General features: G+C 66.5%; 59 protein-coding genes and 1 pseudogene (1 of these 60 cut by a window edge). 29 read left to right on the top strand and 31 right to left on the bottom strand.

The window, feature by feature from the left end; genetic code table 11:
• Positions 1-91: 91 nt before the first annotated feature.
• The 7 genes from ACFWAY_RS20300 to ACFWAY_RS20330 form a co-directional block, all read right to left on the bottom strand.
• On the bottom strand, positions 92-868 hold the full coding sequence (locus ACFWAY_RS20300) for a CaiB/BaiF CoA transferase family protein (protein WP_378511851.1): 777 nt from the start codon (positions 866-868) through the stop codon (positions 92-94).
• Between the two features lie 136 nt (positions 869-1,004).
• Entirely contained in the window at positions 1,005-1,790 is a 786-nt protein-coding gene (locus tag ACFWAY_RS20305) for an SDR family NAD(P)-dependent oxidoreductase (RefSeq protein ID WP_378511852.1), read from the bottom strand.
• 60 nt (positions 1,791-1,850) lie between these two features.
• Complete coding sequence (locus ACFWAY_RS20310) at positions 1,851-3,200, bottom strand: acetyl-CoA hydrolase/transferase family protein (protein ID WP_378511853.1); 1,350 nt, start codon at positions 3,198-3,200, stop codon at positions 1,851-1,853.
• A 76-nt stretch (positions 3,201-3,276) separates the two neighbouring features.
• Positions 3,277-5,580, bottom strand: coding sequence for an ATP-binding protein (locus ACFWAY_RS20315; protein ID WP_378511854.1), 2,304 nt, complete (start codon positions 5,578-5,580; stop codon positions 3,277-3,279).
• A gap of 217 nt (positions 5,581-5,797) precedes the next feature.
• Complete coding sequence (locus ACFWAY_RS20320) at positions 5,798-6,703, bottom strand: helix-turn-helix transcriptional regulator (RefSeq protein WP_378511855.1); 906 nt, start codon at positions 6,701-6,703, stop codon at positions 5,798-5,800.
• 261 nt (positions 6,704-6,964) lie between these two features.
• Positions 6,965-7,885 (bottom strand): alpha/beta hydrolase, encoded by a 921-nt coding sequence (locus tag ACFWAY_RS20325; RefSeq protein WP_378511856.1) that lies wholly within the window; start codon positions 7,883-7,885, stop codon positions 6,965-6,967.
• 293 nt (positions 7,886-8,178) lie between these two features.
• Positions 8,179-8,820, bottom strand: coding sequence for a TetR/AcrR family transcriptional regulator (locus ACFWAY_RS20330; protein WP_378511857.1), 642 nt, complete (start codon positions 8,818-8,820; stop codon positions 8,179-8,181).
• Positions 8,821-9,328: 508 nt separating this feature from the next.
• On the opposite strand from ACFWAY_RS20330, the pseudogene ACFWAY_RS20335 reads away from it, so the two are divergent.
• The 3 genes and pseudogenes from ACFWAY_RS20335 to ACFWAY_RS20345 all read left to right on the top strand — a co-directional run.
• Positions 9,329-9,571, top strand: a pseudogene (locus ACFWAY_RS20335) (hypothetical protein); the annotation flags it as partial.
• Positions 9,572-9,600: 29 nt separating this feature from the next.
• Positions 9,601-10,686, top strand: a complete 1,086-nt coding sequence (locus ACFWAY_RS20340; RefSeq protein WP_378511858.1) for an NAD(P)H-dependent flavin oxidoreductase — start codon at positions 9,601-9,603, stop codon at positions 10,684-10,686.
• Between the two features lie 208 nt (positions 10,687-10,894).
• Positions 10,895-11,593: an acyl-CoA thioesterase domain-containing protein gene (locus tag ACFWAY_RS20345; RefSeq protein ID WP_378511859.1), complete on the top strand. Its 699-nt coding sequence runs from the start codon at positions 10,895-10,897 to the stop codon at positions 11,591-11,593.
• 129 nt (positions 11,594-11,722) lie between these two features.
• Here the strand turns inward: ACFWAY_RS20345 and ACFWAY_RS20350 are convergent, their stop codons facing one another.
• Positions 11,723-12,118 (bottom strand): VOC family protein, encoded by a 396-nt coding sequence (locus ACFWAY_RS20350; protein ID WP_378456936.1) that lies wholly within the window; start codon positions 12,116-12,118, stop codon positions 11,723-11,725.
• Positions 12,119-12,156: 38 nt separating this feature from the next.
• On the opposite strand from ACFWAY_RS20350, the gene ACFWAY_RS20355 reads away from it, so the two are divergent.
• Positions 12,157-12,993, top strand: coding sequence for a nucleotidyltransferase domain-containing protein (locus ACFWAY_RS20355; protein WP_378511860.1), 837 nt, complete (start codon positions 12,157-12,159; stop codon positions 12,991-12,993).
• Positions 12,994-13,005: 12 nt separating this feature from the next.
• Here ACFWAY_RS20355 and ACFWAY_RS20360 read toward each other — a convergent pair whose 3' ends face one another.
• The gene (locus ACFWAY_RS20360; protein WP_378511861.1) at positions 13,006-13,440 is read right to left on the bottom strand and encodes a VOC family protein; all 435 of its coding nucleotides are present in this window, start codon (positions 13,438-13,440) and stop codon (positions 13,006-13,008) included.
• A 99-nt stretch (positions 13,441-13,539) separates the two neighbouring features.
• Positions 13,540-13,956 (bottom strand): TIGR03667 family PPOX class F420-dependent oxidoreductase, encoded by a 417-nt coding sequence (locus ACFWAY_RS20365; protein WP_378511862.1) that lies wholly within the window; start codon positions 13,954-13,956, stop codon positions 13,540-13,542.
• Between the two features lie 120 nt (positions 13,957-14,076).
• Here ACFWAY_RS20365 and ACFWAY_RS20370 point away from each other — a divergent pair, with 120 nt between their 5' ends.
• Complete coding sequence (locus tag ACFWAY_RS20370; RefSeq protein WP_378511863.1) at positions 14,077-15,564, top strand: DUF1254 domain-containing protein; 1,488 nt, start codon at positions 14,077-14,079, stop codon at positions 15,562-15,564.
• Between the two features lie 54 nt (positions 15,565-15,618).
• On the opposite strand, the gene lpdA is transcribed toward ACFWAY_RS20370, so the two are convergent.
• From lpdA to pdhA, 4 genes are read right to left on the bottom strand one after another with little or no spacing between them, the layout of a single operon-like run.
• Positions 15,619-16,992 (bottom strand): dihydrolipoyl dehydrogenase, encoded by a 1,374-nt coding sequence (gene lpdA, locus ACFWAY_RS20375; protein ID WP_378511864.1) that lies wholly within the window; start codon positions 16,990-16,992, stop codon positions 15,619-15,621.
• Positions 16,993-18,222: a dihydrolipoamide acetyltransferase family protein gene (locus tag ACFWAY_RS20380; RefSeq protein ID WP_378511865.1), complete on the bottom strand. Its 1,230-nt coding sequence runs from the start codon at positions 18,220-18,222 to the stop codon at positions 16,993-16,995.
• A complete protein-coding gene (locus ACFWAY_RS20385; RefSeq protein ID WP_378456942.1) occupies positions 18,219-19,223 on the bottom strand; it encodes an alpha-ketoacid dehydrogenase subunit beta in 1,005 nt (334 codons plus the stop codon). Before ACFWAY_RS20385 ends, ACFWAY_RS20380 begins: the two co-directional genes overlap by 4 nt.
• Positions 19,224-19,227: 4 nt before the next feature.
• Complete coding sequence (gene pdhA / locus ACFWAY_RS20390; RefSeq protein WP_378511866.1) at positions 19,228-20,364, bottom strand: pyruvate dehydrogenase (acetyl-transferring) E1 component subunit alpha; 1,137 nt, start codon at positions 20,362-20,364, stop codon at positions 19,228-19,230.
• A 135-nt stretch (positions 20,365-20,499) separates the two neighbouring features.
• Here pdhA and ACFWAY_RS20395 point away from each other — a divergent pair, with 135 nt between their 5' ends.
• Positions 20,500-20,976 carry an Lrp/AsnC family transcriptional regulator gene (locus ACFWAY_RS20395; protein ID WP_378456944.1) on the top strand — a complete coding sequence of 159 codons (477 nt, stop codon included), beginning with the start codon at positions 20,500-20,502 and terminating at the stop codon, positions 20,974-20,976.
• A gap of 21 nt (positions 20,977-20,997) precedes the next feature.
• A complete protein-coding gene (locus ACFWAY_RS20400; protein ID WP_378456945.1) occupies positions 20,998-21,666 on the top strand; it encodes an AIM24 family protein in 669 nt (222 codons plus the stop codon).
• Positions 21,667-21,697: 31 nt separating this feature from the next.
• On the opposite strand, the gene ACFWAY_RS20405 is transcribed toward ACFWAY_RS20400, so the two are convergent.
• The 4 genes from ACFWAY_RS20405 to ACFWAY_RS20420 all read right to left on the bottom strand — a co-directional run bounded on the left by ACFWAY_RS20405 (position 21,698) and on the right by ACFWAY_RS20420 (position 26,332).
• Positions 21,698-23,152 carry a PepSY-associated TM helix domain-containing protein gene (locus ACFWAY_RS20405; RefSeq protein ID WP_378511867.1) on the bottom strand — a complete coding sequence of 485 codons (1,455 nt, stop codon included), beginning with the start codon at positions 23,150-23,152 and terminating at the stop codon, positions 21,698-21,700.
• 220 nt (positions 23,153-23,372) lie between these two features.
• Positions 23,373-23,903, bottom strand: a complete 531-nt coding sequence (locus ACFWAY_RS20410) for a hypothetical protein (protein ID WP_378511868.1) — start codon at positions 23,901-23,903, stop codon at positions 23,373-23,375.
• Between the two features lie 55 nt (positions 23,904-23,958).
• On the bottom strand, positions 23,959-24,972 hold the full coding sequence (locus tag ACFWAY_RS20415; RefSeq protein WP_378456948.1) for a CNNM domain-containing protein: 1,014 nt from the start codon (positions 24,970-24,972) through the stop codon (positions 23,959-23,961).
• Positions 24,965-26,332, bottom strand: coding sequence for a hemolysin family protein (locus tag ACFWAY_RS20420; RefSeq protein ID WP_378511869.1), 1,368 nt, complete (start codon positions 26,330-26,332; stop codon positions 24,965-24,967). The genes ACFWAY_RS20415 and ACFWAY_RS20420 overlap by 8 nt, the downstream gene beginning before the upstream one ends.
• 417 nt (positions 26,333-26,749) lie before the next feature.
• Here ACFWAY_RS20420 and ACFWAY_RS20425 point away from each other — a divergent pair, with 417 nt between their 5' ends.
• From ACFWAY_RS20425 to ACFWAY_RS20460, 8 genes are read left to right on the top strand one after another with little or no spacing between them, the layout of a single operon-like run.
• Positions 26,750-27,274, top strand: a complete 525-nt coding sequence (locus ACFWAY_RS20425) for an MSMEG_0572/Sll0783 family nitrogen starvation response protein (RefSeq protein WP_378511870.1) — start codon at positions 26,750-26,752, stop codon at positions 27,272-27,274.
• Between the two features lie 10 nt (positions 27,275-27,284).
• Positions 27,285-28,343: an MSMEG_0568 family radical SAM protein gene (locus ACFWAY_RS20430; protein ID WP_378511871.1), complete on the top strand. Its 1,059-nt coding sequence runs from the start codon at positions 27,285-27,287 to the stop codon at positions 28,341-28,343.
• Between the two features lies 1 nt (position 28,344).
• The gene (locus ACFWAY_RS20435; RefSeq protein ID WP_378511872.1) at positions 28,345-29,778 is read left to right on the top strand and encodes an MSMEG_0567/sll0787 family protein; all 1,434 of its coding nucleotides are present in this window, start codon (positions 28,345-28,347) and stop codon (positions 29,776-29,778) included.
• Positions 29,775-30,731 carry a carbon-nitrogen hydrolase family protein gene (locus ACFWAY_RS20440; RefSeq protein ID WP_378511873.1) on the top strand — a complete coding sequence of 319 codons (957 nt, stop codon included), beginning with the start codon at positions 29,775-29,777 and terminating at the stop codon, positions 30,729-30,731. Before ACFWAY_RS20435 ends, ACFWAY_RS20440 begins: the two co-directional genes overlap by 4 nt.
• Complete coding sequence (locus ACFWAY_RS20445) at positions 30,724-31,026, top strand: MSMEG_0570 family nitrogen starvation response protein (protein ID WP_378511874.1); 303 nt, start codon at positions 30,724-30,726, stop codon at positions 31,024-31,026. Before ACFWAY_RS20440 ends, ACFWAY_RS20445 begins: the two co-directional genes overlap by 8 nt.
• Positions 31,026-32,282 (top strand): MSMEG_0569 family flavin-dependent oxidoreductase, encoded by a 1,257-nt coding sequence (locus ACFWAY_RS20450; RefSeq protein ID WP_378511875.1) that lies wholly within the window; start codon positions 31,026-31,028, stop codon positions 32,280-32,282. Before ACFWAY_RS20445 ends, ACFWAY_RS20450 begins: the two co-directional genes overlap by 1 nt.
• A gap of 5 nt (positions 32,283-32,287) precedes the next feature.
• Positions 32,288-33,136 carry a carbon-nitrogen hydrolase family protein gene (locus ACFWAY_RS20455; RefSeq protein ID WP_378456956.1) on the top strand — a complete coding sequence of 283 codons (849 nt, stop codon included), beginning with the start codon at positions 32,288-32,290 and terminating at the stop codon, positions 33,134-33,136.
• A 1-nt stretch (position 33,137) separates the two neighbouring features.
• Positions 33,138-34,217, top strand: a complete 1,080-nt coding sequence (locus tag ACFWAY_RS20460) for an MSMEG_0565 family glycosyltransferase (RefSeq protein ID WP_378511876.1) — start codon at positions 33,138-33,140, stop codon at positions 34,215-34,217.
• A 1-nt stretch (position 34,218) separates the two neighbouring features.
• On the opposite strand, the gene ACFWAY_RS20465 is transcribed toward ACFWAY_RS20460, so the two are convergent.
• The gene (locus ACFWAY_RS20465) at positions 34,219-34,659 is read right to left on the bottom strand and encodes an Lrp/AsnC family transcriptional regulator (protein ID WP_005254660.1); all 441 of its coding nucleotides are present in this window, start codon (positions 34,657-34,659) and stop codon (positions 34,219-34,221) included.
• A gap of 77 nt (positions 34,660-34,736) precedes the next feature.
• Here ACFWAY_RS20465 and ACFWAY_RS20470 point away from each other — a divergent pair, with 77 nt between their 5' ends.
• The 3 genes from ACFWAY_RS20470 to ACFWAY_RS20480 all read left to right on the top strand — a co-directional run bounded on the left by ACFWAY_RS20470 (position 34,737) and on the right by ACFWAY_RS20480 (position 36,126).
• On the top strand, positions 34,737-35,480 hold the full coding sequence (locus ACFWAY_RS20470; protein ID WP_378511877.1) for an AzlC family ABC transporter permease: 744 nt from the start codon (positions 34,737-34,739) through the stop codon (positions 35,478-35,480).
• Positions 35,473-35,802: a branched-chain amino acid transporter permease gene (locus ACFWAY_RS20475; protein WP_378456959.1), complete on the top strand. Its 330-nt coding sequence runs from the start codon at positions 35,473-35,475 to the stop codon at positions 35,800-35,802. The genes ACFWAY_RS20470 and ACFWAY_RS20475 overlap by 8 nt, the downstream gene beginning before the upstream one ends.
• Before the next feature lie 87 nt (positions 35,803-35,889).
• A complete protein-coding gene (locus ACFWAY_RS20480; protein WP_378456960.1) occupies positions 35,890-36,126 on the top strand; it encodes a hypothetical protein in 237 nt (78 codons plus the stop codon).
• A gap of 59 nt (positions 36,127-36,185) precedes the next feature.
• Here the strand turns inward: ACFWAY_RS20480 and ACFWAY_RS20485 are convergent, their stop codons facing one another.
• Positions 36,186-37,337, bottom strand: coding sequence for a helix-turn-helix transcriptional regulator (locus ACFWAY_RS20485; RefSeq protein WP_378511878.1), 1,152 nt, complete (start codon positions 37,335-37,337; stop codon positions 36,186-36,188).
• A 128-nt stretch (positions 37,338-37,465) separates the two neighbouring features.
• Here ACFWAY_RS20485 and ACFWAY_RS20490 point away from each other — a divergent pair, with 128 nt between their 5' ends.
• Positions 37,466-38,269, top strand: a complete 804-nt coding sequence (locus ACFWAY_RS20490) for an MBL fold metallo-hydrolase (RefSeq protein WP_378511879.1) — start codon at positions 37,466-37,468, stop codon at positions 38,267-38,269.
• Positions 38,270-38,453: 184 nt separating this feature from the next.
• Here the strand turns inward: ACFWAY_RS20490 and ACFWAY_RS20495 are convergent, their stop codons facing one another.
• Both ACFWAY_RS20495 and ACFWAY_RS20500 read right to left on the bottom strand, forming a co-directional pair.
• Positions 38,454-39,101 (bottom strand): hypothetical protein, encoded by a 648-nt coding sequence (locus ACFWAY_RS20495; protein WP_378511880.1) that lies wholly within the window; start codon positions 39,099-39,101, stop codon positions 38,454-38,456.
• A gap of 30 nt (positions 39,102-39,131) precedes the next feature.
• On the bottom strand, positions 39,132-39,839 hold the full coding sequence (locus ACFWAY_RS20500; RefSeq protein WP_378511881.1) for a TetR/AcrR family transcriptional regulator C-terminal domain-containing protein: 708 nt from the start codon (positions 39,837-39,839) through the stop codon (positions 39,132-39,134).
• A 232-nt stretch (positions 39,840-40,071) separates the two neighbouring features.
• Between ACFWAY_RS20500 and ACFWAY_RS20505 the strand changes: the two genes are divergently transcribed.
• The 5 genes from ACFWAY_RS20505 (at position 40,072) to ACFWAY_RS20525 (ending at position 42,822) form a co-directional block, all read left to right on the top strand.
• On the top strand, positions 40,072-40,266 hold the full coding sequence (locus tag ACFWAY_RS20505; protein WP_378456965.1) for a CsbD family protein: 195 nt from the start codon (positions 40,072-40,074) through the stop codon (positions 40,264-40,266).
• A 54-nt stretch (positions 40,267-40,320) separates the two neighbouring features.
• Positions 40,321-40,476, top strand: coding sequence for a DUF6131 family protein (locus ACFWAY_RS20510; protein WP_005249980.1), 156 nt, complete (start codon positions 40,321-40,323; stop codon positions 40,474-40,476).
• A gap of 42 nt (positions 40,477-40,518) precedes the next feature.
• Positions 40,519-41,721 (top strand): fatty acid desaturase family protein, encoded by a 1,203-nt coding sequence (locus ACFWAY_RS20515; protein ID WP_378456966.1) that lies wholly within the window; start codon positions 40,519-40,521, stop codon positions 41,719-41,721.
• 157 nt (positions 41,722-41,878) lie between these two features.
• Entirely contained in the window at positions 41,879-42,127 is a 249-nt protein-coding gene (locus ACFWAY_RS20520; RefSeq protein WP_378456967.1) for a hypothetical protein, read from the top strand.
• A gap of 113 nt (positions 42,128-42,240) precedes the next feature.
• On the top strand, positions 42,241-42,822 hold the full coding sequence (locus tag ACFWAY_RS20525; RefSeq protein ID WP_378511882.1) for a hypothetical protein: 582 nt from the start codon (positions 42,241-42,243) through the stop codon (positions 42,820-42,822).
• A gap of 10 nt (positions 42,823-42,832) precedes the next feature.
• On the opposite strand, the gene ACFWAY_RS20530 is transcribed toward ACFWAY_RS20525, so the two are convergent.
• On the bottom strand, positions 42,833-43,021 hold the full coding sequence (locus tag ACFWAY_RS20530) for a hypothetical protein (protein WP_378511883.1): 189 nt from the start codon (positions 43,019-43,021) through the stop codon (positions 42,833-42,835).
• Between the two features lie 14 nt (positions 43,022-43,035).
• Positions 43,036-43,344: a WhiB family transcriptional regulator gene (locus ACFWAY_RS20535; RefSeq protein ID WP_378511884.1), complete on the bottom strand. Its 309-nt coding sequence runs from the start codon at positions 43,342-43,344 to the stop codon at positions 43,036-43,038.
• 223 nt (positions 43,345-43,567) lie between these two features.
• On the opposite strand from ACFWAY_RS20535, the gene ACFWAY_RS20540 reads away from it, so the two are divergent.
• A complete protein-coding gene (locus tag ACFWAY_RS20540; protein WP_378456972.1) occupies positions 43,568-45,034 on the top strand; it encodes a CYTH and CHAD domain-containing protein in 1,467 nt (488 codons plus the stop codon).
• A 9-nt stretch (positions 45,035-45,043) separates the two neighbouring features.
• Here ACFWAY_RS20540 and ACFWAY_RS20545 read toward each other — a convergent pair whose 3' ends face one another.
• On the bottom strand, positions 45,044-45,511 hold the full coding sequence (locus ACFWAY_RS20545; RefSeq protein WP_378456973.1) for a SixA phosphatase family protein: 468 nt from the start codon (positions 45,509-45,511) through the stop codon (positions 45,044-45,046).
• Positions 45,512-45,633: 122 nt separating this feature from the next.
• Positions 45,634-46,911: an APC family permease gene (locus ACFWAY_RS20550; protein ID WP_378456974.1), complete on the bottom strand. Its 1,278-nt coding sequence runs from the start codon at positions 46,909-46,911 to the stop codon at positions 45,634-45,636.
• Between the two features lie 324 nt (positions 46,912-47,235).
• On the opposite strand from ACFWAY_RS20550, the gene ACFWAY_RS20555 reads away from it, so the two are divergent.
• The 4 genes from ACFWAY_RS20555 to ACFWAY_RS20570 all read left to right on the top strand — a co-directional run bounded on the left by ACFWAY_RS20555 (position 47,236) and on the right by ACFWAY_RS20570 (position 49,531).
• Complete coding sequence (locus ACFWAY_RS20555; RefSeq protein ID WP_041811548.1) at positions 47,236-47,568, top strand: hypothetical protein; 333 nt, start codon at positions 47,236-47,238, stop codon at positions 47,566-47,568.
• Between the two features lie 78 nt (positions 47,569-47,646).
• Positions 47,647-48,036, top strand: coding sequence for an ArsR/SmtB family transcription factor (locus tag ACFWAY_RS20560; protein WP_378511885.1), 390 nt, complete (start codon positions 47,647-47,649; stop codon positions 48,034-48,036).
• Complete coding sequence (gene arsB / locus ACFWAY_RS20565) at positions 48,033-49,127, top strand: ACR3 family arsenite efflux transporter (protein WP_378511886.1); 1,095 nt, start codon at positions 48,033-48,035, stop codon at positions 49,125-49,127. Before ACFWAY_RS20560 ends, arsB begins: the two co-directional genes overlap by 4 nt.
• Positions 49,124-49,531 (top strand): arsenate reductase ArsC, encoded by a 408-nt coding sequence (locus tag ACFWAY_RS20570; RefSeq protein WP_378511887.1) that lies wholly within the window; start codon positions 49,124-49,126, stop codon positions 49,529-49,531. The genes arsB and ACFWAY_RS20570 overlap by 4 nt, the downstream gene beginning before the upstream one ends.
• 25 nt (positions 49,532-49,556) lie before the next feature.
• On the opposite strand, the gene ACFWAY_RS20575 is transcribed toward ACFWAY_RS20570, so the two are convergent.
• From ACFWAY_RS20575 to ACFWAY_RS20595, 5 genes are all read right to left on the bottom strand, one after another.
• The gene (locus ACFWAY_RS20575; RefSeq protein ID WP_378511888.1) at positions 49,557-50,027 is read right to left on the bottom strand and encodes a nuclear transport factor 2 family protein; all 471 of its coding nucleotides are present in this window, start codon (positions 50,025-50,027) and stop codon (positions 49,557-49,559) included.
• A gap of 100 nt (positions 50,028-50,127) precedes the next feature.
• Positions 50,128-51,171, bottom strand: coding sequence for a 2Fe-2S iron-sulfur cluster-binding protein (locus tag ACFWAY_RS20580; RefSeq protein WP_378511889.1), 1,044 nt, complete (start codon positions 51,169-51,171; stop codon positions 50,128-50,130).
• An 84-nt stretch (positions 51,172-51,255) separates the two neighbouring features.
• Positions 51,256-51,966, bottom strand: coding sequence for a TetR/AcrR family transcriptional regulator (locus ACFWAY_RS20585; protein ID WP_378511890.1), 711 nt, complete (start codon positions 51,964-51,966; stop codon positions 51,256-51,258).
• 77 nt (positions 51,967-52,043) lie between these two features.
• Positions 52,044-53,540 (bottom strand): pyruvate, phosphate dikinase, encoded by a 1,497-nt coding sequence (locus tag ACFWAY_RS20590; protein WP_378511891.1) that lies wholly within the window; start codon positions 53,538-53,540, stop codon positions 52,044-52,046.
• Positions 53,537-53,650, bottom strand: partial view of a coniferyl-alcohol dehydrogenase gene (locus tag ACFWAY_RS20595; RefSeq protein WP_378511892.1) — the final stretch only. The gene runs 693 nt beyond the window's last position; 114 of the gene's 807 nt are visible here — the last part of the coding sequence; its start codon lies off the right edge, out of view; the stop codon is at positions 53,537-53,539. Before ACFWAY_RS20595 ends, ACFWAY_RS20590 begins: the two co-directional genes overlap by 4 nt.

Here is a 53,650-nt window from a genome sequence, read left to right on the forward strand (position 1 = left end):
CGCTCACGGGTCTCGGTGTCGTACTTCCTCGGTGCTGGCATGATTTCATTCTCCTGGTTCAATCAGGAGTCTCCACCCGACCCAGGACAGTTCACTTCTGATCGGAACCGAGGAATGGCTGGTACGGCACGAGTTGCGGATGCCCGCCGCCCTGCGGGCGGAACGGGACCCTCGTCTTGTCATACACCGTGATGTAGTTCGCGAACGTAGCCACCTGGCCGTCCAGCAGGTTGATGCTGATCTTGTCGCCGTGACCGGTTCGGTCACGCAACCGCAGGGCCGCGCACACCCCGAAGCCGAGGAGGAAGGATCCGACGAAGTCGGCGATCGGAACCCCGACCTTCACCGGACCACCACCGACCTCACCGGTGACGCCCATCAACCCGCTCATTGCTTGCGCCAGGATGTCCATGCCCGGCTGGTGGGCGCGGGGCCCGGTTTCCCCGAAAGCGGTGATCGAGCAGTAAATCATGCGGTCGTTGAGCTTGCTCAGCGTGTCGTAATCGATGTCCATCCGCTCGACGGCGTCCGGCCGGAACGCGACGACGAAGACGTCGGCGTCGCGGACCAGGCGGGTGAGCACCTCGTAGCCCTGCTCGCTCTTCAGGTCCAATGCGATGGATCGCTTGCTGCGATTGACCCCGAAGAAGTAGGCGCTCTCACCCTCACCGAAAGCGCTGTCGACATGCCGGAAGCTGTCGCCCTCGAGGGGTTCGACCTTGATCACGTCGGCCCCGAGGTCGCCGAGCAGGGAGGTGCCGTAGGGACCGGCTCCGACCTGAGAGAGGTCTACAACCCGTACACCGGTCAAGGGGAGGTTGTCATCGGTGCCGGCCAGGCCGACCACTCGGTCGTCATTCTTCGACACTGTGCACGCTCCTTGTCATGATGTCGTTCGGTGGCAGGGACCCCGTGGCCGGTCTCGAACCAGTCCTGATCGGGACGGACGATTGCGGTCAGAGTCCTTGCGCCGGGCGGATTCGTTCACGTTCGGTCGTCGGAGTTCACCAGCCACCGAAGGACAACCCGCCGTTGACGCTTACCGTCTGGCCGTTGATTTGTCCGGCTTGGTCGGAGACCAGGAACGTCACCACGTCGGCGACCTCGTCGACGGTCGGCGGCCGCCCCTGCGGGAATCGTTCGGCGGCCTTCGCGAACAGCTTCTGCTGGAAGTTCTTGTTGGAGAAGATGCGATCCCACGACGGGGTGCCCGACGTCAGTGTCATGGCGACGCTGTTGACCCGGATCTGCCAGCGGGCGAACTCCTTGGCGAACACTTTGGTCATCAGGATGTATGCGGCACCTGCCGCACCCATCACCGATTCCCCCGGTGTCGGGTGTCGTGCGGCGTCGGTGGAGAGCATGACGATGGAGCCACCGCGGACGCGCAGTGCCGGAATGGCGGCGTGGACCGGGAAAAGTCGGGGGTACAGGCGCGAGTTGAACGCCGCCTGGATCTCCTCGGGGGTCATCTCCGCGAACGGTTTGGCGCCGGGCTGCCCCTCCGCCCCGGCACTGATGACGATGTCGAGAGCGCCACCGCTCCGCGCGGCGGCCCGGTCGACGGCCGCGCCGATACTGCCGGCGTCTCCGGAATCGGCGGCCTCGAAGTGGACGTCGTCGGATACCGCCTTCAGTCGAGCCAGTGCGTCCTCAGCACGTTCGGGGGTGCGACCGGTCACGGTGACGCTGGCACCGGCGCGCGCCAGCCGGATGCCGGCCTCGAGCCCCACGCCGCCCGTGCCGCCGCTGATGAAGGCTGCTTTCCCTGCCAGCTCGTTCTGCTTCATAGATGTTCGCCTTTCGAGATTGTTGCCGCGACTTCAGTGTCGCAGCAATAGATTTCAGATTCAGGAGGAGTAGCTCGCCCGCAACGTTGCGCGGTGTTCCGGTGCAGCAACCGCGATGAGGCGTTCCGCGCGCTCACGGAGAGTTGTCGCACGGAGGTCGGCGATGCCGAATTCCGTTACCACTAGGTCGATGTCGCTCTGCAGCGAGGTCACCGGACCACTGAGCCTGCCGACGATCTGGCTGGTGTCCCCGGACGGACTCGTGGCCGCCATCGCGACGATGGCAAGACCGGACTTCGCAAGACGGGTGGCGCGAAAGGTATCTACCTGGCTGCCCACGGCACCGACGTAGCGCCCCTTGATCACCTCGGAGTTGACCTGGCCGAGGAGATCGACCTCCAGCGCCGAGTTGACCGCGACGTAGGGGTTGCACTCTGCCACTGCCGTCGCTGACAGGAGCTCGCTTATCGGCACGAACCGGATCGCGTCGGAGTCGTGGACGAACGAGTACAGTTCTGGGTCGCCCAAAGCCATCCCCGTCACGCAGGCTCCTTCCGCGGTGTCCAGGGCACCAGCATTGTGCAGGTCGAGCAGCCAGTTGCCGACCAGGCCGGAGCGCACCCGGAGTCGGTGGTGGCCACGGAGTTCGGTCGCGATCGCGTCTGCCAATGTGCCGATCCCGAGCTGGATCGTCGCACCGTCGGGGATCGCGGAGGCGACGTTGCGGGACAGAGCCCGCTCGGCCGTCGACGGCGGCCGGGAGGGAGTGCCCACGACGGGACGGTCGGTGGTGATCGATGCTGTGATCTGCGAGCGGTGCAGCCGCCATTGCGCGCGCGTCGACGGCAGGTTCTCATTGATCTCCGCGAGAACCACCCGGGCCGACTGCGCTGCGAGAGCCGCGTAGTCCACGGAGGGTCCCACACTGTGGTACCCGTCCGCGTCGGCAGGTGGTAGCTGCAGCAGGACGACATCGGCTGGGATTCGCCCGCTGATGACGTGCTGTTCGAGCTGGCTGTAGTGGCATGGCATGACGTCCATCAGCCCGTTGGCCGCCAGCGGCCGCAAGGGACCGTGCGCCGCATATCCGACAACCCGCGGCCGACCGGCGGTGACCTTCCCCCACGCATCGCTGAGCGAATAGCCGCATACCGCCGTCAGTCGCTCACACTCACCCGCCGCCTCGATGAGCCGTGCGACGAGTTCCGGAGGTTCCGCGGCTGCCTGACCGATCACCACTGTGTCGCCGGGCATGAGGTGGTCCGCCATGCGCAGATCCACCAGCGGATCCCCCTGCCGCACCCGTTCGGGCACACCGAGATCAGCAGACCGTGCGGTGGTCCGGGCGGGGGCCGTGCGCGAATGGAGGTGTTCCTGCAGGTCCCTTGGACGCTGCTGTCGGGTACTCATGGGCACTATCGTGCGCCGATGAGACTCCGATCACGTGGGGGCAAATACCTGAATACGTACCTGTACCCGGTTGAGCTCACTTCTGGGTCTGGCCCCGCTCGGTCACCCACGCCGCGATCTGAGCACGTGAGCGGAAGCCGAGCTTGTTGAGGATACGTTCGACGTGACCTTCCGCTGTCCTTTGTGCGATCACCAGTTTGACGGCGATGTCGCGGTTGCTCATTCCGCGCGCAACAAGCTCGGCAACCTCGGTCTCTCGTGGAGTGAGTCGGACAGACTCAGAGGGTGCGCGCGTCGCAGGCGGTTCGCTGTGTCCACCGACCGCGTACTCGAGTGTCTCCTCGTCGGAGAATCCGGCACCGCGACTGAACGCAGCCTGGTATCGGGCTTCGCTCAGTGCTCGGCGAATCGTCTGATCGACTGGTTCGGTGTTCAGGCTGCGAACCACGGCCTTCGCGAAGAGGGCCGCGGTGGCGCGCCATGTCGTGTCCGCCGCTCCACGCAGACACGCGGCACGCTCGTAGTCACCTGCAGACGTAGCTGCACAGGCCAGACCTTCACAGCACATCGCGATTCCGGCGACGAAGCCGACCGAATCGTAGAGCCTCACTGCTTCACGTAGTCGCGCAGTCGCTCGTTCCTGGTCTCCGTTCCACCAGTCCTGGAGCCCGGCAATCCACAGACCACTCGCGGTGCGGAAGGGCGAACCATGCTCTTTCGCCAGTGCGAGCGATGCCTCCGCGAACTCGGATGCTCGGTCATCTCTCATCCCGAAGGCTGTGACGGCCGCCCGGTACAGGGCTTCACAGGCCCCGGCAGCGTTGCCCACCTCCCGGCAAATAGCTGCGGCTTCCCGTGCGAGTTCGAGCGTTCGAGCACTGTCGCCCCGGAAGAAACTGGCTCTCGCGATGCTGCAGGCAGCGTCGGCAAGGACCTGCTGAAGGCCCAACTGCTTTGCCAGAGCTTCGGACTCGACTGCCCGCCGCTCCCCTTCGTCGCCGTCGCCCGTGAGTGATGCGGCATAGCTGCACGCCGCCAAGGCGCGAGCCCTGATCTCGCTCGGTTCGAGGTCGAGATCCAGTGCTGTGCTCAGCCACCGGTACTCCTCGACGACGAAACTCGCCCCCACCCGATAGAGTTGCAGTGGAGAGACGATCTCGAGAACCGCCGTGAAGTCCTGCAACTCGGTTTGGCAAAACTGCACGGCGGCACGAATGTTCGCATGTTCCCTCCGCACACTGCGCGACCACTCGAGTTCACGTGGGCTGAAGTAATCCGTGCTACCCCGGAGCGCGAGAGCACGGAAGTAATCGCGGTGACGCAACCGCACAGCGCGCTCCTCGCCGGACTCACGCGACCGCTCGGCACCGAACTCACGAAGAAGCCCGAGCATTTGCAGTCGTGCGTCACGTCCGTGGGCTTCGCCGTCCCTGGTCACAATCGACTTGTCGACGAGCCCTGCGATCAGGTCGAAGACCTCGTTCCGAGGAACGCTGCCGCCGGCGCACACTTCCTCGGCGGCGCCCACCGTGAACCCGTCCGCGAACACCGACAGCCGTGCCCACAGGATTTGCTCGGTCGACGAGCACAGGCGGTAACTCCAGTCGAGGGTCGATTCCAGCGTTCGGTGCCGCTCCGGGGTAGTGCGCAGTGTGCTCACCAGCACGTGCAGCGAATCGTCGAGTCTGCGGAGAATGTCCTCCAGTGAGTAGGCCCGTAAGCGGGCCGCGGCGAGCTCGATCGCCAGTGGAACGCCGTCGAGGCGTTGGCAGATCCCTGTCACGAGCTCCCGGTTGCCCTCGTCGACCGCGAAACCGGGAAGCGCCGTGGTCGCACGCTCGGCGAAAAGAGTGACGGCATCGGAACCCGCGGCAATCGGCCGATCGGGCATAGGAGTGGACAGCGGGCGGACAGGAAGCACCACTTCACCCTCCACACCCAGCACCTGTCGGCTCGTGGCCAGGATGCGGAGTGTGGGCACTGATGCGAGGAGAGTGCCGAGCAACGCGGCGACCGAGTCGATGATGTGTTCGCAGTTGTCGACGATCAGCAGCAGCTGCTTGCCCTGCAAGTGCTCGACAAGGTCAGTCACTGGGGAGGTCGTGGTATGGAACAGTCCGAGCGCGGAGCCGATGACCGACGGGGCCATCTCACCGTTGGCAAGGTCGTCCAGCTCGACCAGCCACGCGCCATCGGGGAACGAGCGACGCGCCTCGACAGCGATCTGACGCGCCATGCGGCTTTTACCGATCCCACCGGGACCAGCCAAGGTCAGTAAGCGGGCGGTCCGCAGGAGTTGCCCGGCTTCGGCAAGCTCACGGCGGCGGCCGACGAAGCTCGTGACCTCAGCCGGTAGGTTTCCTGGAACGCGCTCCGTCATGCTCGCATCGTGCCACCAGCCCGTGCGACTGTGAACCGGGCCGCCAGTTTCACTCCCTCTCGCTGTGGAATGGTCTGTACAGGACTCCCGACGAGGACGATGCACCGTGGGAGGAGGCGCCATGACGGGTGCCGTGAAGCCGGCCAACAGCCTCCTGCTGGGGAGCCTTCGATCGGGAAGCCGATGGGCCGGCACGTCGGGACGACGAGGAGCCCGGTCAGCTGAGTTGGTCTTTCTGCACGTGCGTGTCCAGTCGGTCGGACTGAATGTCGTGAGACTGTTCGGTTTCCCAGGAAGCAAGGAAACGGAGAGCCTCATGTGAGCGGCTTCGAGGCGGTGCGGTCATGATCATGATGGATTGTTGCGGGTCGTGTGGGCAGGTGAGCATCTGCCAATCAAGAGTGATCTCGCCGGCTACCGGATGACGGAAGCGTTTGGTGCCGAAGGTCTTATGGGCGACGTTATGCGAGACCCACCAACGACTGAAGTCTTTGTCGCGGACGGACAGCTCCCCGACCAGCGCCTGGAGATCAGGATCGGTGGGCGCGTGGGCGGTGTCCATGCGGATAAAAGCCACGCACTCGCGAGCGCTGTCTTCCCAGTCCACATAGAGGTCCCGGATGTGCGGGTCGAGAAAGGTCAGGCGCAACATATTGCGGTCGGCGGACGGCAGGGCGGAAAAGTCGGTATAGAGGGCTGCGGCGAGCGCGTTCCAGGCTAGGACCTGCATGTGGCGTCCGAGGACGAGCGCGGGGGCATTGGTGAGGTTTTCCAATAGAACTTGGGTCTGGGCATGAACACGCTGAGCGGCGGATCTGCGTCCCCGGGCGATGTTGGGCTTCCTGGCCAGCTGACGGAGGTAGCTGGTTTGATCCGGGCTCAAACGTAGAGCTTGGGCAATCGCATCCAGTGAAGCGGCGGACGCACCGGACAGGCGCCCTTGTTCGATGCGGGTGTAGTAATCGGTGCTGATCGAGGCGAGTTGGGCGACTTCCTCCCGTCGCAGACCAGGGACACGGCGATGGTCGGTGCTGGGCAGGCCGACATCGGCGGGGGTGACTTCGGCGCGTCGGGCTCGCAGAAATCTGCCCAGCTCGCTACCCGTGATCTGTCGTGGGTTCATAGCTTCCGATTTTTCCTTGTCGGTTCAATTCCTGGGAGGGCAAATTCCTCCCCTGGAACCCACACGCACCTCGGACGTCGGTGGCCCTGTTGCGGGCGGATGGCCTGCAGCCCGAGCAGACGATCGACCAACTGTTCGACACCCATATCAATTTCCGATGTCAGGGAGTTCAAGAGCCGATTCCACGGCGCCGTACTGTTTGCACAGTACGGCTACCGTCCGTGGAGCGAAGGCTGGTAGGTCCGCTTTCGTCCCTCTGACTCAGTTGGACGTGAGGTTCTCTCGGAAGAAGCCGGTCAGCTTCGTCACGACCTCCGGCACGTATTCCTCCTTGTCGTAGAGGTCGATATGGGTGGCACCTTCGATCCAGTACAACTCCTTCGGCTCGTTCGCCTTTTCGATCGCTTCGCGGCTGAAATACGCGGTATCGGCTTCCGTGCCGGCAATCATCAGCAGTGGGCGCGGTGAAATGAGATGGATGAGGTCATACGAGGAGTACTGAGCGATCTGATCGACGCTTCGGGCGACCCACCAGTTCGGCGAGTTGGGATGCTGGGCGCGAGGGGTGCGGTAATAGTCGCGGCCCTGTCGGTACAGAGTGGGCATGCCCTCGGCCTCCTCCTCTGTTTCAGGGACGACGCGCAGCAAACGGGGCTCCTTTCCGAGAGCTTCCTCGGTACGGTCCATCCCTGCATCGTCGAGCATCCCACGGATGACGTCTTCGCTCTGGCCCCCGCCGAGGCCCTCACGGAACAGTGCGCCCATGTCGGCGCCGCTGACGGTGGCCACGGCCTTGATGCGGTGCTCGGTTTGGGCGGCGTACGGGACGTATCCTCCGGAGGCGCAGATGCCGAGAGCACCGATGCGCTCTGGATCGACCTCATCGCGTGTCGTCAGATAGGTAACGGCACTCTTGACGTCCTCGGCACGGGCAAAGGGGTTTTCGAGGAAGCGCGGCTCGCCTTCACTCTCTCCCTGGTAGGAGGCGTCGAAGGTTAATGCGACGAACCCCTCGTCCGCCAGCTTGGCGGCGTAGAGGCCGGCGGTCTGTTCCTTCACACCACCAAAGGGGTGGGACACGACGATCGCAGGGCGACGCTCGCTCGTGGTGTCATCATCGGGGGTGTAAAGCTGCCCAGCGAGCATAAGCCCATTGCTTGGGAACTTGACCTCTGTTTTCATCTTCATCTCCTGGTGAGGGTGCAAACGAGTTCTCGAGGGACCTCAGCGTGCAATTAGTGGGCGCTTTAAGCATCTCGGCTGGCTGGCCACATAATGACCCTTACACAGCCGCGAGCGGCTCAACAGGGGAAGTTTCGTCCAGGGAAGGATCCTTCCCCCCTTGCCGGAAGGTGTGCTCCTGCGACAATCGCCGCGTGTCCTCCAGCGTGCGCCGGTGCCCCTCCCGAAGCTTGGGAGGTGGGCTTGGGGCGGATGCGGTTGGCGGGCACTCGACGGCGTCCTGACCGATATTGCTAGCGCTTCGTGTGCGCTGGTCCTTGCAGCCCGTTCGTCATGAGCCGGACCATCACGTCGGTGGTGTGGGCGATGGATGTCCGGACCGTATCTGGCCATTTGGTGATCTGCTCGGAAGTGTGCACGACGAAAAGGTGGAGGACGAACGGGTCGATGTCCTTGCGGATCTCGCCGGACTCGACAGCTGCGATCACCAACTGGTCCCATAGGGATGAGAACGCCTCGAGTTCCGGACGCAAGCGTTCACGCATGTCCCGGGGGAGGTCCCGGTAGCTGCGGATATGTGCCGGCGACATGCTGCCGATCTCGAGCCGCACCTTCACGAACGCGCGAATAGCGGCGAACAGACGTTCTCCCGCAGTGGCTGGGTTGGGCAGGTCTGCCACTGACTGTCGCACTCGTTCGTGGGCCACGCGGACGCCGCCATCCAGCGCCTCCTCGACCAGCGCCTCCTTGGAGTCGAAGTGGTAGTAGAGGCTTCCGGTTTGCATGCCGGCCTCCGCTGCGATTGCAGATAACCTCGTGTGCTGATACCCGGTCTCGGCGAGGACCTTGCCCGCGGCGGCGATGATCCGCGCCCGGGTCACCTCCGATTTGGACATGGGCGCCGCGGTGACGTCGTCGTGCTCGGTCGCGGTCATCTGACTCCTCGTGTCGGGCTCGTCCGGACGCCTGTAATTGCCGTTGAATTCTGCAACGGCATTAGATTGTCGTTCCAGTCTAGGCGGAGTCGCCGGATCCGCGTGTTCTCGACGTCGCCGTCGTTCTGGACTGTGCCCACCGAGGTCAGCGGTCGATCGGTGGTAGTCGCGCTGCGCCATCGGCGAATCGGACGCCGGTGGAGAGGAGACCAGATACGGCCACTCGCCGTCGGCGGAATGGGGCACCGCTCACCGGGCGGCGTACGGGGAGCGGGGAACCGGCGTCAGGTCACACCCGGCTGGACCTCGTAGCCGGCGATCGTGTCGGAGAAAGTGTTGGCGAAGTAGATGAAGCGGCCTCATTGCTGGAGACCGGTCGTGCGGGATCCTCCTCGTCTACCGGCACCAGATCTTGTCTGTGGGCCGGATTGCGGACTAAGTCGCCCACGCCGTTGCGTCTCACTCCACTTTAATCTAAGGTTTCGTTAGAAATCTTCGCTGCTATGAGGTCCTTGAATTCGAGGAGCGCAGCAACGTCAACGGCTCGGGCATCTCGGTGGGAGATCCTGTCGAGGCCGCCGGCGTCCGCATCCTGGCGACCAGGCTCCGCGAGTTGGAGCGTCGGGCAGGCCGCTACGCGATCGAGACCATGTGTATCGGCGGCGGCCAGGGCCTCGCAGCGACCTTTCAACGTCCTGATCACATCAACGACTTACCGCGGCAAAGCCTGCGGAAGACCAGCCAAGCGTGAAACCCGCCATATATGAAGGAGAAGGCGAAATGGCAATTCTCAAGACCGATCTCTGCGATCTGCTGAACATCGAGTATCCGATTCTGCAGGCCGGCATGGGCGGTGTGGCCTTCGGTCCACTGGCCGCGGCCGTCTCCAAAGCCGGAGGCCTCGGCACTATCGCGGCGATCTCGCCGACGCCCGAGCGGGTCGAGGAGGAGATCAAGTACGTGCGCAGTGTGACCGACAAGCCGGTGTGCGTGGACATCGGTTTTCCGCCGCGTGCACCCCAGAAGCCGGAGCCGGTCAAGCACGAGGATCTGCCCGATCCCATCAGGGAGTTGCAAGCAGAGGTCGAAGCGCTGGGCGTCGAGGTCAAGCCGGTCGATGACCAGGCGATGGGTATCGACGATGCCAAGCGCAAGATGGAGATCTGCGAGCGGTACGGAGTCGAGGTCATCGCGTGTGCGCTGGGTACGCCGGAGTGGGCGGTACAGCACGCACACAGCTGGGGCGCCAAGACCATCTCGATGGTCGGTCGGGCCTCGCATGCGAAGCGCGCGATCGCGAACGGCACGGACATCGTCGTCGTGCAGGGTACCGAGGGCGGTGGGCACACTGGTGACGTCGGTCTGGTGACGTTGCTGTCGGAGGTTCTCGAGTTCGCCACCGTTCCGGTGGTTGCTGCCGGTGGTCTGGTGACCGGCGCGCAGATCGCCGGTGTGCTGACCCAGGGCGCGCAGGGCGCCTGGATCGGCACTCGGTTCATCAACACCGAGGAGTCGAGCGTCGGGCCGAATTACAAGCAGTCGATCGTGGAGGCCGATCACGACACCACGATCCGTTCGCTGCTCTTCGACGGTCTGTACGTGCGCCAGCTGCAAAACCGTTTCACTGACGTGTGGCATGGCCGCGAGGATCAGTTGCTCGGTTATCCGATGCAGCGCGTGGCCATCGGCCCGGTGCGATTCGCCGCTGCCGAAGCCGATCTCAAGAACCAGCAGGCGCTGCCCGCTGGACAGGGCTCGGGTCTCATCCGCGATGTCCTGCCGGCCGGCCAGGTGCTCGAGCGTCTCGTCCAAGAGACTGCGGAAGCCCTCGACGCATCCAGTGGGCGAATCAAGTACTCGCAGTAGATCGTCGCGGGTGGCGTCGGCCTGAACAGGTCGGCGCCACCCAGGCCATCGGAGCCCGGGCACGCGGACCTCCGCCGAGCGACATCCCGACGAAAGGTCTTCCGTGTCTCTGTCTGCGTTCTACCGAGTCGATTCCCACGTCCCCGCGTCTCCCGAACGCGAGATTCTGAGTCCGTTGCCTCGTGCCTTTGGAGGATGGGGGAGCCGCATGCTGCGCGGCATGGCGGTGAGCGGGGTGTTGGCCCGAGCGGCGGAACGCAGAGTCGCCGACCTCGGTCGGTCCGACCTGTCTCCGGCAAGATGGACCCTCGATCTGTTCCGTCCGGCTGGCGAGTCACCGTGCTCAGTCGCCACCACGGTCTTGCGCCAAGGCCGCAGGCTCTGTCTGCTCGACGCCACACTGATGCAAGACGGCGCCGCGGTGGCCCGTGGGACAGCACTGTTCCTGCGTCCAACAGAGTTGCCGCACAGCGGTATCGACGTGATTGCGGAGGTCCCGCAGCCGCCTCCGCCGATTGGCGGTATCGAACGCCTCTATCGCCGGCACGAGGGGGACTGGCTCACGGACGGCGCAGTGCCGCGCGACGCACACGCCAAGAGCGTCTGGCACTTCCCGGTACCGATCGTCGAAGGCGAAGACCTGACGCCGTTCCAGGCCGCAGCGGCTGCCGCCGATATCACCAATGCGGTGGCGAACGCAGGACCTGACGGCTTGGCGTTCATCAACGCCGATCTGACGATGAATATCGTCCGCCGTCCCACCGAGACCGCGGTGGGCATGACGCTCGCGGAGCGGTTCGAGAGCGACGGGTTGTCGGCCGGGGTGGCCACGATGTTCGACTCCGCCGGGGGATTCGGTTCGGTGTCGGTGTCCTGCCTTCAGCAGCGGCCCATTGTGCTGCAGTAGGTGATGCTCGAGCAATGATCAGCGCGGTGAGGCCGACTTCCCGGATCGCAGAGTCAGAACGGGTTGAGTGCTGACCGAGGCGTCGGGAGAGGTTGACGCTGCTGACGATGCGGAGTGGAGGAGTCGACCTCAGGACATCTCGAGCCGGCATTGTTCCGGCGCACGAGAGTTGTCGATGACGCAGAACCGGTTGCCCTCGGTGTCCTCCAGCACGACGAAGTCCGAGTCCTCGGGGTACCGGTCCCACGGCACCCGCTGCGCGCCGAGACCGACGAGTCGTTCGATTTCCGCGGCCTGGTCCTCGCTGTCGCGGGCGTGCAGGTCGAGGTGCAGCCGTGGCTCGGGTTCCGCGTCGTGTTCGCTCTGCTGGATCGCCAGCAGAAGTCGGCCGTCGGGCAGGGACAGGTTGGTGAAGTTGTTGTCGCCGACCGGCGGGAGCGCAGTCAGTCCGAGTGCCTCGGTCCAGAACCTGGTTGCACGCCCGACGTCGCGTGCCCCGATCACGGTCGTTCCCAAGATGAGCATGAACCGAACTTATCCGCTGCGCCGGGCCGGGGTGGACGATGTGGGGTGTGGAATTCGAGGACCTGGTGTTGCGACCACTCGCCGAGCGGTTGTGCCGCGTCGACGGCGTCGTCGGCGTCACCCTCGGCGGCAGCCGCGCCCGAGGGACACACACGGCGGAATCCGACTACGACCTGGGCGTCTACTACCGCGGGGCCCTCGACACCGACAGGCTGAACGACCTCGCGCAGGAGTGGGCGGGCGCCGGGGCATCGGCGACCCGGACGGGTGAGTGGGGGCCGTGGGTCGACGGCGGGGCGTGGCTGTCGTTCGACGGCAGGGCGGTGGACTGGCTGTACCGCGACCTCGACCGGGTGACCGCGGTATGGCGGGACGCGCAACAGGGTGTGTACGGGTTCCACGCCCAGACCGGTCACCCGTTCGGGTTCGCGGACTTCGCCTACGCGGGTGAACTCGCGTCGGCGGTGATCCTCGCCGATCCGTCCGGACGTATCACTGCTCTTCACGCCGACATGCAGCACTACCCGGACCCGCTGCGCGAAGCCCTGGTGCGGCGACTGTGGGAGGCGGACTTCGTCACCGTGCTGGCCCGCAAGGCGATCCCGCGCGCCGATGCGACGTATGTGGCGGGCTGCCTGTTCCGCGCGGTATGCCTGTGCGCGCACGCCCTCCACGCGCACGCCCGGCGCTGGTTGACCAACGAGAAGGGCGCCGTTGCCGCCGCCGGTGCCCTGCCGAACGCACCCACCGACTTCACCTATCGTGCCCACGTCGTCCTCGGCCGGCTCGGAACGACGCCCGACGAACTGACCGCCGCCCTCACCCTGGCCGAACAACTCGTCGAGGACACCCGCAACGCCTGTCCCCTGACGTGAGCGTGCGAACCCTCAGGCGTTCTCCCCGAACCGTCCGCGGGCCTCGACCGGAATCAGCGGCTTCTCCGCCCGCGCCTTGATCTGCTGGACCGCCCACGTATTGCCGTCGGGATCGGCGAATCCGAAGAACGTTCCCCCGTCACGCTCGTCGAACACGGTGATCTCACTGACCTCGACGCCCCTATCGAGCAACTCCTGGCGAGCCGCGGCGGCGTCGGCGACCACCAACTGCAGTCCCCTCATCGACCCCGCCGACATCTCCGTGTGCGACGGGAGGTCACCGATCACGATCGAGCACCCCGAACCGGCCGGGGTCAGCTGAACGACGTGCATGTGCTCGTTGGTGGTGTCGTGGTCGAGATGGAATCCGAGCTTGTCGCGGTAGAACGCAACGGAACGATCGATGTCACTGACGGGCAGAACGACCACTTCGAGTGTCCAGTCCATGATGCGAGTTCCTCCGTATAGGTGAGGAGCGAAATTGCTCCGCATCAGATGGTGGCGCATCGGGGGCGTCGTCGCCGTCGTTCTGCCGAGAAATCGGGGCTACCAGCTGCGCAACCGGTCCGGGATGACGCGGACGAGCGTCGAGTAGTCCTGCCGGAACTTCTCGGGCGTGTAGTCCAGACCGGCCATGTCCTCGCGGTACTTCTCGACGTAGGTCTCCCACTCCTCCGGCGACGGACCGTCCGCGTCGACGCGGGCTTTCCCGGTGAACACCGACACGTCACCGCCGCTGTGGCTGCTGTTGAAATTGAGCGCTACCTGCGGATTCCTGGCGATGTTCGCCAGCTTGGCGGTGCCCGGTTGGCTGAAGATCAGGAACTCGGTGCCCGACCAGCTGAACCACACCGGGGTCGGAACCGGCGTGTCGTTGCGACCGATGGTCGTCAGCCACACGATGGCTTCGTGGGCCAGCCGGTCGGCGACGGATTCGGTGATCGCGGACGCTGAAAGAGTCATGGCGTTCTCCTGTGTCGTTTCCGATGATCACCCGGTATCAACCGCCGGCGAGTGCGCGATCTTCCCGATTCACCCCGCACGGGTGATGGGGCTGCGAGCGCCGCGGGACACCATGGTTTCATGGGCATTCCGTTCGAGGACGTTGCACAAGGGTTCACGCCTGCGCACCCCGGTTTGGCGCGATCTGCCGGAGTTCCCGCCGTACTTGCCGGCGAAAGCTACGTGGAGGCGCTCGCCCGAGTCGTCTACTACTGGGGCTATCCGGCGGTGGACACCTTCGGCCGAACCAACATGTGGGACCTGATGGAAGGCAAGACCGGCCTGCAACTCGGAATCCTGCCCGGCGCAGCCAGGAACTACACCGGTGCCCTCATCGACTACATGAGCCCGGCGCAACGATGGGTGGTCACCCCCAACAACGACACGATCTACGGTGCCGGATTCGCCGACCTCTCCACCGACGCCGCGGTGATTCAAACACCGACAGAGGTGCCCGACGGGCATTACTGGACGATCCAGATCGTCGACGTCATGACCAACGTCGTCCACCAATTGGGATCGGCCGGCGGCACTCCCGGTGGAAAATTCCTGCTCGTCGGTCCCACCTGGGCAGGCGACAAGCCCGACGGCTTCCTCGAAATCCTCCGAGTACCGACGAACGTGGCCGGCGTCTTCCCGCGCAGTTTCGCAGCGCACTCGGCCGCGTCCAAGCGGCAGGCCCGATCGGTACTCGACCAGATCGGAATGTACCCTCTCAGCGAAAACCAGCCCGGCCAGCGCTCATTCGGCTACGAGGCCAACGCCCGCAACGCGATCTTTCCGCCCGGACTCACCGCCGACGTGCTCGCAGCCGATCCCGACGCCAGCCGACCGCAATGGGTGAAGCCGGAAACCTTCTGGATCGACCTCGGCAGGATGCTCGACTTCAACCCCGACGTGGGCGCACTCGACACGCCGATGGCCGATCAAGCACGCACCCTGGTCGCGTTGCACCGGTCCAACGACGCCTACTGCGCACTGCTCGACCGCGCCGCGCTCGGTGCCGACGTGGCCTTGCACCAGTCGGCGACATACGTTCAGGTCGGGGTGGATGCCGGTAACGGATGGCAGCGGCAGCGCAATGGTGGCCTGTGGGGAACCGACTGGTTCGGACGGGCCCTGGCAGCGGTGATCTATATCTACGTCAACGACTTTCACGAGGCGGTCTACCTCATCCGGGGCACCGACAACAACGGTGCGTTGCTGCACGGCCGCGAGCACTACACGATGACGTTCGCCGAGGGCGCACTTCCCCCGGTCGACCGCGGCCGCGGCGGCTTCTGGTCCCTGACGATGTACGACAAGGACGCCTTCATGCTCGCCAATGCCCCGGGCGGACGCGTAAACCTCGGCACCGTCAACCTCGACGCCGGCGATCTCACCTTCGGCGACGGAACGCTCACCCTGCACCTGTGCCACGACGAACCCACCGACCCGGACGCCCGCGCGAACTGGCTACCCGCACCCGACGACGAGTTCCGGCTCATCATCAGGGCCTACGTTCCCGACAAGTCCATTCTCGACAGCACCTACCATTTCCCGGACGTCGTTCGAACCGCAGACAAGTAGGGGGCGAGAAAGACCGCCACCTCACACGCATTGGCTCCCGATTCAGGGGACAGGTCACCCGTGCGCGTGCAGTGGCTTTCCCGACAACGCCAGCATCGCTTCGCCCAACGCTTCGTTCTGGGTGGGGTGCGCATGGATGAATGGCGCGACGTCGGTGGGCAGAGCTTCCCAGGCAACAGCCAGTTGGGCCTCACCGATCAGCTCACCGACTCGGTCGCCGACCATGTGCACACCCACGACAGGGCCGGGGTCGCCGGCTCGGACGACCTTGATTCCACCCGAGGTCTTCAGGATCTGGCTCTTGCCGTTTCCTGCGAGGTCGTACACGACAGACGTGACGTCGCCGTACCGCTCGCGGGCGGCATCCTCGGTGAGTCCGACGGACGCGACCTCGGGGTGCGAGTACGTCACTCGCGGAACGAGATGCTCGGCCACGGGAACGGGATCGAGGCCGGCGATGTCCTCTGCAACGAAAATGCCCTGCTGAAAGCCGCGGTGCGCCAGTTGAAGTCCGGCCACGATGTCCCCGACGGCATACACACCGTCGACGTGGGTGCGCAGCCGCTCGTCGGTGACGACGAACCCCCGGTCCAGTGTGATCCCATGTTCGGCGAATCCACTGTCGCCGGTGCGCGGACCGCGTCCCACCGCCACCAGCAGAATCTCCGCCTCGAGGGTTTCGCCGTCCTCGAGTTCCACGAGAACGCCGTCCGCGGTTTCCTTTGCCGCCGCGACCGTCACGCCCGTGCGGGCGGCGATGCCGCGCTTGCGGAACGCGCGTTCGAGTTGCTTCGAACACCACGTATCCTCCGCGGCGACCAGGCGGGGGAGCGCCTCGACGACAGTTACCTCCGCGCCGAACGACGCCCAGACACTGGCGAACTCGACTCCGATCACGCCGCCGCCGAGAACGATGGCCTTGTTCGGGACGAACCCGAGGTTCAGTGCGTCGTCGCTGGTGACGATGCGCTCACCGAGCTCGATGGACGGGACCGTCCGGGCGTAGGAGCCGGTCGCGAGCACCACGGACGTCCCGGTGTAGCGGGTGCCGTTCACCTCGATCGTCCTGTCTCCGAGATACTTTCCGTACCCGTTCACGACGCTGATCTTGTGATGGGCGACCAGGCCCTGCAGCCCCTTGTGCAACCGGTCGATCGTGCCGTTCTTGTACCGGTGCACCGCCTCGATGTCGATGCCGTCGAACGTCGTTCGCACGCCGAACGCGGCACCGGTCCGCGCGGTGTCGGCGACCTCGGCGGAATGAAGCAGCGCTTTGGTCGGGATACAGCCCCGGTGCAGGCAGGTTCCGCCGATCTTGTCCGCCTCGATCAGCGTGACCGACACCCCGAGCTGCGCGGCCCGGAAGGCGCAGGCGTAGCCGCCCGAGCCACCACCGAGGATCAGGACGTCACTGTGCGTGTCGGTCATCTACAGCCTCCCCAGCACGGTGATCGGATTCTCGATGTAGTCGGCGAACAATCTGAGGAACCCGCCTGCAACACCGCCGTCGCACACCCGGTGATCGAAGCTCAGCGACACCTGGGTGACCTTCCGAACGGCCAACTGCCCGTCCACCACCCACGGCTTGTCGATGATGCGGCCGACACCGAGGATCGCCGCCTCGGGATGGTTGATGATCGGGGTCGAGCCGTCCACACCGAAGACGCCGTAGTTGTTGAGGGTGAATGTGCCACCGGTCAACCGTGCCGGCGGGAGCGTCCCCTCACGGGCCAGCGCCGTGGTGTCCCGCAGTTGCCGGGCGAGTTCGACAGTGGTGAGCGAGTCGGCTTTCTCGATCACCGGGACGACCAGGCCACGTGGCGTTTGCGCCGCGATGCCGAGGTGGACGTGACCGTATCGGACGATCTCGTTGCGTTCGGTGTCGACGGTCGAGTTCAGTTCCGGGTACTGCTTCAGCGCCGCGAGGGCCAGGCGGGCGAGCAGGGCCATCAGGCTGACGTTCTCAGCATCCGGCAGCGCAGCGTTGATCGTGCGACGGGCCTGCAAGAGTTCGGTGGCATCCACGTCCACCCAGGTGGTGGCGTCGGGGATCTCCCGTCGGCTCGTCGACAGCTTGTCGGCGACCGCCTTCCGCAGACCCTTGATCGGAATCCGCTGGGCGTCGGCCGTCTCGGGTGGCGTGGCGAGTGCCCGCTCGACGTCGGCGCGGTTGATCACACCGCCGGGACCGCTCCCGGACAGCCGCGACAGATCCAGATCGTTCTGCCGCGCGAGGTTGCGGACGATCGGCGAGATGACCCGTCGCGCAACACCGGTGTGTTCCCGCGGCGGTGTGACCTCGCGGTTCACGCCGACCCGCCGCCGACGCCGCCCGGTGTCCTCGCTTGTGCCGTAGCCGATCAAGACGTTGCCAGAGCCGGCTCGTTCTTCTTCGCGGTACTGCTCGTGTGTGGCATGTGTTCCGCTGACGGTGATCAGTGGGGTGCCGACCTTCAGTGTCGAGCCTTCGTCGCCGTGCAGGGAGATCACCGTGCCCTCGAAGGGAATCGGCACCTCGACCGCGGCTTTCGCGGTTTCGACCTCGACGACCACCTGGTCGATGGTGACGGTGTCGCCGACCCGGACTTTCCATTCGGCGATGTCGGCCTCGGTGAGTCCTTCTCCGAGGTCGGGGAGGAGAAACACTTGATCGTTCATGCGGTCACCGCCCACTGGGTGTCGACGTTGTCGTTCCACTGCAGTCGGTCGACGCTGTCGAGGACACGGTCGACGCTCGGCAGGTGGAGGCGTTCGAGTTTCGGTGCCGGGTATGGGATGTCGAACCCGCTGACCCGCAGCACCGGCGCATGCAGGTGATGGAAGCAGCGTTCCTGGACGCGGGCGGCGATCTCGGCGCCGACACCGGCGAACCCCTGTGCCTCCTGAATGACGATGCAGCGGCCGGTCTTCCGGACCGAGGCCATGACTGTCTCGTCGTCGAACGGCACGATCGAACGCAGGTCGATCACCTCGATGTCGCGACCCTCCGCCGCGGCCGCTTCGGCGGACTCGAGCGCGACGGTCACCGACGGCCCGTACGCGACGATGGTCGCGTCCCGGCCGGAACGCCGGACGGCGGCCTGCCCGATCGGCGCGCCCACCGCGAGATCGACGTCGGCGCGGGAGAAGTACAGGCGTTTCGGCTCGAGGAAGATCACAGGGTCCGGGTCGTCGATCGCCTCACGCAGCAGGGTGTAGGCGTCCTCGACGGTGGATGGGGCCACGACCTTCAGGCCGGGGGTGTGGGCGTAATAGCCCTCGCTGGAGTCGCAGTGGTGCTCGACCCCGCCGATGCCGCCCGCGAACGGGATTCGGATGACGATCGGCACGGACAGCGCCCCTTTCGTGCGGTTCCGGATCTTCGCGACGTGGGAGACGATCTGCTCGAACGCCGGGTAGGCGAACGCGTCGAACTGCATTTCGACGACCGGCTTGAACCCGGACATCGCCATGCCGATCGCGAAGCCGATGATGCCGGATTCGGCGAGCGGGGTGTCGAAGCACCGGTCGTCGCCGAAGTCGCGGGTCAGGCCGTCGGTGACGCGGAAGACCCCGCCGAGGGTGCCGACGTCCTCGCCGAAGACGACGACGTTCTCGTCGGCGACGAGGGCGTCACGCAGTGCGGTGTTCAAGGCCTGGGCCATGGTGAGCACGGGCATGGTGTCAGTTCTCCTCGGACTCGGCGGCCAGTTCGGCTTCCGCCTGCGCTTGCTGCTCTCGTAGTTGCGGGGTCTGTTCGGCGAAGACGTACCGGAACAGGTCCATCGGGTCGGTGGGTCGGTCGACGTTCATGCCGGCACGCAGCACCGACGCGGCGGCCTCGGCGTCCACGGTGAGGGCCTCCGACGATGCGTCGTCGATCAGGCCCTTCCCGCGCAGGTACTTCTCCAGCCGGGCCAGCGGGTCGCGTCCGAGCCACTGCTCCACCTCGGACGAGTCGCGGTAGCGGGTGGCGTCGTCGGCGTTGGTGTGCGCGTCGATCCGGTAGGTGTGGGCTTCGACGATGACCGGGCCGTTGCCGGCGCGGACGAACTTCGCTGCCTCGTCCATCACGGCGAGCATGGCGACCGGGTCGTTGCCGTCGACCTGCTCGGAGCCGATTCCGTAGCCGACCCCCTTGTGCGCCAACGTGGGCGCCACGCTCTGCCGGGCGAGCGGCACACTGATCGCGAATCCGTTGTTCTGCACCAGAAACACGACCGGGGCCTTGAACACGGCGGCGAAGTTGAGGGCCTCGTGGAAGTCGCCCTCACTGGTCGCGCCGTCACCGCAGAACGCCAGCGCGATGGTGTCGTTTCCCTTGCGGTGTTCGCCGTAGGCCACACCGGTCGCGTGCAGCAACTGGGTGGCCAGCGGGGTGCACTGCGGTGCGCTGCGGTGGGCGGCGGGGTCGTAGCCGCAGTGCCAGTCGCCGGCGAGCATGCTGAGGATCTCGACCGGATCGATGCCGCGGGCGGCCAGGGCCACCGAGTCGCGGTACGTGGGGAACATCCAGTCGTTGGGTTGCAGGCTCATCGCCGCCGCGATCTGGCAGGCCTCCTGACCACGCGACGACGGGTACACGGCCAGCCGGCCCTGCTTCGTCAACGCCGTCGCCTGCTGGTCGAAGCGCCTGCCCAGCACCATATTCCGGTACATCTCCAACAGACGGTCGTCGCTCGGCCTCGGATACCGGGCCTCGCTCTCGGTCAGCTCGCCGGCCGCGTCCAGATACTGCACCGCGCACTCGGCGGGAAGGAACTTCCGATAGGGCCTCGCCAGGGGCGGCTCTACGAGCGTCACGTCTACCTCCAGATGCATTGTGTCCGTCAATGCTCGCAACTGAACAACCTATCGACAACGACAAGGAGGAATCAGAGACAAATGGTCTAGAATCGGCGCATCGGGAGCAGAATGTCTCACCGGAGGGTGAGCGACCACAGCAGGGATGGACAGATGGCGGGCGACACAGCGGACACGTATGAACTCGACGCGATCGACCGACGCATCATCAAGGAACTCGTCGCCGACAGCCGCATCTCGATGCGAGCGCTGGCGGAGAAGGCGCACATCTCCCGCGCGCACGCCTACGTCCGCATCGAGCGGTTGCAGGAGGCGGGGATCATCGAAGGCTTCACCACCCGGATCTCGCACTCCAAGGCCGGACTCGGTTCCTCCGCGTTCATCGCCCTCTCGATCAGACAGGACTCGTGGCGGGGAATCTCCACCCAGCTCCGGACACTTCCCTTTGTCGAGCACTTCTCGCTACTGGGCGGCGATTTCGACGTTCTCGTGCTGGTGCGCGCGCCGGACAACAGCGCACTGCGTCATGTCGTCCTCGAACGGTTGCAGAGCCTCGAAGGTGTGCAGGCGACGAAGACGTGGCTGATCTTCGAGGAAGCCAACGGGCCCGGACCGGAATGGGTTCGTTGACGGGACGGATAGGATTTCGTCATGCGCAGCGACCTGATGAAGAACGCGGAACGCAGTGGTGAACCGGGCACCTTCGTGCTACAGAATCCCCGAATGCTCAAGGTGGACTTGGCCGGAACCAGCGGTCACTTCTTTGCCCGGCAGGGATCGATGGTCGCCTACCAGGGCGACGTCGACTTCGCCTACCAGGGCAGCGGCGGCGTCGGGAAGTTCTTCAAGAAGGCATTCACCGGTGAGGGCATGTCGCTGATGAAGGTCTCCGGCAGCGGCGACGTGTTTCTCGCCCGCGACGCCGACGAGATCTTCCTGCTCGAACTCGAGGACGAGTCGGTGACCGTCAGCGGTTCCAACGTCCTCGCGTTCGACAGTTCCCTGAGCTGGGACATCAACCGCGTCGAGGGCGCGTCCATGCTCAGCGGCGGACTGTTCAACACCACGTTCACCGGCCGCGGAGTCCTCGCCGTCACCATCTACGGCACCCCCGTCGTCCTGAACGTGGACACCCCCACCTACGTCGACATGCAGAGCGCGGTCCTGTGGTCGACCGGCCTGCACTCGACGATCCGCAAGACCGCGAAGATGGGCGCCGCGATCGGCCGGGGTTCCGGTGAGGCATATCAGCTGTGCCTCACCGGAAACGGCGTCGTCGTCGTCCAGGCCTCGGAGGGGCACCCGGTTCCCAAACCGTAACCGCCGCGTCGGCGCAGGGTGCCCCGCTCGATCACCCTGCCCGGGTGCGGGCCAGTGCCCCGATCGCGACGTCGACGAGCAGGAACGCGAGGAGGCTGACGCCGAGCAGCGGAACGAACCAGCCGACGAGGACGACGCAGGCGACCCCGGCCACGGCCGCGGCCGGGTGTATTCGGCGCCAGGTGCCGCGCACCGGCGGCCTGCCGACGGCCCGGGTGGTGCCGCGGGTGGGCCTGCGGCGCCACCACAGGAGGTAGCCGCGGACGATCACGGCCAGCAACGCTACCGCGAGGGCCGCCAGGACCAGCTGGTTGAGCAGGCCGAACAGCAACCCCATGTGCAGGGCGATTCCCCAGGATGTCAGCTTCGCTGCGAGCGGCCAGTCACCGAATCGCGACACGTCCGTCACCGCGCCCGTGGCTCCGTCGACCGCGATCGAGTCGGTCGAGAACTGCCACGGTTCGCGGGTCTGGGTGACGGTGAACGCGGTTGTTGCGTCGGCGGGAACGGTCGCCTCGACAGCGCCGGTGACACCGCCCCGCCGAGCCACGTCGAGGACGGTGTCGAGTTCGCCCACAGTGCTGTCGAGGATTCCCGGGTCCGACGCGGGGATGTGCCCTGCGCCGTGTCCGTCGTGACCGCCCGATGTGGCGTCGCCGGCATCGGGCGCCGAAGCCAGTTTCTTGTCGATCTTGGGGGTGGTCCAGCTCAGGGCGGTGCGGAGTTCGCCGACGTTCTCGCCCGCGTACCGCGACCACGTCAGCCCAGTGGCCGAGAGGAACACCAGGCCGACCGCGATCCAGATGCCGACCACACCGTGCCAGCTCAGGGTGCGGTTGCGTCCGCGGCTCGACCGGTCGAGCGTCCACAGCCTGGCGCCGTCCGCGTTCCGGGCCCGGGTGGTGCGGTAGCGCTGCACCCACAGGTACACGCCGCCGAGAGCGATGACCCACAGCCACGACGCGGCGAGCTCGCTGTAGATGCGGCCGGGCTCGCCCAGGTGCAGGTGCCGGTGCAACTGCGAAATCCAGGTCCGCATCGGCAGCGCGCCGCTACTGCCGTACACGACCAGCTCGCCCACCGACTGCGCGGTGACGGGGTCGACGAAGACCGCGCGGCGTTCGGACTCTCCCAGGGTGGGATCGGTGAACATCACCTGCGTCGTGTCACCCGGTTCGGTTGCCGGGCGCACGGCCGCGACGGCGAGATCCGGGCGAGCCTGCTGCGCGGCCCGCACCTGTTCGGACATCGGCAGGTCCGGGCCGGTCGAATCGACGTGCAGGTAGTCACGGTAGACCAGCTGCTCGACCGACGGTGCGAGGGCGTAGAGGCCGCCGCTGACAGCCGCGATCACCAGGAACGGGGCCACGAGGATCCCCGCATAGAAATGCAGGCGCAGGATCAGTGGCCGGAAATTGCGCGGCGACGCCTGCGAGGACAGGGCGGGCGCGACGGGTTTGTCGCGTTCGAGTTCAGGGATGGACATGACGATCTCGCTTCGAATCGGGTGAGACGGGCACCCAGCGCCCCCGGGGCCGCGCACATCAGGGGTGCGCTGGGCAACTCGAGGTCTGGGATGCGCCGACTCAGGAAGGGATCGGCACCGGGACTCGCCGGGGAGTCTGCTGGTGCCGTGTGAGAACACGCCGGACCGGCGACCACACGTCTGACGTGTGCGCCGGGAAGGCGGTGAGAAAAGGATTCGACTAGACGAGTGCGGGCGGTCCGCGGGTGCCGGCGCCCGCAGCGACCAGCAGCCACAACGACAGCTTCGCGCGGTAGACCGGGGTCGCAGTCCAGGTGCCGGTATCGACCTGCAAGGGGGCCACGACTGCGAGAACGATGCGCGACAACGCCGCCAAAGCCCTCAGACAGGCGCGCTCGGCCGACCGGACCAGCACCGCGGCCACCGCGATCGCGGCGAGGTGCGCGGCGATCATCGGGGTGGAAAGCCCCAGCCCATGGGAATGATCAGCAGCCAAGGCCAGCGTGGTGTGGCCGATCAACTGGCCCGCCGCGAGCACCGACAGCACGAACAACCATTCACGGGTGGCCACCCGAACGGCGGCGACCGACGCCCCGACCGCGGCGCACGCCGCGAGGAGCAGCACCACCGAGCCATCGCTCGGGGGCATTCCGCCTCCACCGATGCCGTGCGCGGCGATGCTGACCGCGCCGGACAGTGAACCCACGACGGAGCCGCGCACCCGCGCGACCACATCCAACCGTGAATTCACCCCGCGAGGGTACCGCTTCCGATGCCCACCCCGGCCGCGGGCGTTCGCTACAGGGTCAGGCGGAAGCCCCGGCCGCCGGGCGCAGACGCGCGAGGACGTCCGTCAAGGTGACGACACCGATCAGTTGCTCGCTGTCGGTGACGATCGCGAGATGGCTGCGCGTCTCTCGCATGGTGTGCAGTGCCTCGTACACGGCGGCGTCCGCGTCGAGGGTCAGCACCGGGCGCATGAGGTCGGCGGCCGTGACCGCGGCGCCGGCCCGCAGGCTGTCCCGGGCGTGCACCACACCCTTGATCCCGTCCTCGTCGCGCACGAGCAGTCGGAGGTGGCCGCTTCGATCCGCGGCCGCCCTGATCGCCGCCGCGGTGGCGTCCGGGGCGACGCTGCTCGGGGCGGTGTTCGGCCGCACCATGTCTCGCACGGCGAGCGATTGGAGTTCCAGGGCGCTGGTCAGTTGGCCGTGGTATCGCTCGTCGAGCGTGCCGACGGTCGCCGAGTGCTCGACGAGGTGCCGCAGCGCGTCGGGATCCTGCCCGGCCCCCACCTGGTCGACCGGTTCCACGCCGAACCTCCGCAGACACCAGTTCGCCATCCGGTTCAGCACCAGCAGCAGCGGGCGGGTGGCCCACATGAACCCGCGCATCGGGATCGCCAGCAGGGTCGCCGACTTCTCCGGGTGCGCGATCGCCCACGACTTCGGTGCCATCTCACCGACGACGAGGTGCAGGAACGTGACGATGATCAGGGCGAGGATGAATCCGAGCACGTCCGCCAGCCACAGCGGGGCGCCCCACCCCTCGAAGGCCGGGGTGAGCCAGTGATGCACGGCCGGCTTCGTGACGGCACCGAGCGCGAGGGTGCAGACGGTAATGCCCAGCTGGGATCCGGCCAGCAACACGGACAACTCGGATGCGCTGCGCAGAGCCGCGCGGGCCGCCCTGCTGGTGGGGGCGGCGTCCTCGAGCCGGTGGCGACGGGCAGCGATCAACGCGAATTCGATCGCCACGAAGAACGCGCTGGCCGCGATCAACCCGACGGTGACGAGCACGACGACCCACGGATTACTCATCGGTCGAGTCACTCTCCACGATGCGGAGCCTCACGAACAGCCAGGACGGGACGTGCTTGTCGACTGCCCGCACCTCGGCGTCGAGGCTGCGGACGGGTGGGTCGGCGTCGTTGATCAGGTCGGCCGGATCCGGGTTCAATCGGATCGCGACGGCGTCCCCGACGACGGGGAGACCGCCGAACTCGGCGATGACGGCACCCGCGAGCGTCTCGAAGTCGCCGGACGGCAGGTCGTGTCCGAGGATGCGCTCCACCTCGTCGATGTGCAGATCGCCGGGCATCGTCCAGCCGTCGGACTCCGAGCCCGTCACCGATGCGTCGCCGTCGGGATCGTGTTCGTCGGCGATCTCACCGACGAGTTCCTCCGCGAGGTCCTCGATCGTGATGACACCCGCGAAGCCGCCGTACTCGTCGACGACGAGGGCCATTTCGTCCCGGGCAGCCGTCAGCTGTTCCAGCACGTCCGGCAGAGGCAGCGACGCCGGCACGACGACGGCCGGACGGGCCCGGGACGCGGCCGTACCGTCGGCCTGCTCGCCGAGAAGGTCGTGGAGGTGGATGACTCCGCGCAGATCGTCGGAGGAACTGCCGACCACGGGGTAGCGGGTGTGGCCGGCGCCCATCTTCTCGAGAACACTGCTCAGCGAATCGTGGGCCCGGACGGTGTCGACGTGGGCGCGCGGAATCATCGCGTGCCCGGCGGTGCGGGTGGGGAAGTCGAGGATCCGGTCGAGCAGGGTCGACAGTTCCCGCGGCAGCTCACCGGCGTCGCGGGATTCGGCGACGATGTGTTCGAGGTCGCGCACGGTCGCCGAGTGCTCGACGTCGTGGACCGGCTCGATCCGCAGCGCGCGCAGCAGCAGGTTCGACGACTGGTCGAACAGCCAGATCAACCAGCCGAAGAGTTTCAGGTAGATCGTGGTCGACAACGCGAGCCGTCGCGCCACCGGTTCGGGACGGGCGATCGCCAGATTCTTCGGGAACAGCTCACCGAACAGCATCTGAACGAAGGTGGAGAACAGGACGGCGAGGACGGCGCCGACACCGATCCCGACCGCGGTCGGTATGCCGACGCCGCCGAGGAGCTCACCGAGGCCGCGCCCGATCAGGGGTTCGGCGACGTAACCGACGAGCAGGCCGGTGACGGTGATGCCCAGCTGCGCGCCGGAGAGCATGAACGAGGTGCGGCGGGTGACGCCGAGGGCGCGCGTGGCGCCCGCGTCTCCCGCCTCGGCCCGGGCTTTGAGCCGCGAGCGGTCGACCGACATGTACGCGAATTCCTGGGCGACGAAGTAGCCGGTCAGGGCGGTGATCAGTAATACGACGACGACGCCGAAGCCGATGCTCAGGACGGTCACCATGGGTTCACCCGCGCCCTGCGTCCGGGACTGCGGTGATCACTCTGGGGCGGGCTGGGTCTTCGGGGGCGCGAAGCGCTGGTCATGGCTCTCTCTGTATTCGGGGTACGAATCACCATAGTAAAGGACTCTTTACTTTTTTCGACCGATGGGTGCGCCGAGTCACACGGTCGGTGTTACTACCGGATTTCCGGATTCGGGCCGCGGTGAGGGTTACGAAACCTGAGCTTGTTCCGCGCGTGACCATTCGGAAATCACCGAACCGTGTACTTGTTTCAGGTCGACGGAGTGCGCAGCGCACTCTCCTCACGCAGAGCGAATGGACATCGAAGTCTACGCCCGGCCCGTCGCCCACAGCATCTCATCAGCGCGTTCAGGCCCTTCGGGCGCCTCCGCCCCACGAACAACCAGGAGTCCCCTGTGACCGACATCGAGAACAGCATCGCCGAGAACATCCAGAAGTCACTCGCCGAGATTCCCCACCCGGCGCTGCCCAAGGGCAGCAACATCTACGGGTCGACGAAGATCTTCCCGGACTACAAGGCAGAGGACGGCGAGTCCTACTTCACGCTGGTGCACGGCATCGCGCACGAATCCTCCGTCAGCTTCGTCGCCGTCCTGCAGGCAACCCGCGCACTGCGCAAGGGGTTCGAGTCGGCGATCTACTTCTACGGCCCCGGCGCCCTCAACTGCCTTGCGACACGCGGATTTCCGACCACCGGCGACAACGGGTTCCCGGGCGAGCAGAACATCAACGACGCACTCGCGACGTTCATCTCCGAAGGTGGGACCGTCTTCGCGTGCCGCTTCGGTCTCGCGTTGCACGGTGGAAGGGAAGAGGACCTGATCGAGGGCGTCGTGCCCGCACATCCCCTCGATGTGCAGGACGCCATCATCCACTACTCCCGCAAGGGCGCCATCATCAATTCCACATACATGGTCTGAGGTGTGAACCATGAGCGATCTCTCGACGCGAGTTGACGTAGCAGTACGCGGGATTCGGTCACTGAACGTCCCGGTCACCCGGACTTCCGGCGCCGGCCCCAGCGACGACGGTCATGTACTGATCGGCGGGATCGGCGGCGCCATCCCCATCCGGTCCGACAGCCCGTACGAAGTCAGCGGAAACCGCCTGCTGATGAACGGCACCGACATGGGGGTGGAGATCGAGCCGGTGCGCCGGCCCCGGTTCTACGACCTGGACACCGCCGACGGCATCTCCTACGAGAAGATCGCCCGGCTGCACGGGACGAACGTCCTCGCCACGACCGTGGTCCAGACCTGCATTCGATACGACCCGCAGCAGCGGTGCCGGTTCTGCTCGATCGAGGCATCACTGCAGTCCGGCTCGACCATCGCGGTGAAGAAGCCCGAACAACTCGCCGAGGTCGCCGAAGCCGCAGTCCGTCTCGACGGCGTCACCCAGATGATCATGACCACGGGCACGTCGGCGGCCAAGGATCGCGGTGCCCGTCACCTGGCGCGATGCGTCGCGGCCGTCAAGGCGGTGGCTCCGGAACTCGCCATCCAGGTGCAGTGCGAACCGCCCGGCGATCTCAGGACCATCACGGATCTCCGGGACGCGGGGGCCGACTCCATCGGCATCCACGTGGAGTCCTTGGACGAGGAGGTTCGGCGGCGCTGGATGCCGGGCAAGTCGACGGTGCCGCTGGACGAGTACCGGGCGGCGTGGCGGGAGGCGGTACGGGTCTTCGGACGGAATCAGGTGTCGACTTACCTGCTGGTCGGTCTGGGTGAAAATCCAGACGAATTGGTCGCGGGCGCAGCCGAACTGATCGACATGGGCGTCTACCCGTTCGTCGTCCCGTTCCGGCCGCTCGCGGGCACGCTGGCCGTCGAGGACGGGGCGCAGGCGCCGTCGCCCGCCCTGCTCGCCGACGTCACCTCGCGGGTGGCGAAGGAATTGCAGGCGGGCGGCATGCGCGGCGCCGATCAGAAGGCGGGCTGCGCCGCGTGCGGGGCTTGCAGCGTCCTTCAGAACGCCGGAGGCTGACATGTGGGACCTGCCGACCGCCGAGAGCACTCCCTCCGACTTCGCCGTCCTCACCGGGCCGTCGATTCAGGAGTCACAGCGAAGCTTCCTCGTGCAACCCGCCACCGGTCGGGTGATGACCGAGGCGTACCGACGACTGCGGCGTGAGACGTTCGTCGTGGAACAGGGACTGTTCACCGCCAGCGACCGGGACGATGTCGACGACGACCCCCGAACCGTGGTGCTAGTGGCGATCAGCACCACGGGCGAGGTGCTCGGCGGTGTTCGCCTCGCACCGATGACGGACGGCACCGACCTAGGGTGGTGGGCGGGAAGCCGCCTGGTGGTGGGTCGAAACGTCCGGAACAGCAGGGGAATCGGAAAGGCACTCGTGCGCGCCGCCTGCGCTCACGCCGAATCCCGTGGTGTGCTGCGGTTCGACGCCACCGTACAGAGTCGGAACGAAACGATGTTCGCGCACCTGGGCTGGACGCGGATGGGAGACGTCACGGTGGCGGGCGCCCCGCACGTGCACATGACGTGGCCGATCGATCGCCTCGAGCGTCTGGTCCAGAGCACGAAGTCCTGTCTGGCCGACACCCTGGCGCCCTTCGGTACGCACGGTGATGCGCTCGGCGGCAGCGGGTTCCGCGGCGACGACGGCGCGCCGGTACCGGGCAGCGACCTGATCGCGGCGTGTGACGCCATCCTGCCCGCCATGGTTCAACGCGATCCGGAGTGGGCCGGATGGTGCGCCGCCCTCGTCAACCTCAACGACCTGTCGGCGATGGGTGCCGTCCCGGTCGGAATGCTCGACTCCGTCGGCGCACCGAACACGTCGATCCTGTCGAAGGTGATCCGTGGGCTCAGCCGGGCTGCGGCGGCGTGGGACGTACCGGTACTGGGCGGCCACACCCAACTCGGTGTTCCCGCGGCGCTGTCGGTGACGGCGCTCGGACGCACCCCGGATCCGGTGCCCGCGGGTGGTGGCCGGGTCGGCGACGAGCTCACGCTGACGGCAGATCTCGGCGGACGATGGCGGCCGGGATACACCGGACAACAGTGGGATTCGACGTCCCATCGCAGGTCGGACGCACTGCGGGACATGGCCTCGTTCGTTGCCCGCACCCGCCCCGCCGCGGCGAAGGACATCAGCATGGCGGGGATCGCGGGCACCACCGGGATGCTCGCCGAGGCGAGTGGACTGGGCGCCGTCCTCGACGTCGCATCGGTCCCGCGACCGCCGGGGACTACGGCGGGTGACTGGATGACGTGCTTTCCCGGGTTCGCGATGGTCACTGCCGATCGGCGGGGTAGCGCGGTGGCGCCCGCCGGACCGGCCACCTCGGGCGTCTGCGGGGAATTGACATTTGAGCCGGGGGTCAGCCTTCGCTGGCCCGACGGCGTAACGACACGCGTGGTGCACTCCACGGTCACAGGATTGGGAAGAGCATGACTGACATCGGAATCTCCGTTGCGGCAGCAGAGTTCGGCCGCGACATGGAACAGGCGTATCGCACGATCGGTGAACTGATCGAGCAGGCGCGGGCAGCCGGGAGTTCGCTACTCGTGCTTCCGGAGGCCTGCCTGGGCGGTTACCTGCCCAGCCTGGGCGGAGGCGACGAAAGCGAGGAGCAGCGGCAGCGTCGACTCCGCAGCCTTCCGCCCGCACTGGAATTGGACGGGCCCGAGATCCGGCGGGTCGCCGACATGGCCGGCGACTTGGTGATCACCCTCGGGTTCTGCGAAGCCGACGGCGCCGACCGGTACAACGCCGCGGTGACGCTGCACGGCGACGGGATACTCGGCTCGTACCGCAAGGTGCACCAGCCGCTGGGGGAGAACCTCTGCTACCGCGCCGGCGACAAGTACGAAGCGTTCGACACACCGGTCGGACGGATGGGCATGCAGATCTGTTACGACAAGGCCTTTCCCGAGGCCGCGAGGACGCTCGCACTCGACGGCGCGGAGATCATCACGTCGCTGTCGGCGTGGCCCACCGCCCGCACCAACCGGGTCGAGAATCCCGAAGACGACCGGTGGAAGCAGAGATTCGACATCTACGACCGCGCGCGGGCCACGGAGAATCAGGTGGTCTGGGTGGCGTCGAATCAGGCGGGGACGTTCGGGTCGCTCCGGTTCGTGTGCAGCGCGAAGATCGTCGGCCCGGGCGGCGAGATCCTCGCCACCACAGGCGTGGAACCCGGCCTCGCCTCGGCCACGCTGGATGTGCGGGCCGAACTGGACGCGATTCGCAGCGGCGGGATGTACAACCTCCGGGACCGCCGGCCGGAACTGTACGGCGACGTCGTCGCGGACAACCGGGTGAGCGGCACCCGCCTCGACGCGACGGCGCGACCGTCGTTCCTCCGCACCACGACAGCCGAACTGGAGCCCGTCGATGCCTGAGATGACGTTCACGGTGCGGTGGCCGGACGGACGCACCCAGTCCTGCTACTCGCCGTCGCTGGTCATGCACGACCACCTGGTGGCCGGTGAGGACTACACGGTCGCCGATTTCCTCACACGCACCACGACGGCGCTCACCGAGGCCAGTGAGCGGGTCCGCGCCAAGTTCGGGATGTACTGCACGTCCGCGTCCGAGCAGATGCAGGAACTCGAACGCGCCGGCCGCACCCTCGACCCCCAATTCCTCGTCCGGGTCCTCGAGATGAACCCGGCTTCCCTCCCCGGAGAGTCGTGATGACCGAACAACACACAGTCGTCGTGATCGGCGGCGGCCAGGCGGGCCTGTCGATCAGCTGGCATCTGGTGCAGCGTGGAATCGACCACGTGGTGCTCGAACGAGAGTCGATCGCACACGAGTGGCGCGACAGTCGCTGGGACAGCTTCACTCTCGTCACCCCGAACTGGCAGTGCAGCCTGCCGGGATACAGCTACTCGGGCGGCGATCCCGACGGGTTCATGAACCGCGAGCAGACCTACCAGTTCGTGCGCGGGTACGCCGATACCTTCGATCCTCCTGTGCGCGAGAGGGTCACGGTGGTCGCGGTGCGGCAGTCGGGTTCCGGAGGGTTCGACGTGGACACGACGGACGGCTCGATGCACGCCGACCACGTCGTGGTCGCGGTCGGCGGGTACCACACTCCGGTCGTGCCCCGGTTCGCCGAACGGCTGCCCGCCGACATCACCCAATTGCACTCGTCGCAGTACCGGAGCGCCGGCGACCTGCCCGCGGGCGAGGTTCTCGTGGTCGGCAACGGCCAGTCGGGCGCCCAGATCGCGGAGGATCTTCATCTGGCGGGTCGCACCGTCCACCTCGTCACCGGTGGGGCGCCGCGGGTCGCGCGGTTCTACCGGGGCCGGGACTGCGTGGCCTGGCTGCACGACATGGGCACCTACGACGTCTCGATCGCCGATCACCCGGGTGGTCTGGGCAAGCGGGAGAACACCAACCACTACGTCACCGGCCGGGACGGTGGCCGCGACATCGACCTCCGCGCCTTTGCGCTCGCAGGAATGCGTCTGTACGGGCGGTTGCTCGACGTCGTGGACGGATCCCTGCGGTTCGCGCCCACCCTGGAGTCGTCGCTGGATGCTGCCGACACCGTGAGTGAGAGCATCAAGAATTCCATCGACGCCTACATCGACCGCGCGGGCATCGACGCGCCGCACGAGGACCGCTACGTGCCGGTCTGGCGCCCCGAACGTGAGGTCACGGAGCTGGACCTGCCGACGTCGGGCATCACGTCGGTGGTGTGGTCCATCGGTTTCCGGACCGACTACCGGTGGCTCCGCGCGGGCGTGTTCGACGGTGAGGGCCATCCCACCCACAACCGCGGCGTCACCGCGGTGCCCGGGCTGTACTTCCTCGGCCTTCCATGGCAGCACACGTGGGGTTCGGGACGGTTCGCGGGAGTGGCGCGGGACGCGGAGTATCTGGCGGATCGCATCGAACTGGAGGCGGGTGTGTTGCCGGCGACGGCGACACTAGCCTGACGCCTATGGTGACGACACGGTTGGCAGCGTTGGCGGGGCACTTCGGCCGCGACATCGATCGCGCGCTCCTGAAGTTGCAGGCGCTGATCGAGAGTGCGACGAACGACGGGGTGGACCTGCTCGTCCTGCCCGACGCCTGCCTCGGCGGCTACATCTCGGATCTCCGGCGGCCGGACACGGAGGAGCTCCCGCCCGCGCTCGCCGCGGACAGCCCGGAGCTGCATGCCGTCGCGAAGATGGCGGGCCGCATGACGGTCTGCATCGGGTACACGGAACTGTGCGACGGGGTGCGATACAACGCCGCCACCTGCGTGACCGGCGACGGAGTGCTGGGCAGTCACCGCAAGGTGCATCAGCCGGCCGGGGAATCCCTGGCGTACGCCGCGGGTGACTCTTTCACCGCCTTCGACACACCGGTGGGCCGGATCGGGATGCTGATCGACTACGACAAGACGTTCCCGGAATCCGCCCGCACCCTCGCGCTCGACGGCGCGCGGATCATCGCCGCGTTGTCCGCGTGGCCGGCCAGCATCACGGACCGGGCGGCGCGCATGACGCAGGACAGGCAATCACGCCTGTTCGACCTCTACGACTCGGCACGGGCCGCCGAGAACCAGGTGGTCCTCGTGTCGTCCAACCAGACCGGAATCCAGGGTGGACTGCGATTCCTCGGTCAGGCCAAGGTGGTGGGCCCGGGCGGCGACGTGCTCGCGCGAACGGGGACGAAGGGCGGCCTCGCCGTCGCCGAACTCGACGTCGACTACGAGGTGGACCGGGCCAGGAAGGTGCTGCGGCACCTGGAGGAACGCCGCATCGACACCTATCGGAGATTGCTGGACCGAGGAGAACACTGACGTGCGGATCGCGCTTCTGACCTATTCGACCAAACCGCGCGGGGGAGTCGTGCACACGCTGGCGTTGGCCGAGGCCCTCGCACGGCAGGGCGCGGACGTGACGGTCTGGACCCTGGGCAGGCACGGCGACGCCGCCTTCTTCCGTCCGGTCGACCCGACGGTCGCCGTGCGGGTGGTGCCCTTCGCACACGTCGACGACGAGACCGTCGGTGAGCGGATCCTCCGATCCATCGAGACGATGCGTGCCGCCTTCACACCGGAGGCCTACGACATCATTCACGCGCAGGACTGCATCAGTGCCAACGCCGTCGGGCGGTGCGTGCGAACCATCCACCATCTCGACCAGTTCACGACGCCCGCGCTCGCCGCCTGCCACGAGCGCGCGATCGTGGATCCGTACGCGCGGATCTGCGTCTCCGCCGCCGTCGCCGGAGAGGTCTCCCTCGGGTGGGGTCTCGATTGCGCCGTCATTCCGAACGGTGTGGACGCCGCCCGGTTCGAGGAAGCCCGCGAGGACACCGAGCGCCGCGGCAGGTGGGCCGGCGAATTGGGCGACTATGTGCTGGCGGTCGGCGGTATCGAGCCGCGCAAGGGCAGCATCGACCTCGTGGAGGCGTACGCACTGCTCATGAAGGAGCGACCGGACCTGCGGCTGGTGTTCGCGGGCGGCGAGACCCTGTTCGACTACCGTGGGTACCGGGACGAGTTCGACCGACGGGCCGCGGAGCTGGGTGTGACACCGACCATCCTCGGAACGATCGACGACGCCGAACTCCCCTCGCTGGTGGCCCAGGCGCACTCGTTCGCCTTCCTCTCCACCAAGGAAGGATTCGGGCTGGCCGCGATGGAAGCCCTGGCGGCGGGCGTTCCCGTCGTCGCACGCGACCTGCCGGTCCTCCGGGAGGTCTTTCGGGGGACGGTCCGGTACGCGTCCACCCACGAAGAGATGGCACGTGCCCTGACAGAACCCGCCGACGATTCCTCCCTCGACGAGGGGCGCGCCTTCGCTCGCTCACATCGATGGGACGACGTCGCGCAGAAACATCTCGAGTTCTACCGAGAGGTCGCGGCACACCGCTGACTCAGTCGGCGCTCTTGATGGTCTTCATCGTGATCAACGAGGTGACCCGCGAGACCGCCGGGAGCCCGCTGAGCTTGGTGGCCATGAAGTTCTCGTACGTCGCGAGGTCGCGGACCGCTACCCGGATGAAGTAGTCGGGGATCCCGAACAGCCTCCGGCATTCGATCACCTCGTCGAAGGCGGCGACCCGGGACTCGAACTGTTCGATGGTCGCCTGATCGTTCACACCGATCTCGGCGGTGACGATCACCTGGAAACCCCGATCGAGCGCTTCCTGGCTGACGATGGCGCGGTAACCGGTGATGACTCCGTCCGCCTCGAGCTTCTTGACCCGGCGCAGGCACGGGGAAGGGGTCAGACCCACGAGATCCGCCAATTCCGTGTTGGTCAGACTGGAGTCGTTCCGCAGGTGGTCCAGAATTGCGTGATCGATGTCATCCATTGAACTACTATTGCGCAGAGTGCGGAGAATGGGCATTTGCTCGCAATCGTGCACCGGGATAGTTGCTATAGATTTGCGTGGTGATCGATCCAGCAACCCTCTCGACGACCGCAGTCGTCGACCCCGACCCCCGGCAGCCCCCGGAGTGGCGTCGCGCCCTGCAGGCGTCCCTCCCCGTCGGAATCGGGCTGGTTCCGCTGGGCATCGCCCTCGGGGTGCTCGTCGTCCAGCAGGGCCTCAACCCGTGGTGGGCGATGGTCTTCACCTCGCTGATCTACGCCGGTTCCCTCGAATTCATCGCGGTCGGCATGGTGGCCGCGATGACGCCGCTCCCGTACATCGCGCTGACCGCATTGCTGGTGAACTTCCGGCACATGTTCTACGCCTTGAGCTTTCCCCTCGACCGAGTCAAGGGCCGGCTCGCCCGCTTCTACAGCATGTTCGCGCTGACCGACGAGGCCTACGCCATGACGGTCACCGGCGATCGGAAGTCGATGTCCGGTCGGGTCATCGTGTACTCGCAGTTGTATCTCCACTCGTACTGGATCGGTGGAGCGATGCTCGGAGCGACCGCGGCGCAATGGATCCCGGAGAACATCGTCGGTCTCGACTTCGCGCTGACCGCGCTGTTCGTCGTGCTGTCCATCGAGGCCATCCGGGCCCAGAGCGGTTTCGCGGTTCCCTCGATGGCGGTGATGTGCGCGCTGATCGCGCGACTCGTCGACCCCGAACACATGCTGCCGATAGCGATGTTCGCCTTCGTGAGCCTGCTCGTCATCCGCTACTTCTTCACCCGGCGAAAGGTGCGCACCGATGCCTGACGCCGGTTACATCCTCTCGGCCATCGCGATCATGGCGATCGTCACGTTCGCTCTGCGCGCGGTCCCCTTCGCGATCGTCATGCCGTTGCGCTCGTCTGCACTCGTCGGCCATCTGGGTGTCTACATGCCGGCCGGGATCATGCTGATCCTGGTGGCGTACTCCCTGAAGAACGTCTCGGTCACCGCCCCGTCGCACGGGATCCCCGAACTGATCGCAGTGGGGGCGACGGCGGGGGTGCACCTGTGGCGCAAAAATGCGGTGCTCTCGATCGTCGTCGGGACCGGGCTGTACGTCGTCCTGATGAACTGGGTATTCGCCTGAGCCCGGCGCGCCTCACGTTTACGACGCAACCACACGGGTAGGCAGGAACCACAAGACAGTCGGCCGTTTCTCGGGAAGGACGCACTGATGAGTGAACAAGACGCAGGTTCGGTGACCGGTGTTCGGGACAAGGACTACAACCTGATTTGGTTCGTCGAAGCGTCACTGAGCAACGCCCTGCGTCTCGAGGGCTACATCTCGGACGCCGACATGGACGGCGACGCCGAGTTGGCCGACTTCTTCCGCCGCGCCCAAGCCGTCAGCCGGAAGGGTGGCGACCTGGGTAAGGCGATGCTGGCCGCCCGCCTGAAGAAGGAACAGTAGGCTCCGGCCCCTGACCGCCGCCCGATCAGGACCGTGCCCCGGTTGCCGGTAGAACCGGTCTACCGGGGCACGGTCTGCGTCGGCCAGGGACCACCTCGGACAGGCCGGCCTGCGAGGGTCCGCTTCTCGTTGTCGCGGAACCGCGGTTCGTAGTGGTGAAAGAACACCTTCCCGACCAGGTCTCGCCGACTGTGCACGCCGGTCTTGTCGAAGATGCTCTTCAGGTGTTGCTGCACGGTGTACGCCGACACGGACAGCTCGGCGGAGATCTGCGACGTCGACGCCCCTTGCAACACCATCGACGTGACTTCCTTCTCACGCTCGGTCAGCCCGTACGCAGACATCAGCAGCGGATACAGACGACTCGGATGAGCCGGCTCGACGATCACCGCGATACGCCGCCGCCCCGTCGACGTCAGGCAGGCGCCGTGCAGCACCACCCACGCTCCCGACCGCGACAGCACCCGCGAGATGGCCACGTCGCCCAGCCGGTCGCGGTCTTCCACACCGCGCAGCACACGACCGGCGAGAGTGATCACCGCGGCCGGTAACCGACCGCGATCCCAGTCCCCGCCCGGCAGATCCAGCATCCACCGGTCGACCCCTGGCGTCGCGGATTCGATGTTCCAGTTCTCGTCGAGGACGAGCAGACCCGGCGAATCGGCATACTCCGGTTCCTCGGCCTGCCCGAAGAGCAGTGCACGGCGGGCACCGCCCGCGAGAGCCGGCGCAATCTCCTTCACGAACGACTTCTCGGTTTCGGAGAACACCGGCATCCCCTCGTTGCGATAGAGCGACAGCGCTCCCCATGTTTCTCCCGAGTGGGTGCGCAGCCGCACGATCAGCTCCTGGTCGCCACCGAGCGTCCGGTTCCGGAGCCAGCGCGGACTTCTCGACGGATCACCGTTCGAGGCCTCGTGCAGCGTGGAAATCCCTTCGATGGAACGCATTACGTCGGGGACGGATTGAACGTCGTCCTCGTAGTACTCGGCGGCCAGCCATTCCACCGGAAACTCGTCCATGCCGGGGTGATAGTGACTGGTCATCAGCAAGGACACGGGGTCGAGGGTGAACCAGCACGGCGTCCAGTAGTACGGGACGACAGCGGCGACGACGTCCGACGCGGCCTGCCACAGCGAGACCAGACCGCGTGGGGCGGCGCACAGTCGTGCGATCTTGTCTGCCGCGCACTGCGCGGAATCCACGCTCACCAGTCAATCCTACGAGCGGGGATCGGCCTCCGGAAATACCAGAATTGTGGAATGGTGCGCGCGTTCCATCGCTCCTAGCGTCAGGGATGTCCAGTTCGTGACGGTCACGACGAGCGAAAGGCGATCCCATGCGTATCAACAGAATCCGACGCGACATCACGGTACTCGGCGACGAACTGGAAGTACCGGGGATCGGGCACCTACCGGTGAACGCCTACGTGCTTCACGCCGCCGAACCCGTCGTCGTCGACACCGGACTGACCCTGCCCGAACGCGGTTTCATGGACGCCCTCGGATCGGCGCTCGACCCGGCGGACGTCGAGTGGATCTGGCTGACACATCCGGACCGCGATCACACCGGCGCGCTCTTCGATCTGCTCGACGCGGCGCCACGCGCCCGCCTGATCACGACGTTCACGGGCGTCGGCATCATGTCGTGCGCACGGCCCGTCCCGATGGACCGGGTCTACCTGCTCAATCCGGGTCAATCCCTCGACGTCGGCGATCGGACACTGACGGCGCTGCGTCCGCCGCTGTTCGACAATCCCAGCACGGTCGGCTTCTACGACGACCGCAGCGAAGCCTACTTCTCGTCGGATTGCTTCGGGGCGCCGATGGAGACCGCCGAACTCGCCACCGCCGACGACGTCGGGTACTCCACACCCGGCGCCGTCCGTGCCGCGCAGCACGTGTGGGCCACCGTCGACAGCCCCTGGGTGCACCTGGTGGACGAGACGAAGTTCCTGAACACCGTCGCCGCGCTGCGCTCGCTCGATCCCCGCTGGATCCTCAGCACCCACCTCCCACCGGCGGACGGACGCACCGCCGAGTTTCTGGACATGCTCGCCGAGGCACCGAAGTCGGATCCCTTCGTCGGGCCCGACCAGGCCGCCCTCGAGCAGATGCTGGCCGGATTCGAGACTGTCGGGTAAGGATCACGGCATAAGAAAGCCGCCGACACCTGAAGGTGCCGGCGGCCTCTGCGACGGTGCCGTCATATCGCCTCTCGGCAAGTGGTCGCACTCGGCGACAATTTTAATGTGGTACCCGGGGTATGTCCGACACCGTCGACGGCTTCAACAGTACCGCCTTCGGAGATATTCCGCCCCTCCGACGTCACACCTCGTCGTGCTCCTTCGGATATGCGATCGCGAGCAGCGCCGGCGCGCCTCGGCCAGGCCAGGTGCCCTCGAGGGTGTGTGAGCCGAGAGCCGCGACCTGATCCGGATCGATCACCCGGAACACTCGCACGCCGATCTCGTCCGTCGCGATGACGGTGGTCGTTCCCTCATTCGCGCAGGTCACGGCACCGACGACCGGTACGGCCGAGCTTGGTGAGCCGCTACCCGACACCCTGGTGGTCACCTCTCGACGCTCGCTGGGTGCGGCGAACTGGAGTTCCGCCTCGGTCCCTCCCGTCAGGATGGCCGTCGCCAGCGCACTCACGTACACCGGGTCGACGCAAGCGTCGTAAACCCAGCGCTCACCGAGCACGGAATGCTGCATCGTGGTGATCAACGACGCCTCCGCACCGGGCATCGGGGCACCGCGGTATGTCACCGGCACCTGCACGACCTGCCCGTCCGCCGTCCGGACCAGGTGGGTTTCGATGCCGACCTCCCCGGCCGGATCGTCGAACCGGTACGCACCGACCACCTCGAGCGCCGACGCGTCGGCGGACCCGATCCAGGACTGGCGAGGAACCCAGTCACCGAGCAACGCGGCCTTGGACGGGGACAGCTGAGCCTGATGGATGAGAGCCACGCCGGCGACGGTACCCGGCGCCCGTTCACGTCACCGGCCCGGCGGAGGGTCGGGCGGCGTCAGCGTCGCGGTCAGGCCGGCGAGGAGGATGTCGACTCCACGTTCGAGTTCGGCGGCGCCGTCGTAGGACGCCAGTACCGGTGCCAGGCCCCGGAGTAGAGGGAACTCGCCGATCGGCAGGCGGTGAAGGCCGAGGCGCAGAAGGTCGTCGGACTCGTCGGGGCGCTCGACGAGTTCCTGCAACTCGTTGAGGACGTGGCCGTAGAGGAAGCCGAACAACGCCCGATAGACGTGCAAGGCATCGGCGTCGGTGAACCCCACCTTGGTGAGCAGGGCCAGGATGTCCTCGAGTGGGCGCAGGGTGCCGAGCGGCCTGAGCCCGAGCGGTGTCGACAGCGGCCGGGTGACCAGTAGCGGTACCACCTCAGGATGGGCGAGAGCCAGCCGGCGAAAGCCCCGCGCGACCTCCCGCAGCTGCGTGGCCCAGTCGCCGTCGTCGGTATCAACCTCGAGTTCTTCGACGACACGCTCGGCGACCCCGTCGAGCAACGCCGCCTTGTTCGGGGCGTGGCGGTACAGGGTCATCGGGTCGCGGCCGAGTGCTTTACCGAGGCGGCGCATGGACAGCCCGTCGATACCGTCACGGTCGATGATCTCGAGCGCGCACTCGAGTATCCGCTCACGGGTGATCGGGCCACCGTCGGAGTGGATCGAACGACGCGCAGGCATCTCCGCCATCACGACACCTTCCCTCGCTTCAACTGTAGGCCTAAACCGTAGATCTACAGTGTTGACATGCGACGAAATCCGGCGTTGACTTGGGTATGCAACGTGGGCCACAGGAGGCCGTCATGATCGTCCGAGATCGTCGGAGTCGCAAGCGTGTTGAACTCCAGCGGTGACACACACCCGCTGACGAACGACCATTGGTCCGCGCCCGCCGCGCAACCGAGAAACGAGAAACACCGCCATGAGTATCGGGAAAAAGCTTCGCCACAAAGCTGAAACCGCGGAAGGCGCCGCCAAGAAGACCGTCGGGAAGGCGCTCGGAAACGAGCGCATGGAAGCCGAGGGACGCGCACAGGAAGCCAAGGGCAAAGCCAAGCAAGCCGGCGACCAGATCAAGCAGGCAGGGCAGAAGATCAAAGGCATTTTCAAACACTGACCGCACCCACACCAGTCCGAATCTCGACCCCCGTCCCGAAATCAGGCCGTCATCATGATCATTCTCGGAATCATCCTCGCCATAGTCGGCTTGGTCCTCAGCGTCCCAGTGCTCCTGTACATCGGGATAGCGCTCATCATCATCGGAGTGGTGCTCGAGGTCATGGGCATGGCTGGCCACGCGGTCGCGGGCCGACGCCACTACTACTGACCCACAGCCGTCCCGGGGTGGATCCGGAATCTGGAGTCGAGCATGGCGATATCCGACATCAAGGAATACGCGCACCTCACAGTGGAGGACGTCGAGGCGCTCAGCACCGAACTCGACGCGATCAGGCGGGACATCACCGATTCACTCGGTGAGCGCGATGCCACCTACATCCGCCGCACGATCGCCTTCCAGCGCGGGCTGGATGCCGCTGCGCGGCTGGTGATCCACGCAAGCCGGACGCGCGTCGGATGGGCACTCGGGACCACCGCTCTCGCCGTGGCCAAGAGCGTGGAGAACATGGAGATCGGGCACAACGTGTCCCACGGCCAGTGGGACTGGATGAACGACCCGGAAATCCACTCCAGCACCTGGGAGTGGGACATGGCGGGCCTGTCGTCCCAGTGGCAGTACTCCCACAACTATCGCCACCACGTGTTCAGCAACGTGATCGGGATGGACGACGACCTCGGATTCGGCGTCATCCGCATCACCCGCGACCAGCCGTGGAAACCGGACAACCTTCTGCAACCGCTGCGGAACCTGTTGTTGGCGGCCACGTTCGAATGGGGTATCGCCCTGCACGGGCTGTATTCCGAACAGGAGCGCGCCGGCACCGCCGCCGAGAAGTCCGGCCACACCCGAGCACTGATCGGCAAGATCGTTCGGCAGACCGGCAAGGATTACATACTCTTTCCTGCCCTCAGTGGCCGGCGGTGGCGGCGGACGCTGAAGGCGAACCTCGCCGCCAACCTTCTGCGAAACCTGTGGGCCTACGTCGTGATCTTCTGTGGACACTTCCCGGACGGCGCAGAGAAGTTCACCCCCGCCGAACTCGACAACGAGACCCGGGCGGAATGGTATCTACGCCAGATGCTCGGCACCGCCAACTTCCGGGCCGGCGCCGTGCTGGCATTCCTGAGCGGCAACCTGTGCTACCAGATCGAGCACCACCTGTTCCCCGACCTCCCCAGCAACCGCTACCCGGAAATCGCGACGCGGGTTCGCGGACTGTGCGATAAGTACGATCTGCCCTACACCACCGGCTCGCTTGCCAAGCAATACTTTTTGACCCTGCGCACCATCCACAAGTTGGCGCTCCCGGACCGGTTTCTGTCCGCGACGGCCGACGATGCTCCCGAGACCGCGTCCGAACTGAAATTCCGCACAGCGCTCACTATGCCCGTCGACGGAGGCACCGGACGGCGTGCGGGACTCCGCACTGCCCTGCGGCTTCGCCGCCTGTGAGTACTTATTAACCGCCCGCGGTTAACAAGTACTCACGGGCGCGTCAGCGCACAGGGGTGGGCAACGCGCACCCTAGGGTATCTGTCGACCTGCTTTCCGGGGAGGCAATGTTGGTGTGGCCAAGGAATACTCGACCACACACCACCAAGGACTTCGCATGTTTCGCCACACCGCCCTTCGCGCCGGCCTGATGTTCGTCGCAGTCGCATTCTCTGTCACCGGCGCAGCCGGAATCGCGAGCGCCATGCCCGCCTCGTCGGGGTCTGATGTCGCAGTGACCTCGCAGTCGGACCGCGACGCCCGTGACCGGGATCGGCGTGACCGTTTCGACGACGACGAGAAGGCCATGTTCTGCGAGGGTCAGGCCATCGTCGACCGCCCCAGCTGCTCGTCGCTACCGTACTGATTCTAGCGATCGGGCGGTGCTCGCCGACGCCGCTGCCGCGTTCAGTGCGGCAGCGGCGTTCGAACCGATGCGGCAGGGCGCGTATCGTCTGCTGCAAGGTAACCCCGCACCCGATGGCTTCGCCCATCGGCCCGCCTACTGCGCGGGGTCTGACGATGCCCGTCGAACGGCAACGACGCACGCCTGAACATCGCTCACCGCAGACGCTCACGGTCTTCGTCGACGACGAACCCGTCTCCGCAGACTCTGTCTGGCACCCAGGCGACACCGTGACCACCTCTCTCTCCTGGCTCGACGAGCAGCAGCTTCCCGCCGGGCTCCAATCACTGGCCGAGGAGGTCGAGGTGCGGCCGAACTGGGTCGACCGCGGAGCTTTCTGTGCCGACAGGTATCCGGCATTTTCACCTCAGCCCGTACTGTCCGCGAGCGGAGTGGTCGCGTCGATCGAGGTCGTCGCGAACCTCGAACTGCACACCGACCACGGCTGGAAACTGCTGCCTGGCACCGTGCAGATGTGGGACGTACCCGACACAGGTACGTGGCGCATGCCGAATCGGCAGTTCTCGGTGCCCGGCACGTCCGGTGACCTTCGGTTCATCGAACAGCACGAGTTCGTCGAGCGGTACGGCGCCACCGCACCAACCTTCCGCCGCGATTCCCGATACTTCCGGGTGGTTCTCTACCGGACCGAGTGAGAACTACCTCCTACCGGAGATCGAGCCGCACATCCCGGAACTCGAAGATGTCGACAACCCAGTCGAAGGCCGTGGGCCCGTCCTCCCTCAGAGCGCGCTCGAGTTCGGCGCGCACCCCTCGCCCGGTTCGTCGGGTGGCACTATCGAGCGTGTGGATGCGCGCGCCGTCGATCACGTACGTCACGGGCTGTCCAGTCACGGTTCGATCATTCCTCACCCGACCGGAGGTGGAGGGTTCGTGAAGCGCTCGAACCAGCGGACCCCGGGATTCGCCGCGAGCAGTGCGCGGCGCTGCCGTTCCGTCATCCCACCCCAGATGCCGAATTCGACTCGATTGTCGAGCGCGTACGCACCGCATTCCATCAGCACCGGACAGTGCCGGCACAGGGCGGCGGCTTTGCGTTGCGCGGCGCCTGTGACGAAGAGCTGATCCGGGTCTCCTTCTCGACACTGAGCCCGCGTTATCCAGCCGAGGTCCGCTGCGGGGTGTGCGAGGTCGTGACGCCTGTTCGGTTTGCTCATATCGAATCATTCCCCTCTCGAACACCGAGCACAGTCAAGGCACTGGGAATGCGGGCACGACCCGATGGATCGTGTGAAAGATTCAGTTGCGGATAGATTTTCGCAACGCATCGGCTCCGGTGGCGAGGTGCGATCGACAATTGCACCGCTGACAGATTAACTGCACTTCGTGCCGATCGCGCGGCGAAGATCGGGTCGGCCCGCGTGGGTGCAGACTGGATCCATGGTGTCGACGCAGCGGGAGCGGGAAGACAAGTACGAGGTGGGGCTCGAGTTCGTCCTGCCGGATCTCGAGGACGTGTTGCCTGCCGGTGGACGGATCGAGCAGGGCACGGTGAATCTGAAGAGCGTCTACTACGACACGGATGACCGCGATCTGCTCCGTCAGAAGATCACGTTCCGCCGCCGGACCGGGGATGCCGATGTCGGATGGCAGTTGAAGGTCCCCGCCGACAAAGCCCGCACCGAGATTCGTATGCCTTCGGGTGAGAGTGACGGGGTTCCCGACGAGTTGGCGACCATGATTGCGGGTGTCGCACTGGGCAAACCCGTGCACCCGGTGGCGACGCTGAAAACTGTGAGACGCACGCAGCGACTCCTCGACCGGGAGGACCGACTGCTGGCGGAAGTGGCCGACGACCAGGTGCGCGGTGCCGTCGCCGGTGATCGCGCCGTCCTGAGTGAGTGGCGGGAGGTGGAGGTCGAACTCGGCGACGCCGGGGACGAGAAACTGCTCGGGAAGATCGGTAAACGCCTCACCCGCCGCGGTGCGCAGCCGTCCCCGTATCCGTCGAAGCTCAGCCGTGTGCTCACCGTCGCGCACCTCGCGGTCGACGGCGGCGGCACGCCCCGAACGACGGTGGAAGCGGTGCTCGTCGACTATCTGGATGCCCAGGTTCAGGCGATCGTGGCCGGCGACGTGTGGTTGCGTCGTGGGCTGGACCCCGTCCATCCCACCCGTGTGGGAATCCGGCGTTTCCGCAGCACGCTGCGGGTATTCAGGCGTCTGTTCGAACCGGCAGCGCGGGCAGAACTCGACGCGGAACTGTCCTGGTACGCCGGTTTGCTCGGGGAGGTGCGGGATCGGCAGGTGCAACGCGCACGCTTCGCGGATGCTCTCGCCGCCCTGTCTACGGAACTCGTGATGGGCCCGGTTGCCGCGCGCATCGAGAACGATCTGCTCGCCGAGCAACTCCGTCAGAGAAAAGAGGTGATGGTTGCGCTCGACGGTGACCGCTACCGTGCGTTGCTGGCCGCCCTGGCGCAGTGGCGCACCACTCCACCGCTGACCGCCGAGGCCGTCGACGATCCCCGCGTGATCGAAAAGAATGTGCGAAAAGCCGAACGCAAGGCGCTCACGCGCGTCGCCACCGCGACTGCCGGCAACGACGACGCCGCCCTGCACCGCGCGCGGAAGGCCGCCAAACGAGCCCGGTACGCCGCCGAACTCGCCGCACCGATTCTCGGGAGGAAGTCGGCAAAGAAGAAGGCAGCTCGGTTCAAGAAGATGCAGAAAGTACTCGGTGAGCACCAGGACAGCGTCGTCGCCGCGGAGACGCTCCGGACTCTCGGTGCCCGCGCCGGCACGACACCCGGCGAGAACGGTTTCACCTTCGGCCTGCTGTACGGCCTGGAACTGCAGAAGGCGCGGCAGGCCCGGGCGGACGCCGCCCGGCTCGCGTCGGCCTAGCAGTCGGGGTCAGCCGGCCGGAATCGGCGCGAGGTACCGCAGCGTCGGGGGCGGACCGGCGCCGCAATCGACGAACCACGCGCCCCCTTTCGCGGTCGCCCCCGAGGGAGGGATGTCCGGCACGCCGCGCGACCGCGCGAACTCGGCCAGCGCGTTGAGGATCTCCCCGTGGGTGCAGAAGACTGCCCTGTCGGCGTCGAGTCCGTGTAGTACGGCGAACAGTTCGTCGGGCGGTGCATCCGGTGCCAGCAGTGGGTGATCGTCGATACGCAGACCACCCGCCTCGGCGAGCGGCAGCAGGGTCTGGCGACAACGGGTGGTGGGACTCGAGAACAGTGTCGCGATCTCGATGCCGCTCAGCGCCGCGACGAGGCCGTGGGCCTGCTCGTGCCCGAGCGGGCTCAGCGGTCGCTCGGTGTCAGGGCCGTGCCACTGCTTCTTGTCGCCTGCATGGGAGTGCCGGACCAGGACGAACATTCTCACCTTCTCCCGGCGCAGGGATAGTCGTTGAAGACTCCCACGCGAGACGACTGCGCGTGGTGAATTGCCGTCGCAAGATAGTCGAAATGCTGTGCGGGGTCGCAGTGCGTACGCGAGCGTCACGTCCGCCGGGAGCTGCGGATCCCGTAGATCATGGCCCCGATACCGAGGACGATCACACCCGCGATCACCGAGGCAAGAGGGAGGAACGCAGCGAGAACGAGGCATCCGACGGCGCCGACGACGGCCACCAGCCGCGACCACGGTTTCGCGGACAACGTCCAGGCCGATGCGTTGGCGATCAGGTAGTAGACCAGCACCGCGAACGAGGAGAACCCGATGACGCCGCGCAGATCCGCTGTCGCGGCGAGGAGCGCCACCACCACACCGACGGCCAACTCGGCCCGATAGGGCACCGCGAACCGCGGGTGGACGGCGTCGAGTTGACGTGGCAGGTGGCCGTCCCGCGCCATCGCGAACGTGGTCCGTGACACCCCGAGGATCAGGGCGAGCAGCGAGCCGAGCGCCGCGATCACCGCAGCCACCCGGACCACCGGCTCGAGGCCCCCGAACCCCACAGCGGCGACGGCCTGCGCGAGTGGATCCGTCGCGGCAGCGAGTGCGTCGGCGCCGAGAGCCTCCAGGACGGCGATCGCGACGCACAGGTACACGACGAGTGTGATTGCCAGCGCGATAGGGATCGCCCGGGAGATGGTCCGGGCCGGGTCCTTCACCTCCTCGCCGAGCGTGGCGATTCGGGCGTACCCGGCGAACGCGAAGAACAGCAGGCCGGCGGCCTGCAGAACTCCGGTCATGCCGTGGCCGGAGGTGATCGCGAGGCCGTCGAAGTCGGTGTCGGAACCGGTCAGGCACACGACGACGACCACAGCGAGGACGGCGAGCACCGCGAACACGATGACCCGGGTGACCAGCGCGGACTTCTGTACACCCAGGTAGTTCACGGCCGTGATGGCGGCGACGGCGACGACCGCGACGAGATGTTCGCGGCCGGGCCAGGCGTAGGCGCCGACGGTCAGGGCCATCGCGGCACACGAGGCGGTCTTGCCGAAAACGAATCCCCAGCCGGCCAGATATCCGAAGAACGGTCCGAGGCGTTCGCGGCCGTAGACATAGGTGCCACCGGATTGCGGGTACAGCGCGGCGAGCCGGGCCGAGGAGTGGGCATTGCAGTACGCGATCACCGCGGCCACGGCCAACCCGACGAGCAGGGCGCCGCCGGCGGCGGACGCGGCAGGCCCCAGCGCGGCGAAGATTCCCGCCCCGATCATCGACCCGAGGCCGATCATCACCGAGTCGAACACCCCCAGCCGCCGGCGCAACTGTGGCGTCGCGGTCGGGTGCGCGTCGTTGCCTTCCGAAATCTCGTCACCGGCCATGCGTGGCAGTTTCCCTTCGAACGTGCAAATGTCGGGCACTCCAACGCTAGCGGTCGTCCGGAACTCACACGTGAACCGTTCGGGGTCAGGCAGTTTCGGCGCGGCGACAGGATCGCGGTCACGACCAGGGGCGCTGCCGCCGTGGCGAGGTGGGCGCAGGCGTCGCACTTGAAAACACCGATAACCACTCGAAGGGGTGATTTCCGCCAACCGCTCGGACCATAATTGTTTCATCGGGAAAACGGATACACCGAAATCATGTGTAACCCGAGAATCATCGACCGGTGCGAAGCCGGGCGACAATCGAATCAAAGGTGACATCAGATGAACACGTTCGCATTGCGCACGGCGATTACATCGGCTGCGATCGCCGCCTCTTTTGCGCTCGGTTCGGGCGTCGTGGCGGCGGCACCGGCATTTCATGGGGACCCGAACACACCCGGCTCGCAGCTCCACGTCCACGCCGACCCCAACACCCCTGCCGACAACAACAGTTACCAGTGCGGGGCGATCGGCGTCGGCGGTGCCGGAGTCGGATCGAACGCTCCCGGACAAAGCGGGCAACTCAACGGCGTCTTCTTCGGCAGCGGCCCCGTCCAGGGTGGTTGCATCGGGAATGACGGGTCGGTGCACTTCCCGTCCGGACGCGCCGAGTAGTACGCGGCGCTCGGCCTGATCCGCGCCCTGGCCGTCCGGTGCGTTGCACCTTGATTCGACATCTGTCAATATCGACGGATGTCGAATCAGGAGTTGCCGGACGGTGTGTGTTGCTCGCCGCTCGCGCGTGAACCACTGACCGAGGACTGGGCCGGGGATTTGGCCCGGATGTTCAAGGCCCTCGGCGATCCCGTGCGCCTGCGCTTGCTGAGCCTGATCGCCAGCCACGCCGGCGGCGAAGCCTGCGTCTGCGACATCTCCGCGTCGTTCGACCTGTCGCAGCCGACGATCTCGCACCACCTCAAGGTGCTCCGCGCCGCCGGCCTGCTGGACTGCGAGCGTCGCGGCACCTGGGTGTACTACTGGGTGATCCCCTCGGCGCTGCAGCAGTTGTCCGCGGTGTTGCTGACCGAGGGCGGGCCGGTCGTCCCGTCCGAGACCTGCACCTCCACGGAGGTGCCAGCATGAGCGAGGTCGCCACCGAACATCACGCCGTCGTCGGCAAACTCTCCACCCTGGACCGGTTCCTGCCGGTGTGGATCGGCGTCGCCATGGTCGCCGGACTGCTGCTCGGCCGCATGATTCCCGGGCTCGGGGACGCCCTGAGCGCCGTCGAGATCGACGGCATCTCGTTGCCGATCGCCCTCGGCCTGCTGATCATGATGTACCCGGTGCTCGCGAAGGTCCGCTACGACCGACTCGACACCGTCACCGGCGACCGCAGACTCCTCGTCGGCTCGCTAGTACTGAACTGGGTGCTCGGTCCGGCATTGATGTTCGCCCTCGCCTGGTTGCTCCTCCCGGATCTGCCGGAATACCGCACCGGCCTGATCATCGTCGGTCTGGCCCGCTGCATCGCCATGGTCATCATCTGGAACGACCTCGCGTGCGGCGACCGGGAGGCCGCCGCCGTGCTGGTCGCGATCAACTCGGTGTTCCAGGTGATCATGTTCGCCGTGCTCGGCTGGTTCTACCTGTCCGTGCTGCCCGGCTGGCTCGGCCTCGAGCAGACCACCATCGACACCTCGCCATGGCAGATCGCGAAGTCGGTGCTCATCTTCCTGGGCATCCCCCTGCTCGCCGGCTATCTGACTCGTCGTTTCGGCGAAAAGGCCAAGGGCCGCACCTGGTACGAAACCAAGTTCATCCCGAAGATCGGGCCCTGGGCGCTCTACGGACTGCTGTTCACGATCGTGATCCTCTTCGCGCTGCAGGGTGACCGGATCACGTCCCAGCCGTGGGACGTCGTCCGGATCGCGGTCCCGCTGCTGGCGTACTTCGCGATCATGTGGGGCGGCGGCTACGCGCTCGGCGCCGTCATGGGTCTGGGCTACGAACGCACCACCACCCTGGCGTTCACCGCCGCGGGCAACAACTTCGAACTCGCCATCGCCGTCGCCATCGCCACCTACGGCGCCGCGTCCGGGCAGGCCCTGGCCGGAGTCGTCGGACCGCTGATCGAGGTTCCCGTCCTCGTCGGCCTGGTCTACGTGTCCCTGGCACTACGCTCCCGGTTCCGCGCGAAGCCCCCGTCCGCCACGAAAGGCTCACTCTCATGACCACGCCCAGCGTGTTGTTCGTCTGTCTTCACAACGCCGGCCGCTCCCAGATGGCCGCCGGATTCCTCGCCCACCTCGCCGGTGATCGGATCGAGGTCCGCTCCGCCGGGTCCGCCCCGGCCGAGACCATCAACGCCGCCGCAGTCGAGGCCATGGCCGAGATCGGGATCGACATCTCCGACCAAGCCCCGAAGGTCCTCACCCCCGGGGCCGTCGAAACCTCCGACGTGGTCATCACCATGGGCTGCGGCGACGCCTGCCCCGTCTTCCCCGGGGTCAGCTACCGGGACTGGGCGCTCGACGATCCGGCAGGCAAGGGCGTCGACGCGGTTCGTCCGATCCGCGACGACATCAAGGCGCGAGTCGAAGCCCTGATCGCCGAGCTGGTCCCCGCCACCGCCTGAGCCGCGAACCGGCGCGAGCTGACGGTCAGATCGCGGTCTCCTGCGCCGACAGTGCCATCCACGTGCCGTTCTGCTGGATGAACACATCGGTGAAGCGTTCTCGCGCCAGCACATTGCCCGACTCGGTGAGGGTGTTGACGCCGTGGATCACGGCGGTGTCGCCGACGATGTCGACGGTTTGCTCGCTGGCATTCATCGTGAACGCCACGGGTACGATGCTCGCGATCTCCTCGTCACGACCGAGCAGTGTGCCCTCACTGGTGATGTGCTTGAAATCGGGACTCAGGATCGATTCGATCGTGTCGCGGTCACCGGCAGTGATGGCCGTCAGCCACCTTGCCTCCTGAGCGAGAACCGCGTCCTGCTCCTCGATCGCGCTGACCGATGCAGTCGCCGACATCGATACCGACGCCATCTCAGTCGTGTCGCCGCCGCATCCGGTCAGTGGACCAAACACCAGCACCGCGACGCCGACGCCGATCGCTTTTCGTGTCACGCCGACGTTCATACCGTCTCCAGGTGGCCGCGGGTTTCGGTCTCACACAACAGTGACACAAGCCGACCCGCCCGCGGCCGAGAACTACGGAGCCGTCGCCTCAGAACTCGATCTTCAACACTCGACTGGTCGGCTTCGCCTGGCAGCCGAGGATGTAGCCGTCGGCGACGTCGTCGGGGTCGAGGGCGTCGGTGACGCCGGGGTTCACGGTTCCCTCCACGAGGGTGCAGGCGCAGGCGCCGCATTCGCCTTCGCGGCACGAGTAGGGAGCATCGATGCCGGCATTGACCATGACGTCGATCAGTGTGGCGTCGGCGGGCCACGACAGCACGTGGGTGTCACCGTCGAGAGCCACTTCGACGGTGGCGGAGTCTGCGTCGTCGGCGGGCGTGAGAGTCCGGATCGGGGCGAACGGGTCGCCGTCGAGGGACTTGAATTCCTCGATGTGCACCCTGTGCCGGTCGTATCCGATGCCGGTGAGGGTGTCCTTGACCATCGCCATGAACGGTGCGGGGCCGCAGACGAATACGTCGCTGTCCTGACCGCCGCCCGCGAAAGTCGCGAGACTCTCCGGAGTCGGTAGCCCCGACTCGCTTTCGAGCCGGTGCTCGACGGTCAGCCGATCCGGGTACCGCTCGGTGAGGCCGAGGAGTTCGCTACCGAAGATGATCGATCCGTGATCCCGGTTGGCGTAATATAACGCAACTGTGCCGGTGGAGGATTCGAGCACCGCCTTCAGGATGGACATCACCGGTGTGATCCCGCTGCCGGCGGCGAACAGGCGGAAGTGGCCGTCGAGGCGGTGGGGTGTGAACGTTCCCGACGGCGGGAGGACATGGACGTCGTCACCCGCGGTGACGTTGTCGCACAACCAGTTCGAACCGTATCCGTCGGCGGTGCGTTTGACGGTGACCTTGATGCGATCGTCGGTGAGCGGGCAACTCGCGATGGAGTAGCAGCGTGCCACCGAACCGGTGCGATCGCTGGGGATGCGGATGGTGAGGAATTGTCCGGGTCGGTAGGCGAACCGGTCGGCGAGGTTGTCGGGTACGTCGAGGACGAGGGACGACGCGTCGGGGGTTTCTTCGATCACCTCGGCCACGCGGACGGTGTATCCGAGGGATTCGGGTGCGAGGGTTGTCATGGCGGTTCCTTCGTGTCAGCACCTCAGGGCATGGGAACTGACGGATGCCTGCATGCACGCAGGGTCCGGGATGAGGGTGTTCGGTCAGCGATGTTCCGGCGCGGTGACCGGGGGCGGGAGTGCACGGAACCAGACCTCGCCGAGGGCGCGGCCGAGTTCGTCGATGCGTTCACGTTTCGGGGTGGATGCGGGCAGGCCGACGTGGACGTACGCCATCTGCTCAGTCATGCATCCGAGCGATTCGGCGAGGAGGTCGAGGTCGGTCTCGCCGATCTCCCCGCGGTCGTGCAGTTTCTGCAGCCAGCGCCGGGTGCGCGAGATGAAGTCCTCACGCAGTTTCAGCCACAGTTGCTGAAATCCCTCGTTGGCGCTGGCCGCGGCGGCTTCACGAAGCAACCGCAGGATGTGCCGGTGCCGGGAGTACGCGTGCAGGTAGGTGATGTTGACCTCGATCAACGCCTCGAGTTCGCCGCTGGTGGTGGCTTTACGGCTGGTGGCCTCGGACAGTTCCTGCAACCCCGTGTGCATGGCGGCGAGGAACACGTCGTCGAGGTCGGTGAAGTGCCGGTAGAAGTTCCCCTGCGCGGTCTTGGCCCGGTGGGTGATGTCGGAGACCCGGGTGCGGGTGTAGCCGTATTCGCTGAAGCATTCGATCGCGGCCTGCACGATGCGTTCGCGGGTGAGTTCCCCACGCCGGTTCGGCCGCTTGGGTGCGGGTGCGGCGGGATCGATCAGGCCGGCGTCGGTGTAGACGTCGTCGAGCGATCGCGGCGTGGCCGGGTTCTGTGTGGCCATCTCTAGTTCCTCGCCTTCCCCCGCGTTTGCGAACAAGATATCACTAACCATGGTTGTCGCATCGTGCTGACCTCGCGTTATGCCCGCTCGAGCCGTTCCGCGCGCAACGGCGCCAACGGGTGATCCACCGGAACCTCGTCGGGCAGGTAGCTCAGCAGTTCCGACAGATGTTCGTCCGTGTCCGCCTCGTCGTCCGAGTGCATTGCGTCCCCTTCGTACACCGAACCGGTGGCGCCGTCGACGGTCACCGTCAGCCCGGTCAGCGTCGCGACCGTGCCCGCTCCGGCGCCGACCACGCACGGCAGCCCGATCTCCCGGCACACCAGCGCCGCGTGCGAGGTGCTGCCGCCGAGTTCGGTGACCACGGCGACGGATTCGAACATTGCAGGGACGTCGTCGGGTGCGGTGGACGGACGCACCAGCACCACCGGCGTGCCGGCCGCCGCCAAGTCGAGGGCTTCGTCGAGGTCGCTGACGGCCTGACCGACGGCCACGCCCGGGCCGGCAGCGGTACCGGTGGCAAGCACCGTGTGGCCGGCGCGCACGCCGCTGGTGTTCGCCAGGCTCGCAGCCTGTTCCGTGGACACCCGGGTCAACGCCTCGGCGGGGGAAATGACCCCTTCTCGGGCCAGGTCGACGGCCACCCGCACGGCGGCGCGGGGCGAGCGTTTCCCGGCCCGGCACTGCAGGATGTAGAGCCGGCCGCTCTCGACCGTGAATTCGATGTCGACGAGGTCGCGGTGTTCGCGTTCGAGGATGGCCGCGATGCGCTCGAGCTCGGGGTAGGTGGTGGGGAGGATCTCGCTGACCGACTCCAGCGTCGCGGGGGTCTTCTCCCCGGATACGACGTCCTCGCCCTGTGCCTTGGCCAGCCACTCTCCGTAGAGCACGTTGTCGCCGGTTGCGGGGTTGCGGCTGAACATCACCCCGGTACCGGACTGCTCGTCGCGGTTGCCGAACACCATGGCCTGCACGGTGACTGCCGTTCCCGCGCCGGCGCCGAGGTTGTGGCGTGCGCGGTAGGCCTTGACGCGCTCATTGGTCCAGGAGTCGAAGACGGCACCGATCGCGGCCCGCAGCTGTTCGACCGGGTCGGTCGGGGGCTGGGCGCCGGGGGTGCCGACGACGATGGCGGCGTAGCTGTGGCAGAAGCGTTCCCACGTGTCGTTCGCCCATTGCGGGTCGCCGGTCTCCTCGGCCAGGACGGTGCACAACTCCGGGTTCAGGCCGAGGTTGAGGACGGTGTCCATCATGCCCGGCATGCTCTGGGCGGCGCCGGACCGGACGGACACCAGCAGCGGGGAGGGACCCGCGCCGAACCGGCGGCCGGTCTCGGATTCGAGGCGGCGCAGGTGGGTGAGCACGTCCTGCCAGATCTCGTCAGGCAGTGATCTCCCGCTGTCGTGATAGATCGAGCAGACATGGGTGGGCAGGGCGAACGCCGGCGGGACCGGCAGACCCATCGCCCGCATCTTGTTGACGCTGTAAGCCTTGCCGCCCAGTTCGTCCCGCGTTCCGGGGAAGGTGCCGTCGAGGGTGATCACGTCGCCTGGGAGCGTTGCAGAGGAGGTCATATCGAGAGTCCTTCGAAAACGGGGGATTTGGCGGCTGCTCGGGTGGCGAAGAGCCCACCTTCGACGGGAATGTCGATGCCGTTGAGCCAGGAGGCGGCCGGGGAGAGCGC

The sequence above is a fragment of the Rhodococcus sp. NPDC059968 genome (assembly GCF_042738615.1).
In the GTDB taxonomy this organism is placed as follows: domain Bacteria; phylum Actinomycetota; class Actinomycetes; order Mycobacteriales; family Mycobacteriaceae; genus Rhodococcus_F.

What these genes read in the sequence shown, in the direction of transcription:
- ACFWAY_RS20590 (WP_378511891.1), bottom strand. Translation starts at nt 53,540, where the DNA reads ATGACCTCCTCTGCAACGCTCCCAGGCGACGTGATCACCCTCGACGGC.
- lpdA (WP_378511864.1), bottom strand. Translation starts at nt 16,992, where the DNA reads ATGACCGACACGCACAGTGACGTCCTGATCCTCGGTGGTGGCTCGGGC.
- ACFWAY_RS20545 (WP_378456973.1), bottom strand. Translation starts at nt 45,511, where the DNA reads ATGTTCGTCCTGGTCCGGCACTCCCATGCAGGCGACAAGAAGCAGTGG.
- ACFWAY_RS20490 (WP_378511879.1), top strand. Translation starts at nt 37,466, where the DNA reads ATGCGTATCAACAGAATCCGACGCGACATCACGGTACTCGGCGACGAA.
- pdhA (WP_378511866.1), bottom strand. Translation starts at nt 20,364, where the DNA reads ATGCATCTGGAGGTAGACGTGACGCTCGTAGAGCCGCCCCTGGCGAGG.
- ACFWAY_RS20360 (WP_378511861.1), bottom strand. Translation starts at nt 13,440, where the DNA reads ATGGACTGGACACTCGAAGTGGTCGTTCTGCCCGTCAGTGACATCGAT.
- ACFWAY_RS20330 (WP_378511857.1), bottom strand. Translation starts at nt 8,820, where the DNA reads ATGACCGCGACCGAGCACGACGACGTCACCGCGGCGCCCATGTCCAAA.
- ACFWAY_RS20320 (WP_378511855.1), bottom strand. Translation starts at nt 6,703, where the DNA reads ATGAACCCACGACAGATCACGGGTAGCGAGCTGGGCAGATTTCTGCGA.
- ACFWAY_RS20540 (WP_378456972.1), top strand. Translation starts at nt 43,568, where the DNA reads ATGGTGTCGACGCAGCGGGAGCGGGAAGACAAGTACGAGGTGGGGCTC.
- ACFWAY_RS20515 (WP_378456966.1), top strand. Translation starts at nt 40,519, where the DNA reads ATGGCGATATCCGACATCAAGGAATACGCGCACCTCACAGTGGAGGAC.
- ACFWAY_RS20535 (WP_378511884.1), bottom strand. Translation starts at nt 43,344, where the DNA reads ATGAGCAAACCGAACAGGCGTCACGACCTCGCACACCCCGCAGCGGAC.
- ACFWAY_RS20455 (WP_378456956.1), top strand. Translation starts at nt 32,288, where the DNA reads ATGGTGACGACACGGTTGGCAGCGTTGGCGGGGCACTTCGGCCGCGAC.
- ACFWAY_RS20365 (WP_378511862.1), bottom strand. Translation starts at nt 13,956, where the DNA reads ATGACTCTTTCAGCGTCCGCGATCACCGAATCCGTCGCCGACCGGCTG.
- ACFWAY_RS20315 (WP_378511854.1), bottom strand. Translation starts at nt 5,580, where the DNA reads ATGACGGAGCGCGTTCCAGGAAACCTACCGGCTGAGGTCACGAGCTTC.
- ACFWAY_RS20435 (WP_378511872.1), top strand. Translation starts at nt 28,345, where the DNA reads ATGTGGGACCTGCCGACCGCCGAGAGCACTCCCTCCGACTTCGCCGTC.
- ACFWAY_RS20525 (WP_378511882.1), top strand. Translation starts at nt 42,241, where the DNA reads ATGGCTTCGCCCATCGGCCCGCCTACTGCGCGGGGTCTGACGATGCCC.
- ACFWAY_RS20500 (WP_378511881.1), bottom strand. Translation starts at nt 39,839, where the DNA reads ATGGCGGAGATGCCTGCGCGTCGTTCGATCCACTCCGACGGTGGCCCG.
- ACFWAY_RS20400 (WP_378456945.1), top strand. Translation starts at nt 20,998, where the DNA reads ATGCGCAGCGACCTGATGAAGAACGCGGAACGCAGTGGTGAACCGGGC.
- ACFWAY_RS20520 (WP_378456967.1), top strand. Translation starts at nt 41,879, where the DNA reads ATGTTTCGCCACACCGCCCTTCGCGCCGGCCTGATGTTCGTCGCAGTC.
- ACFWAY_RS20380 (WP_378511865.1), bottom strand. Translation starts at nt 18,222, where the DNA reads ATGAACGATCAAGTGTTTCTCCTCCCCGACCTCGGAGAAGGACTCACC.
- ACFWAY_RS20475 (WP_378456959.1), top strand. Translation starts at nt 35,473, where the DNA reads ATGCCTGACGCCGGTTACATCCTCTCGGCCATCGCGATCATGGCGATC.
- ACFWAY_RS20340 (WP_378511858.1), top strand. Translation starts at nt 9,601, where the DNA reads ATGGCAATTCTCAAGACCGATCTCTGCGATCTGCTGAACATCGAGTAT.
- ACFWAY_RS20440 (WP_378511873.1), top strand. Translation starts at nt 29,775, where the DNA reads ATGACTGACATCGGAATCTCCGTTGCGGCAGCAGAGTTCGGCCGCGAC.
- ACFWAY_RS20385 (WP_378456942.1), bottom strand. Translation starts at nt 19,223, where the DNA reads ATGCCCGTGCTCACCATGGCCCAGGCCTTGAACACCGCACTGCGTGAC.
- ACFWAY_RS20465 (WP_005254660.1), bottom strand. Translation starts at nt 34,659, where the DNA reads ATGGATGACATCGATCACGCAATTCTGGACCACCTGCGGAACGACTCC.
- ACFWAY_RS20310 (WP_378511853.1), bottom strand. Translation starts at nt 3,200, where the DNA reads ATGAGTACCCGACAGCAGCGTCCAAGGGACCTGCAGGAACACCTCCAT.
- ACFWAY_RS20570 (WP_378511887.1), top strand. Translation starts at nt 49,124, where the DNA reads ATGACCACGCCCAGCGTGTTGTTCGTCTGTCTTCACAACGCCGGCCGC.
- ACFWAY_RS20430 (WP_378511871.1), top strand. Translation starts at nt 27,285, where the DNA reads ATGAGCGATCTCTCGACGCGAGTTGACGTAGCAGTACGCGGGATTCGG.
- ACFWAY_RS20305 (WP_378511852.1), bottom strand. Translation starts at nt 1,790, where the DNA reads ATGAAGCAGAACGAGCTGGCAGGGAAAGCAGCCTTCATCAGCGGCGGC.
- ACFWAY_RS20585 (WP_378511890.1), bottom strand. Translation starts at nt 51,966, where the DNA reads ATGGCCACACAGAACCCGGCCACGCCGCGATCGCTCGACGACGTCTAC.
- ACFWAY_RS20420 (WP_378511869.1), bottom strand. Translation starts at nt 26,332, where the DNA reads ATGGTGACCGTCCTGAGCATCGGCTTCGGCGTCGTCGTCGTATTACTG.
- ACFWAY_RS20480 (WP_378456960.1), top strand. Translation starts at nt 35,890, where the DNA reads ATGAGTGAACAAGACGCAGGTTCGGTGACCGGTGTTCGGGACAAGGAC.
- ACFWAY_RS20405 (WP_378511867.1), bottom strand. Translation starts at nt 23,152, where the DNA reads ATGTCCATCCCTGAACTCGAACGCGACAAACCCGTCGCGCCCGCCCTG.
- ACFWAY_RS20355 (WP_378511860.1), top strand. Translation starts at nt 12,157, where the DNA reads ATGTGGGGTGTGGAATTCGAGGACCTGGTGTTGCGACCACTCGCCGAG.
- ACFWAY_RS20580 (WP_378511889.1), bottom strand. Translation starts at nt 51,171, where the DNA reads ATGACAACCCTCGCACCCGAATCCCTCGGATACACCGTCCGCGTGGCC.
- ACFWAY_RS20345 (WP_378511859.1), top strand. Translation starts at nt 10,895, where the DNA reads ATGCTGCGCGGCATGGCGGTGAGCGGGGTGTTGGCCCGAGCGGCGGAA.
- ACFWAY_RS20415 (WP_378456948.1), bottom strand. Translation starts at nt 24,972, where the DNA reads ATGAGTAATCCGTGGGTCGTCGTGCTCGTCACCGTCGGGTTGATCGCG.
- ACFWAY_RS20510 (WP_005249980.1), top strand. Translation starts at nt 40,321, where the DNA reads ATGATCATTCTCGGAATCATCCTCGCCATAGTCGGCTTGGTCCTCAGC.
- ACFWAY_RS20555 (WP_041811548.1), top strand. Translation starts at nt 47,236, where the DNA reads ATGAACACGTTCGCATTGCGCACGGCGATTACATCGGCTGCGATCGCC.
- ACFWAY_RS20450 (WP_378511875.1), top strand. Translation starts at nt 31,026, where the DNA reads ATGACCGAACAACACACAGTCGTCGTGATCGGCGGCGGCCAGGCGGGC.
- ACFWAY_RS20325 (WP_378511856.1), bottom strand. Translation starts at nt 7,885, where the DNA reads ATGAAAACAGAGGTCAAGTTCCCAAGCAATGGGCTTATGCTCGCTGGG.
- ACFWAY_RS20370 (WP_378511863.1), top strand. Translation starts at nt 14,077, where the DNA reads ATGGGCATTCCGTTCGAGGACGTTGCACAAGGGTTCACGCCTGCGCAC.
- ACFWAY_RS20560 (WP_378511885.1), top strand. Translation starts at nt 47,647, where the DNA reads ATGTCGAATCAGGAGTTGCCGGACGGTGTGTGTTGCTCGCCGCTCGCG.
- ACFWAY_RS20550 (WP_378456974.1), bottom strand. Translation starts at nt 46,911, where the DNA reads ATGGCCGGTGACGAGATTTCGGAAGGCAACGACGCGCACCCGACCGCG.
- ACFWAY_RS20350 (WP_378456936.1), bottom strand. Translation starts at nt 12,118, where the DNA reads ATGCTCATCTTGGGAACGACCGTGATCGGGGCACGCGACGTCGGGCGT.
- arsB (WP_378511886.1), top strand. Translation starts at nt 48,033, where the DNA reads ATGAGCGAGGTCGCCACCGAACATCACGCCGTCGTCGGCAAACTCTCC.
- ACFWAY_RS20445 (WP_378511874.1), top strand. Translation starts at nt 30,724, where the DNA reads ATGCCTGAGATGACGTTCACGGTGCGGTGGCCGGACGGACGCACCCAG.
- ACFWAY_RS20505 (WP_378456965.1), top strand. Translation starts at nt 40,072, where the DNA reads ATGAGTATCGGGAAAAAGCTTCGCCACAAAGCTGAAACCGCGGAAGGC.
- ACFWAY_RS20395 (WP_378456944.1), top strand. Translation starts at nt 20,500, where the DNA reads ATGGCGGGCGACACAGCGGACACGTATGAACTCGACGCGATCGACCGA.